Origin of the sequence: Psychrosphaera sp. 1_MG-2023 (assembly GCF_030548245.1) — a bacterium.
GTDB classification, from domain to species: Bacteria; Pseudomonadota; Gammaproteobacteria; order Enterobacterales; family Alteromonadaceae; genus Psychrosphaera; species Psychrosphaera algicola.
This window is the reverse complement of record NZ_JAUORW010000004.1, coordinates 230,686-288,356: the sequence shown is the minus strand read 5'-3', so window position 1 is coordinate 288,356 and position 57,671 is coordinate 230,686. Positions and strand designations below refer to the sequence as shown.

At 41.2% G+C, this 57,671-nt stretch carries 44 protein-coding genes (2 of these 44 only partly in view); 33 read left to right on the top strand and 11 right to left on the bottom strand.

All coding sequences use genetic code 11. The annotated features are described in order from the left end of the window. From Q4575_RS05395 to Q4575_RS05275, 26 genes are all read left to right on the top strand, one after another. Nucleotides 1-119: the 3' end of a phage terminase small subunit P27 family gene (locus Q4575_RS05395; RefSeq protein ID WP_303521605.1), read on the top strand. Its footprint begins 352 nt before the window's first position; the window shows 119 of its 471 coding nt (coding positions 353-471); its start codon lies off the left edge, out of view; its stop codon occupies nucleotides 117-119. Then, nucleotides 119-1,762, top strand: a complete 1,644-nt coding sequence (locus tag Q4575_RS05390) for a terminase large subunit (protein ID WP_303521604.1) — start codon at nucleotides 119-121, stop codon at nucleotides 1,760-1,762. Before Q4575_RS05395 ends, Q4575_RS05390 begins: the two co-directional genes overlap by 1 nt. Beyond that, on the top strand, nucleotides 1,762-2,973 hold the full coding sequence (locus Q4575_RS05385) for a phage portal protein (protein WP_303521603.1): 1,212 nt from the start codon (nucleotides 1,762-1,764) through the stop codon (nucleotides 2,971-2,973). The genes Q4575_RS05390 and Q4575_RS05385 overlap by 1 nt, the downstream gene beginning before the upstream one ends. After that, nucleotides 2,957-3,616, top strand: coding sequence for an HK97 family phage prohead protease (locus tag Q4575_RS05380; RefSeq protein WP_303521602.1), 660 nt, complete (start codon nucleotides 2,957-2,959; stop codon nucleotides 3,614-3,616). Before Q4575_RS05385 ends, Q4575_RS05380 begins: the two co-directional genes overlap by 17 nt. 9 nt (nucleotides 3,617-3,625) lie before the next feature. After that, complete coding sequence (locus Q4575_RS05375; protein ID WP_303521601.1) at nucleotides 3,626-4,819, top strand: phage major capsid protein; 1,194 nt, start codon at nucleotides 3,626-3,628, stop codon at nucleotides 4,817-4,819. A 65-nt stretch (nucleotides 4,820-4,884) separates the two neighbouring features. Next, complete coding sequence (locus tag Q4575_RS05370; RefSeq protein WP_303521600.1) at nucleotides 4,885-5,196, top strand: hypothetical protein; 312 nt, start codon at nucleotides 4,885-4,887, stop codon at nucleotides 5,194-5,196. A gap of 6 nt (nucleotides 5,197-5,202) precedes the next feature. After that, nucleotides 5,203-5,520, top strand: coding sequence for a head-tail connector protein (locus tag Q4575_RS05365; RefSeq protein ID WP_303521599.1), 318 nt, complete (start codon nucleotides 5,203-5,205; stop codon nucleotides 5,518-5,520). Then, a complete protein-coding gene (locus Q4575_RS19805) occupies nucleotides 5,520-5,834 on the top strand; it encodes a head-tail adaptor protein (RefSeq protein ID WP_368392780.1) in 315 nt (104 codons plus the stop codon). Before Q4575_RS05365 ends, Q4575_RS19805 begins: the two co-directional genes overlap by 1 nt. Then, complete coding sequence (locus Q4575_RS05360) at nucleotides 5,824-6,306, top strand: HK97-gp10 family putative phage morphogenesis protein (protein ID WP_303521598.1); 483 nt, start codon at nucleotides 5,824-5,826, stop codon at nucleotides 6,304-6,306. Before Q4575_RS19805 ends, Q4575_RS05360 begins: the two co-directional genes overlap by 11 nt. After that, nucleotides 6,303-6,692 (top strand): hypothetical protein, encoded by a 390-nt coding sequence (locus Q4575_RS05355; RefSeq protein WP_303521597.1) that lies wholly within the window; start codon nucleotides 6,303-6,305, stop codon nucleotides 6,690-6,692. Before Q4575_RS05360 ends, Q4575_RS05355 begins: the two co-directional genes overlap by 4 nt. A 4-nt stretch (nucleotides 6,693-6,696) precedes the next feature. Beyond that, on the top strand, nucleotides 6,697-7,116 hold the full coding sequence (locus Q4575_RS05350) for a hypothetical protein (protein ID WP_303521595.1): 420 nt from the start codon (nucleotides 6,697-6,699) through the stop codon (nucleotides 7,114-7,116). A gap of 10 nt (nucleotides 7,117-7,126) precedes the next feature. Further along, on the top strand, nucleotides 7,127-7,474 hold the full coding sequence (locus tag Q4575_RS05345; protein WP_303521594.1) for a hypothetical protein: 348 nt from the start codon (nucleotides 7,127-7,129) through the stop codon (nucleotides 7,472-7,474). Nucleotides 7,475-7,666: 192 nt separating this feature from the next. Further along, nucleotides 7,667-9,625 (top strand): hypothetical protein, encoded by a 1,959-nt coding sequence (locus Q4575_RS05340; protein ID WP_303521593.1) that lies wholly within the window; start codon nucleotides 7,667-7,669, stop codon nucleotides 9,623-9,625. A gap of 55 nt (nucleotides 9,626-9,680) precedes the next feature. Beyond that, nucleotides 9,681-10,259 carry a hypothetical protein gene (locus Q4575_RS05335; RefSeq protein ID WP_303521592.1) on the top strand — a complete coding sequence of 193 codons (579 nt, stop codon included), beginning with the start codon at nucleotides 9,681-9,683 and terminating at the stop codon, nucleotides 10,257-10,259. A 14-nt stretch (nucleotides 10,260-10,273) separates the two neighbouring features. Beyond that, nucleotides 10,274-10,510, top strand: coding sequence for a hypothetical protein (locus Q4575_RS05330; RefSeq protein WP_303521591.1), 237 nt, complete (start codon nucleotides 10,274-10,276; stop codon nucleotides 10,508-10,510). A 60-nt stretch (nucleotides 10,511-10,570) separates the two neighbouring features. Beyond that, the gene (locus tag Q4575_RS05325) at nucleotides 10,571-11,176 is read left to right on the top strand and encodes a hypothetical protein (protein ID WP_303521590.1); all 606 of its coding nucleotides are present in this window, start codon (nucleotides 10,571-10,573) and stop codon (nucleotides 11,174-11,176) included. After that, on the top strand, nucleotides 11,176-11,775 hold the full coding sequence (locus Q4575_RS05320; protein ID WP_303521589.1) for a hypothetical protein: 600 nt from the start codon (nucleotides 11,176-11,178) through the stop codon (nucleotides 11,773-11,775). The genes Q4575_RS05325 and Q4575_RS05320 overlap by 1 nt, the downstream gene beginning before the upstream one ends. After that, nucleotides 11,775-16,373, top strand: coding sequence for a phage tail protein (locus Q4575_RS05315; protein ID WP_303521588.1), 4,599 nt, complete (start codon nucleotides 11,775-11,777; stop codon nucleotides 16,371-16,373). Before Q4575_RS05320 ends, Q4575_RS05315 begins: the two co-directional genes overlap by 1 nt. A gap of 6 nt (nucleotides 16,374-16,379) precedes the next feature. Continuing rightward, on the top strand, nucleotides 16,380-18,947 hold the full coding sequence (locus Q4575_RS05310) for a hypothetical protein (RefSeq protein WP_303521586.1): 2,568 nt from the start codon (nucleotides 16,380-16,382) through the stop codon (nucleotides 18,945-18,947). Next, nucleotides 18,947-19,570, top strand: a complete 624-nt coding sequence (locus tag Q4575_RS05305) for a hypothetical protein (RefSeq protein WP_303521585.1) — start codon at nucleotides 18,947-18,949, stop codon at nucleotides 19,568-19,570. Before Q4575_RS05310 ends, Q4575_RS05305 begins: the two co-directional genes overlap by 1 nt. A 64-nt stretch (nucleotides 19,571-19,634) precedes the next feature. Then, complete coding sequence (locus tag Q4575_RS05300; RefSeq protein ID WP_303521584.1) at nucleotides 19,635-20,033, top strand: hypothetical protein; 399 nt, start codon at nucleotides 19,635-19,637, stop codon at nucleotides 20,031-20,033. A gap of 4 nt (nucleotides 20,034-20,037) precedes the next feature. Continuing rightward, entirely contained in the window at nucleotides 20,038-20,865 is an 828-nt protein-coding gene (locus tag Q4575_RS05295; protein WP_303521583.1) for a hypothetical protein, read from the top strand. Continuing rightward, nucleotides 20,862-21,347 (top strand): hypothetical protein, encoded by a 486-nt coding sequence (locus Q4575_RS05290; RefSeq protein ID WP_303521582.1) that lies wholly within the window; start codon nucleotides 20,862-20,864, stop codon nucleotides 21,345-21,347. Before Q4575_RS05295 ends, Q4575_RS05290 begins: the two co-directional genes overlap by 4 nt. 2 nt (nucleotides 21,348-21,349) lie before the next feature. Beyond that, a complete protein-coding gene (locus Q4575_RS05285; RefSeq protein ID WP_303521581.1) occupies nucleotides 21,350-22,246 on the top strand; it encodes a hypothetical protein in 897 nt (298 codons plus the stop codon). A 2-nt stretch (nucleotides 22,247-22,248) separates the two neighbouring features. Then, complete coding sequence (locus Q4575_RS05280) at nucleotides 22,249-22,650, top strand: hypothetical protein (protein ID WP_303521580.1); 402 nt, start codon at nucleotides 22,249-22,251, stop codon at nucleotides 22,648-22,650. After that, nucleotides 22,650-22,988 (top strand): hypothetical protein, encoded by a 339-nt coding sequence (locus Q4575_RS05275; protein ID WP_303521578.1) that lies wholly within the window; start codon nucleotides 22,650-22,652, stop codon nucleotides 22,986-22,988. The genes Q4575_RS05280 and Q4575_RS05275 overlap by 1 nt, the downstream gene beginning before the upstream one ends. 808 nt (nucleotides 22,989-23,796) lie before the next feature. Here Q4575_RS05275 and Q4575_RS05270 read toward each other — a convergent pair. The 9 genes from Q4575_RS05270 to katG all read right to left on the bottom strand — a co-directional run bounded on the left by Q4575_RS05270 (nucleotide 23,797) and on the right by katG (nucleotide 39,170). Next, a complete protein-coding gene (locus tag Q4575_RS05270; RefSeq protein WP_303521577.1) occupies nucleotides 23,797-26,172 on the bottom strand; it encodes a beta-galactosidase in 2,376 nt (791 codons plus the stop codon). A gap of 116 nt (nucleotides 26,173-26,288) precedes the next feature. Beyond that, entirely contained in the window at nucleotides 26,289-27,890 is a 1,602-nt protein-coding gene (locus tag Q4575_RS05265) for a LamG-like jellyroll fold domain-containing protein (RefSeq protein ID WP_303521575.1), read from the bottom strand. A 3-nt stretch (nucleotides 27,891-27,893) separates the two neighbouring features. Continuing rightward, complete coding sequence (locus tag Q4575_RS05260) at nucleotides 27,894-28,448, bottom strand: RNA polymerase sigma factor (protein WP_215965035.1); 555 nt, start codon at nucleotides 28,446-28,448, stop codon at nucleotides 27,894-27,896. Nucleotides 28,449-28,485: 37 nt separating this feature from the next. Continuing rightward, the gene (locus Q4575_RS05255) at nucleotides 28,486-29,709 is read right to left on the bottom strand and encodes a lactonase family protein (protein ID WP_303521573.1); all 1,224 of its coding nucleotides are present in this window, start codon (nucleotides 29,707-29,709) and stop codon (nucleotides 28,486-28,488) included. Nucleotides 29,710-29,736: 27 nt separating this feature from the next. Then, entirely contained in the window at nucleotides 29,737-32,022 is a 2,286-nt protein-coding gene (locus tag Q4575_RS05250; RefSeq protein WP_303521572.1) for an FAD-dependent oxidoreductase, read from the bottom strand. A gap of 30 nt (nucleotides 32,023-32,052) precedes the next feature. Continuing rightward, entirely contained in the window at nucleotides 32,053-33,267 is a 1,215-nt protein-coding gene (locus Q4575_RS05245; RefSeq protein WP_252736648.1) for a glycoside hydrolase, read from the bottom strand. Between the two features lie 107 nt (nucleotides 33,268-33,374). After that, on the bottom strand, nucleotides 33,375-35,090 hold the full coding sequence (locus Q4575_RS05240) for a sodium:solute symporter family protein (RefSeq protein WP_215965032.1): 1,716 nt from the start codon (nucleotides 35,088-35,090) through the stop codon (nucleotides 33,375-33,377). Between the two features lie 55 nt (nucleotides 35,091-35,145). Then, nucleotides 35,146-36,438, bottom strand: a complete 1,293-nt coding sequence (locus tag Q4575_RS05235; protein ID WP_303521571.1) for a family 16 glycosylhydrolase — start codon at nucleotides 36,436-36,438, stop codon at nucleotides 35,146-35,148. 536 nt (nucleotides 36,439-36,974) lie between these two features. After that, a complete protein-coding gene (gene katG / locus Q4575_RS05230) occupies nucleotides 36,975-39,170 on the bottom strand; it encodes a catalase/peroxidase HPI (protein WP_303521570.1) in 2,196 nt (731 codons plus the stop codon). Nucleotides 39,171-39,779: 609 nt separating this feature from the next. Here katG and Q4575_RS05225 point away from each other — a divergent pair. From Q4575_RS05225 to rimI, 3 genes are all read left to right on the top strand, one after another. Then, nucleotides 39,780-40,553 carry a hypothetical protein gene (locus tag Q4575_RS05225; protein ID WP_303521569.1) on the top strand — a complete coding sequence of 258 codons (774 nt, stop codon included), beginning with the start codon at nucleotides 39,780-39,782 and terminating at the stop codon, nucleotides 40,551-40,553. 89 nt (nucleotides 40,554-40,642) lie between these two features. Continuing rightward, nucleotides 40,643-41,146 (top strand): hypothetical protein, encoded by a 504-nt coding sequence (locus Q4575_RS05220; RefSeq protein WP_215965029.1) that lies wholly within the window; start codon nucleotides 40,643-40,645, stop codon nucleotides 41,144-41,146. Nucleotide 41,147: 1 nt separating this feature from the next. Further along, entirely contained in the window at nucleotides 41,148-41,606 is a 459-nt protein-coding gene (rimI, locus tag Q4575_RS05215) for a ribosomal protein S18-alanine N-acetyltransferase (RefSeq protein WP_303521568.1), read from the top strand. A 156-nt stretch (nucleotides 41,607-41,762) separates the two neighbouring features. Here rimI and Q4575_RS05210 read toward each other — a convergent pair whose 3' ends face one another. Continuing rightward, on the bottom strand, nucleotides 41,763-43,031 hold the full coding sequence (locus Q4575_RS05210) for a polysaccharide lyase family 1 protein (RefSeq protein ID WP_215965027.1): 1,269 nt from the start codon (nucleotides 43,029-43,031) through the stop codon (nucleotides 41,763-41,765). Nucleotides 43,032-43,272: 241 nt separating this feature from the next. On the opposite strand from Q4575_RS05210, the gene Q4575_RS05205 reads away from it, so the two are divergent. From Q4575_RS05205 to Q4575_RS05190, 4 genes are all read left to right on the top strand, one after another. Then, entirely contained in the window at nucleotides 43,273-46,206 is a 2,934-nt protein-coding gene (locus tag Q4575_RS05205) for a TonB-dependent receptor (RefSeq protein ID WP_303521567.1), read from the top strand. 29 nt (nucleotides 46,207-46,235) lie between these two features. Continuing rightward, complete coding sequence (locus Q4575_RS05200; protein WP_303521566.1) at nucleotides 46,236-53,945, top strand: pectinesterase family protein; 7,710 nt, start codon at nucleotides 46,236-46,238, stop codon at nucleotides 53,943-53,945. A gap of 329 nt (nucleotides 53,946-54,274) precedes the next feature. Then, the gene (locus tag Q4575_RS05195) at nucleotides 54,275-54,565 is read left to right on the top strand and encodes a hypothetical protein (protein WP_303521565.1); all 291 of its coding nucleotides are present in this window, start codon (nucleotides 54,275-54,277) and stop codon (nucleotides 54,563-54,565) included. A 147-nt stretch (nucleotides 54,566-54,712) separates the two neighbouring features. Next, on the top strand, nucleotides 54,713-54,949 hold the full coding sequence (locus tag Q4575_RS05190; protein ID WP_303521564.1) for a hypothetical protein: 237 nt from the start codon (nucleotides 54,713-54,715) through the stop codon (nucleotides 54,947-54,949). A gap of 246 nt (nucleotides 54,950-55,195) precedes the next feature. Here Q4575_RS05190 and Q4575_RS05185 read toward each other — a convergent pair whose 3' ends face one another. Continuing rightward, on the bottom strand, nucleotides 55,196-57,671 hold the 3' portion of the coding sequence (locus tag Q4575_RS05185; RefSeq protein ID WP_303521649.1) for a TonB-dependent receptor. 233 nt of this gene lie beyond the right edge of the window; the window shows 2,476 of its 2,709 coding nt (coding positions 234-2,709); its start codon lies beyond the right edge, outside the window; it ends in the stop codon at nucleotides 55,196-55,198.

Genomic DNA, 57,671 nt, shown 5'->3' with positions numbered 1-57,671 from the left:
CAGAAAGTCTGTTCAGGAGTTACTTAACCGAATTTGGTTTAACGCCTAGCGCTCGCGCCAAACTTCAAACTGAAGATAAAGACGAAGGTGACGATCCACTAGATAAATACGGTGTCTAATGGCGACGTTAGAGTCGGCCTGTCAATACGCAGATGACGTATTAGCAGGGGAAGTTGTTGCATGTAAATGGGTTCGTGCTGCTTGCCAACGGTTTATTGATGATCTTGGCAAAGATGATTGGATATTCGATGTTGATAAAGCAAATCGAATTCTTGAATTTTTTCCTGATTTTATTCGTCACGTTAAGGGCCGATTAGCCGGCGAACCTTACGAATTATCAGATTGGGAAGCGTTTATTCTCATTAACCTATTCGGTTGGGTTGATAAGAATGGACGCAGAAGATTTAGAACAGCTTACATAGAAGTTGCTCGGAAAAACTCAAAATCTACGTTTTGTTCTGGCATAGCGTTGTTTATGACAGCGTTTGATCTGGAAGGTGGTGCCGAAGTATATAGCGCTGGAACCACTCGCGACCAAGCAAGAATTGTCTTTGGTGACGCGCAGAACATGATCAAGAAGTCCGCACCGTTAAAACGAGTGTTCGGAGTTCACAAACTTAATATTCATCATGAAAAATCAGCATCTAAGTTCGAGCCGCTATCTAGTGACGCTCAAACATTAGATGGTTTGAACGTACATTGTGCCATTCTCGATGAAGTACACGCTCACAAAAACCGTGAAGTATGGGACGTTGTTGAAACAGCAACCGGTGCCCGTGAACAACCTCTCATTTTAGCAATTACAACTGCTGGCTTTAATAAGCAAGGCGTTGGTTATGAACAACGCGAATATGTAACGAAGATCTTAGATAAGGTTGTCGATGATGACACCTACTTTGGGATCATATTTACGATAGATGAAGACGACGATCCATTTGATGAGCGTTGTTGGATTAAAGCAAATCCCAACTTGGGGCGTTCTAAAAAACTTGATGACCTTCAACGGTTAGCCAAGAAAGCGCAGGAAATGCCTGCGGCTCGGAACAACTTTCTAACTAAACATCTTAATGTTTGGGTAAACGCTGAAACTGCATGGCTGGACATGGCCAAATGGGATGCGTTGCAATTCAGAGAAGATCTAGATCACCTTAAAACATTGCCGTGTTTTATCGGATTGGACCTTGCAAACAAACTTGATGTCGCAGCTGTTGTTGCAGCATTCCCTGATGAAGAGTTTGTTCACGTGTTTTGCAAGTTTTACTTACCTGAAAATACGATTTATACGAAGTCACGCACCATTGGGAACTTATATCAGACGTGGTCTGATCAAGGATATCTAACTCTTACTGAGGGCGACATCATTGATCACGATTACATCGAGTATGACATTCGCCAAATGCTGGATGATTTTCAAGTTAAAGCAGTTGGGTTTGATCCATGGGGTTCCACTCAGCTTTCAATAAAATTGGAAGAGGAAGGGGCGCCGATGGTCGAAATTCCTCAGACAGTCAAAAATTTATCGGAAGCTATGAAAGAAGTTGAAGCTCGTGTAATAGCGGGAACACTTCGAAAAGACAAGAACCCGATGATGGACTGGATGGCCTCAAACATTGTCGTGAAACTCGACAGAAACGAAAACTATTTTCCAAACAAAGAGCATCCCGACAACAAAATTGACGGAATGGTCGCTTTGTTTATGGCAGTTAATCGCTGGCTTACTCAGCAAGATGACATTCACCAACCAATGATTAGAAGACTTTAATGGGTTTATTCTCAAAATTTTTTAAAAAAGATGCTGAAATCATCGATACACCTGAAAAGTTAGCGAATGTTTTGGGTGCTTGGTATGACACAAGTTCAGGTATTGAAATAACACCAGGTAATGCGCTTCAAATTGCAACGGTTTATCAGTGCATAAAAGTTCTGGCCGAATCAGTAGGAATGTTGCCAATTTCTCTGATGCGAGAAGTAAACGATACAAAAGTAAAAGCCACGGATCACGCACTTTTTGAAATACTTTATACGGCACCAAATGACTACATGACCGCCCAAGAGTTCAAAGAACTCATCGTTGCGCATCTTTGCCTTCGGGGAAATCATTATTCATATATAAACCGTGTTGGTGGTCGAATTGCTGAGTTATTGCCATTAGCACCAGGTGCTGTTACTCCAAAATTGTTAGGGGGTGCCGAAGTCGAATATAAGGTCAATTTTGCAAATGGAACTGTTCAAACGCTTGGCCCAAATGAAATTTTCCACGTCAAGCTAATGACTATAGACGGCGTTACTGGTTTAAGCCCAATCGCCCAAGGTCGACATACAATTGGGCTTGCAAAAGCGACTGAAATCCATGGTTCCGCCTTGTTCAAAAATGGAGCACAGCCAAGTGGTGGGTTCAAAACTGAAAAAACGTTAAGCGATGATCAGTACAACAGGTTAAAAAGCAGTCTTACTGAAAAAGAAGGTACTGAAAATTCATTCAAACCGTTGATCTTAGAAGGGGGGTTGGATTGGGTGAGTGTTGCAGTTACACCGCAAGACGCTCAGTACCTAGAAACCCGAAAATTTCAACGCAGTGACATTTGCGGATTGTTTCGAGTACCGCCCCACAAAATCGGTGATTTAGAAAAGGCCACTTTCTCTAATATTGAGCATCAAGGTCTTGAGTTTGTAACAGATTCATTAATGCCGTTGCTAACACGAATTGAAAACCGTGTTCGACTCCAACTTCTAACAAAAGACGAACGTAAAACGCTATTCGCCAAGTTTAACGCCAATGCATTATTACGCGGCGACATGAAAGCTCGAGCTGATTTTTACACCAAAATGTTACAGAACGGTGCTATGTCACCGAACGAAATACGTGCCAAAGAAGACATGAATCCACGCGAAGGTGGTGACATATTCCTAACGCCATTAAATATGGCAATTAATGGTAAACCGCAGGAAGAAGACAATGAAAACGAAAAGTAGACTCGATATTCCATTCAAAATTAAATCTGTGTCTGAAACAGGCGAATTTGAAGGGTATGGTTCCATTTTCGGTAATAAAGATTCATACAGCGATATCGTTGTAAAAGGCGCGTTTGAAAAGTCACTGAAATCTCATTCTGAAAAAGAAACACTTCCAGCCATGCTTTGGCAGCACAAAATGGATGAGCCAATTGGCATTTATACTGAGATGAAAGAAGACGAGACTGGTCTTTTTGTTAAGGGGCGCTTGCTCATAGAAGATGATCCACTTGCTAAACGTGCTCACGCCCACTTAAAAGCCGGTTCAATAACTGGTTTATCAATTGGCTATGTTCTCGAAGATTATGAATATGACAAAGAGAAAGGCGGTTGGTTACTAAAAGAAATCGACTTATGGGAAATATCACTTGTTACTTTCCCTGCAAATGAAGAAGCAAGAATTTCAGATGTAAAATCGGCGCTAATGAGCGACGAACTGCCTCAACCAAGCCTAGTTGAGAAGTGCCTGCGCGACGTAGGTTTTTCACGCAAACAATCTAAAGCTTTTATGGCGGACGGTTATAAGGCTCTGCGCGACGCAGAAGAAAACGAAGACGAGGTTCGGGATTCTCTCGAGTCTTTAAAATCAATATTTAAAAAATAGGTTATTACCATGGCTTTAGAAAAGAAAGATATCGACCTGGTCGCACAGGAGCTGAAAGGCACGTTCGACGAGTTCACGAAAAAAAATGATCAGCGCTTAAACGCTATCGAATCAGAAAAAGGTGCATTGGCCGGTTCAGTTGAAACGCTTAACGAAAAGCTAAGCGAATTCGACAATATTAAATCGAATCTTGAAGATTTAATGAAAAAGCAAAACCGCCCTGGTTCTACTTCTCAAGATCAAGAAGAGTATAAATCAGCATTCGGTAAGTTCGTCCGAAAAGGCGACTCAACTGAGTTAGAAACCAAAGATGTTAATGTTGGCACTGACTCTGACGGTGGTTTTGCAGTACCGGAAGAGCTGGATCGAAATATTCTACAATTGGAACGTGATATGTCTCCAATGCGCCAATTATGCTCATCAATAATGGTTGGTTCAGACGAATACAAGCGTCTAGTTAACCTTGGTGGTGCAGCTTCTGGTTGGGTTGGTGAAGACGATGCGCGTCCAAAAACCGATGCGCCAACATTAGCATCAATCGCAGCGTTTATGGGTGAAATTTACGCTAACCCAGCAGCTACTCAGAAATCTCTTGATGACATCTATTTCAATGTTGAAACATGGTTACAAGAAGAAATAGCTCGTGAATTTGCAGAAAAAGAAGGTTTAGCGTTCTTGACTGGTGATGGTTCGGGCAAGCCAAAAGGTTTAATGGCGTACACAATGACTGCAGAAGCCGATAGTGCTCGCGCTTTTGGAAGTTTCCAATATGTAGAGTCTGCAACAGCCAGCACGTTTGATGGTGACGACTTAATCAAGTTAGTTTACTCATTGAAGCAAGCATACCGCCGCACTTCATCATGGATGACGAATAGCCAAACGGTTTTGGCCGCACGAATGCTGAAAGACGATCAAGAAAATTATTTATGGCAACCGGGCTTGCAAGCTGATCAACCGTCATTATTACTTGGTCGTCCGATCGCTGAAAATGAAGATATGCCTGCTGTTGCAGATAATGCAAACGCGTTAGCATTCGGTGATTTCCGCCGTGGCTATACTATCGTTGACCGCATCGGCACTCGTATGTTGCGTGACCCGTATACCAACAAACCAAACGTCCAGTTCTACACAACTCGTCGTACTGGTGGTATGGCAACGGATACGCAAGCCATTAAATTCTTAAAAGTAAAAGCTGCAGAATAAGCATTTATTTTAAGGTTTTATTAACAAGCCCAGCCTAGTGCTGGGCTTTTTATTAGGTGAGTAAAATGGGTAAGTTAACGAAAGATATTACGTATTCAGTGAATGGTTTTACCGTTGAAACTTTTAAAGCCGGTGAATATGACGAATTGCCGCAAGGCGTGATCAATTCAGCTAAAGCGAAAGAAGCGCTGGAAGGTGAAATTAAGGCAATTAAAGTTGATGTTCAAAGCAAAGATGAAAGTCCGGAGTTAATTGAACAAATTAAAGTATTGGCAGGCGCTAACGCAGATTTAGAAGCTGCACTGAAAGCATCTCAAGATGAAAACAGCAAGCTTGTAAAAAAAGTGGCTGCGTTAGAAAAGAAAGTTAAGGGTTAGTATCAAATGATCACACTTGAAGCGGCAAAACAGCATTTGTTGATGGAAGACGATGATAGTGACGAATCTAGAATATTGACCTTGATCCCAGTTGCTCAATCGGCAGTTCAAAACTACATAAATCGAAAAATTTATGCAGATAGTGAAGTGTTGGCCGCAGCTGATGACGAAACTGGAATAGTAGCGTCAGAAGACATAATTCATGCAATTAAGTTGTTTCTGACGCACTTTTACGAATATCCTTCTATATCTAGTGAAATGACGGTTAAATCTGTTCCAAACCTGCAGTATTTACTAGATTCTTATCGGTTGATAAACGTCTAATGATCGATCAGCTTAAAGAAAAATTGGAGCTACTACAGTACAAAACCTACGAAAGTTCCTTGGGTGATTCGTTAGATTTATTACCAGTTGGTAATACTCGAGCAAAAGTGAAAATTATTCAGTCTGAACATGAAGAGTCCGGTGGAACTGAGTTAAAAAACGTCGTTATAGAAATAACCTGCAGATTTAACACTAAACTGCGGCAAATTAGCCATGTCAGATGGTGTAGTCAAATTTACAACTTGGGGCCTGTACCTTCACCAGGATTTCGAAAAAGGTATGTGACCTTTAGAGCAAAACTCCATGAAGTTTGATTTTGATGTCGAAGGCCTCAAAAACCTTGAAACAGCCTTGGAAAATTTGAATTTAGCAGTACAAAACCGAGTTCTACGTAAGGCTGTTCGTGAAGCTAGTAAACCTATAAAACGGGATGTTGAAGCTAGAATTTCTAATCAAGGTTTGATAGATACAGGCGCATTGGTCAATGACGTAAAGGTACGTGTCACCACCGACAAAAAAAACAAGCAGGTGTTTGATGTTGGAGCTAAGGTCGGATTTGGCAAGGCTAGCGCGTATAAAGCTTATTGGCTTGAGTTTGGTGTTGAGCCACACATATTAAACCCGAATGCTAGGCGGGCAGATGGAAGTAGAGTTGATTTTGTCCTAATGCACCCGGGATTCGAACCTAAGCCAATACTTCAGCCCAGCCTTGAAGAAAACAATGATGAAGTGGTGTCAATTGCGAAATCGGTATTGGCTGCATCTATTCAAAGGGCGATCAAATGATTCAAGAAGCGTTAGTTACAGCTGTTAAAGAGCTAATTGATTTCAAAACAAAATTCCCCGGTGGAATGCATGTTTCTGTATTACCGAGTATCTCTACAACACCTGGTATTAGTTATAGGCTGATCTCTGACCGCAAGTTTTCAACAGCGTTAAATACAACAAAGGACCGCATTGCGAACGTTCAATTGAATGTAATTTCATCGAGTTACTTAACCGCCTTGAAGCTTAGTAGTGAACTTGAAAACCACTTGGAGCAAGTGTCAGGTGAGAGAGACGGTATTAAAATCGCATTGATTGAGCTAGATAGTTCAGTTGATGACATCAATTCAACGCCTAGCGTTGTAAGAATTATTAACAAATTTACGATCTATTATTCAAAGGGGTAATTTTATGGAAATGCCAGACGGTACAATTTTTAAAATTAGTGATGGTGGAGAAACACCAACATTTATAGAAGTAAAAGGCTTTGACGATGTCGATGGCGAAGTTGGTTCGAAAGGCCAATTAGTTAAAGCTGGGACACTATCTGACACTGAAGAAAAATACGGAGCTAGCTCTTTTAAAGATGGTGGCGAACGTAATTTTAAGTTTAGAGCCGAAGCTGATGATGCAGGCCAGATTGAACTAAAATCAGTATGTGAATCTCAGGAGGAGCGAGATTGTCAAATCATACTTCCAAATGGCAAGCAGTGGGATATTACAGTTCAATTTGCGGGATGGACTTATGGCCAGCCAAGCAAAAACACGCCAATGCAGATCATTGCCTTGGGTGGTGTGAACAAAGATAACGGTATAAACACAACAACATAAGTGAATGACGATGAATTTACGCGATAAAATATTATCCCAACCGACTCCAACAATGGATAAGGTTCATGTCAAAGCGTGGAACGTTGACGTTTTCATTAAGCCATTGACCATTAAAGAACATGAAGAGTGGGAAAGCTTGGCTTTTAGTAAGAATGGCAAACGATCGGAAAACGTTTCCTTAAAAGCTTCACTTGTCATTGCGTGCGCACATGACGAATCAGGCACTAAAATTTTCACGAATGATGATATCGGGTCATTAAGTGAATTATATGCAGAGCCGATCAATAAGTTATTTGCAAAATGCTCTGAGTTAAACGGCTTAACAGATAACGATGTGAAGGAACTTGAGGGAAACTAAAGGAAGATAGGCAAAGGCAAAGTTTTATTGCTTTTGCTCTATCGATAAACAGACTCCCTTCGGAACTAGAAAATACACTAAGTTATAAAGAATTTATTGAAATCTGTTTGTTTAAAAATTTGATGGTTTCTGGGGATCAGCCTCGTCAGCCAACGAATAACGAAGCAGAACTTTATTTGGACGAATTATTCAATGGCAACGCTCGCAAGTCTTAATGTCTTTTTAGGTTTGAACAGTGCAACTTTCCGTCGTGGGTTAGAGGCGTCTCAAAAAGACTTTAAAACATTTACTAAAAACGCAACTCAAGGCGCAAAGGTAGTTGCTTCTACGGTGGCGAAAGTTGGGGCCGCAGCCACAGCTACCGCAACCGTTATCGCATATGCATCTAATCGCACAATAAACTCGTTGGTTGAAATGCGTAGAGAAGCGAGCAATGTAGGTGTTGCTGTAGAAAAGTGGCAAGAATACGCTTATGCGGCTAAAAACGCCGGGTTAGAGTCAGATAATTTAAAAGATGTAATAAAAGATCTTAATGCCAAAATCACCGATGCCGCATTAACTGGTGGCGGTGCAATGATTGATTTCTTTCAAAGAACTAATCAGAGTGCGGCTGAATGGGCCCAGCTAGATCCAGCGTCTCAGTTTGAACAATTTGTTACTGAAATAAATAAGCTTCCTGAATCTGAAGCGCGTTTCTTTTTGGATGAAGTTAATGATTCCGCTGCTGAGATGTTTGATACGCTGGTGACTTCCAAAGGTGAATTTTTTAACAATGCAAAAGAGGCAAGGCAATTAGGCTTAGTGCTCAGCAGTGAGGTTCTTGATAGTGTGAAAAGCTCGCAAGAACAAATAACAAAACTTTCCAGCCAATTAGGTGCGATGTGGGATAGCACTGTTGCTGCTGCAGCTCCGGCGATTACGGAAATAACCAAAGGGATCAAGGATTGGATTAACGAAACGGCCACCGCGCGAGGAGGTTTTTTTAACCTAGGTAAGACTATTGCTGTTTCGACAGTTGAAGGCGTTGTTGTATCAATTCAAGCGGTTGAGTCGTTGGCTCAGTTTACCGAAGGCGTTGTTTTGCGCCTTCAAAAATTAAGCAAGACAGGTATTTTTTCTGGGCTTTCGGATTCCAACCGTGAAAAGTTAATTAAAGCGCGAGAACTCTGGATTGATATCAATGACGCTTATGAAAAGCAGTCTAATCATGTTAATGGATTAAACAAAGGTACCTCTCAGTATTTTGAAGAGCTTTCAAAATTAGGGAATCTAGGTAGCCAACTGTCAGCATTAGAGGGGTATTTCGATTCTGTTGGGTACAGTGGTGTTACTAGTTTCGCGGGAATCATAAATTCATTAAAAGAAGCGCAAGAAAAAATAAAACAATTCAAAGATGATTTTGAAACAGCCAATAAAGCAGTGAAAGAAAGTAGCTCAGTGACCACAAAGGCCGTCGCAGATGATTGGAAGTTTCTAACAGATCATATTAAAGAGCAGACTATCAATTGGGAAAATGTAACTACCAATGCCTATGACAACATACAAGGTCAATTGAGTAACAATATTTCAACGGCGATTGTCGAACATCAAAGTCTGAGTGAAGCTATGAAAGCAAGTTTCAAAAGTGCGACCACATCTATAATTGCCGATATTATCAAAATGGGAATTCAACGTGTCACAACGCATCTGTTTGCAACGACCGCAGAAGAGACAATTAACACAGGCGCTAAAGCTAAGCGAATTGCTGAGTCTGTTGCGGAAAGTGCTGTTATTACATCTACCATGACCCCAGCTGCCAGTGTAACATCATTGGCAACAGGTGGCACAAACGCTATTGGCGCGACAATAGCGGTGTCCGCTTTTATGGCTTTTATTTTGTCTAAAATAGCTGGTGCTCGAGAAAAAGGTGGGTATACACGGGGTGGCCTGCCATATTTAGTTGGTGAACGGGGTCCTGAATTATTTGTGCCTGGTGCTTCTGGGCAGATAACCAATAATGATAATTTAAAGAAAGTTATAGGCTCAGAATCTAGTAACGACGCGGTTACAGTTACGAATAATTATTATGGTATCGGTGATAGTATGGAAAATGTAACTAAGTTTAGCCGTAAAAATGCTAATAAGATTAAGCACAATTTACGTCCAGTTTGATTGCCGGCATAGTATTGTTGTTATATATTTATCCTTTCACTAAAAAGGAAGATTTATGAAATTAGTAATTATTTTTATTGCGTTGGTGTTATCTGGATGTGGCGCGACGAGTTCTAACACTGTGCCTGCTAAGATGGCAGTTATACCTGTCGAAGAATTGAAGTGTGTCGAATGTAGGCCTCTACAATCCAAATATCATGCTGAACTAGTAAATATTGCATCCAATACCCCTTATTCAATGGGGGTTAAATCTCTTGGTTTTAGAGAGAGAAAAGGGCTGGAATATATATCTATTGATCTGATTGGTTCTCGTTATAATACAATTCAAACAACAACAATATCTAGGTTATCAAACGAGGTTTTTTCCAAATATAGCGACATGACAAAAAGGTTATTAAATACTCCATTCAAAGATGATATTGATGGTGTGTTTTTAGCTATTTTGGTCACCTCAAATAATTTTGTTTCTGACCCTTACCCTAGAGATTTAAACAACGAAATAATTGAGATTTATTCTAGTAAAGAATCACTAACGAAATTCCACGATGGTGACATTACGTTACAGGATGCTCTTGATCAATCTCAAATATTTGTTAACGGACAACGAATGAATTTCGAATTGAAAATGATTTAGTCAAGGAAGTACGTATGGATCCACAGCAAGATGGCCCAATAATTTTAGGTATCTTAATAGCCATCATTGTATTCTTTTTGGCTCGAGAATTTTTTTGTTGGTATTTTAAAATAAATAAAATGGTTACAGAGCTGGAAGAAACAAACCGACTATTAAGAAAGCTGGTTAATGTCCAAGTAAAAAATCATCCTGATTATTTACCTGAAGATATAGAAAATGTAGACGAAATTGAAGAACCTCCAACGTCTTAACCATTAAATTTATTACAACTTAAACCCGCATTCAGCGGGTTTTTTTATGTCTGAGATATTATGCAATTCCCACAAACCTTAGCCAGATTCAGATCGGTCACACCCAGATCGGTTGTTGAAACCATAAATCCAAACAAAAAGTCGTATCAGCATTCCGTTCGGCGTTCTACAACGGGGCAACGTTGGGGTTTTGAGTTAACAACAGTGAAATTGTCGTTTGAGAATGCAATTGAACTTCAAACGTTTATTGATCAATTAGACTTTGATTATGTTCGATTCAATATGTTTAACCCATTACCAACTTTAGGCGCTGGTGGAGGTTCACCAGAAACCAGAGCATTAATTGCGAAAGGTGTAACGTCAATCCCCATTGATGGTTTATCGGCGTCTCAAACAGGCATTTGGAAAGTGGGTGATTTCATTCAGTTCGACAATCACAAAAAGGCGTACAGGGTGACGTCAACAATCAATTCGAACGGTACTGGACAGGCAACGGCCAGTATCCACCCTGCATTAATAGCCGATGTACCAAGTGGTACAGCAATTAACTTTGGTTCTAATGTTAATTTTCAATTTGAATTAGAAAGTGAAATTGAAGATATCAGCTTTGCAGTAAGTAGTGGAAAGCTTGCCGAGGTTTCAATCAATGTTATTGAGGTCGGTTAATGCGCCAACAAAGTAATGCGATGGTGAGTTTATTAGCCCAGCGGCATAGTTTTTTGCACCTGGTAAAAATATCATTCCCTAGTACTGATTTGTTTTTAACAGATGATGCGATTGATAGAGAATTCAACGGTAATACATATTTGTCGGGTGTTCTTGAACCACCTGATGCGTTCAGTCAGAACGGTGAGCCCAAGACAAACGATGCTGATTTTAAATTAAGCGATCCTGACCGAACTATTGCATCATTGATCTTACAAGGTGGTTGGTACAACAAATCGGTTGAAGTTCGTCGCATGTATCTAGATGCATCGGGCCAAATCGTTGAAACAATTATCGTTTGGTCGGGGACGGTTGACAGCGCAAGTGACGAAAGTTCGACAGTAACAATTACGGCATCATCTATTTGGGCAGACTTTGATAAAACATCAGGCAGGAAAACCAACATCGCTAGCCAGAAAGTTTTTTATCCTCTCGATGCTTGTTTCAAAGAAACCCCAAACATAATTAAAGATATTCCATGGGGTCGTGCCGCGCCCGCAATAGGTGGTTGGGGTCAACCGTCTGATCCAGCTATAACCGCTCCAACGGAAGAAAAATAATGAGTTTTTTAGAAACAGTTATTGATATTGGTCTTGAGTTCACTGGCATTGGAAAAGTTCTTGAGTGGTTAACACCAGAAATTGACACAGGCGATCAAGGACAGTCGTTAACAAAGCCAAGTTCAAACGCCCATATTCCCGTCATATATGGCCACCGGGGAAAAGTAACAGGTACAATTGCATGGTTAGGTACCAATGATAATGATGATGACAGTATTAAAAATGATTTGCTTCATATGGTTATCGTGTGGTGTGAAGGCCCAATTGAATCGATTGACGAAATTTACTTAGATGATGTATTGATTACTGATAGTAAGTTCGACGGTTGGGCTTATGTTCGCAACTTCACAGATGGTATGAACGGTACTTACGTAGATAGTGTATTAGAAGATGCCGGATTCGACACTGAGAATTATTTATTTTCTGGTTTGGCTGTTAGTTATATTCGACTTGAATACAATGATGAAGGGATCTTTAATGGTATTCCGAATGTATCCGCAAATATTAAAGGGCAGTTGTGTGTAACAAATAAAACCACTGGCACCCGATTAGATTACGCTAGTTCTAACCCTGCTCATCAGTTGTATGACTATTTATGTAACGATATTTATGGGAAAGGGGTTTCTCATGATCTATGGATACAATCCTCTTTAACTAGCGCGATAGATCAATCTGATACATTAGTTGAAAGCTATCAGGGCAGTGTTTCAACTCAACCGCAGTTTACTTCAAATATAATTGTCGATACGTCCCGAAATGTAATTGATAACGCTATTGAGCTATTGAAACCCATGCGCGGGCGATTGCCGATTGTAGACGGGCAATTGGATCTGGTTCTAGAAATTGATAGGGATCCAGTCACCCCACTAATTGAAGGTGTCGACTTTTTTGAAGACGCGCTTCGGTTTAGTTTTAAATCAATTAATGAACGTTACAACAGAGTAATAGTGACGTTTTATGATCCGGATAATAATTGGCAGAAGCAGGAAGTTGTTTATCCAGAAATCGGTTCAGCTTTAGAAACGCAATGGCAAAGTGAAGACGGTAAGTTATTAGAAAAACGAGTTACGCTTAACGCATGTACTGACTATTACGAAGCACGTTCGACTGGTCGTGTCATTGCTCAACTGAGCAGAGAAACGTTAACTGCTAATGTAATTTGTGAACCATCAGCATCTCGTTATACCGTTGGCGATGTTGTTCCTGTGACCGTCGAGTCGCTTGGTTGGGACGCGAAACCATTTAGAGTTGAGTACACTGAAAACCGACAAAACGGTGAAGTAGAGTTAGAGTTGGTTGAACACCAGGCATATATTTATACCTGGTTAAGTGGCGACGTAAAACCTGCAGTTGTAGACACGAGTCTTCCCGATGTAAAAAATGTTACTGTTCCGTCGGGATTGTCGGTTGAAGCGCTGGATTCCGGTAAAGTTAAGCTATCTTGGAATAGTGATTATCGTAACTTTTATTACTCTTTATCTGTTGATGACGAATTACTTAAACAAGCAAACATTTCTAATAAATCGATAACAATTGATAATCTGTCGAGCGGTGACTTTGTATTTAAAGTCCATGCGTTTAATAGTTTGGGTTATCGTTCTACAGGTTCTATTTTAGCATTTACTATTGATGAACCAGCGCCTCCAAACATTAATATCACACCCACAAATTTTGAATTGTTAGTTGAGCCGGTTATTACCGGTTCTTTTTTGAGTGTAACTTTTGAATTAGAAGTTGGCACGACAGATGTTCAAGCTGATGCGACTAATTACGGAACTGCATCAAACTGGACGATTGCTGGGCTTGCACCAAACACTAATTATTTTGTGTGGGTTCGAACTATAAATGTAGCGGGTACCAGTGAATGGGCCAGTGCTGAAAGTACAACTACTAACGTTGCCGACAATGTTCTTAATCTAATTAATGGACACATTGAAATCGATAATTTGAGCGATGATGCTCAATCAGTAATTGCACAATTAAGTTCTGATGTTTCAGATAGCCAAACAGTTCAGCAAGCTACAGATAACGCGCTACAAGTCGTTAAAAATTCCATTAGTCAAACGTCAACAAACTTAGAAAATGCATTGAGTTCGTGGGCTGACTCGATACTTCTCGATGTTGATAATCAAGAAGCGTTGTTAGGTACCTACGCCCAAATCGAAGTGATTGAAGGTCAGATAACGGTTCATACAACGCAAATTTCTCAAACTGCATCAAAGATAGAGTTAAGCGCGTTAGAGTCCACGCTGAGAAGCGATATTGCTCAATTACAGTTTGGCGATGAAGCAGACGCGATAAGTTTTGCTATTGGTGAAGTGGAAGGCCGATTAGAACAAGTTGAAGTTTTCATTGAACCGGACTCGTTTCAAGTTTCGGTCGATTCAATCATTGCTGAAAAAGATTTTGTTACGACGACTTTTGTTGATCAAAAAATCAGTGATTTAGGAATAGAGAACTACGTTACTCAGACATTATTTACTGAAGAAGTTACGACGTTAAATAGCGCAGTTGAAATTCTATCGAGTAATGTTTTTAAACGTTCAATGACGTCTTATACAGCTGCAAATAAACGATTAGATGATACTGAAAACGCAACATTAGCAGATAGATTACATGCGATAGAGCAAGACTTAGAAGCGGAAGAGTTGCGCGGTTCATTAGCTGCAGCTGAAGAACGTATTGAAGTTAACACTACGGAGACTACTGCAAAGATTGAGTCGGTTGAAACTCAGGTTGCACAAATTGATAATCGTTTCGCAAGTTACTCGAAAGCGATTTCATCGATAATTAATAACGAGCAAATAACAGCGCGGATGTTAACGCAATTAACTGCTCGTGATGATGAAGTATTAGCGGAGGCAATTAGCCTGGTTAATACGTCAGTGGGTTATTGCGTTGATGAAGACGGGAACATTACAGATCACATCGATGCTGTTGCATGTGTAGCAGCGGGACATGAGTGGTTGAAGTTGCCGTTGTCCGAAGCAATGGATTTTGTTTCTGTCACAGTTAAAGATCAAGACGATAACGATGTAAAAATTAAAGCGGGCACACTCTTTCAGGCATTCCAAGATGAATGGGATGGATTAGTTGCCCGAGCGTTTTTTGGTTTAGTTTTACCGAATGATGAAACGACGGGTATTACCGCAACTGCTAATGAAGACGGTTCTATCAGTGCTATCAATTTTTATGGCGCCACACTTAACTGGTTAACGCCATCGGGTACCCCGGTATTAAATTACGATACTGAAACGAACACGATTACGATTCCCGCCGGAGCACTTACGTTAACAAGTGGTCAAAAAGCTGAGTTAAAGGGTGACACTGGAGAACAAGGTGAAACTGGCCCGCAAGGTTTGCAGGGTTTAAAAGGTGATCCGGGCGATCAGGGTATACCAGGTGAAGTTGGTCCAAATGGTCAAACAAGTTATCTGCATATTGCTTATGCAACGAATAGCACGGGCAGTACTGGTTTTTCAACTAGTAACGCAACGAATAAAACCTACATAGGACAATACACCGATTTTACTGCAGCTGATTCTACCGACTATACAGATTACACTTGGACCAAAATCAAAGGTGAAACTGGCGCAACCGGTGCCCAAGGCGCGCAGGGTGAACAAGGTGATACTGGTCCTCAAGGAGAAACTGGTGCACAAGGCCCACAAGGTGTAGCGGGAACGTCGCCAGCGGGTGATTGGACTTGGATTAAAACCGACTTTACTGGCACTTGGCCAAGTAATTCAGCAATAAATACATTTTTGGGACGAAACGCATTAACAGGTGACAGACTAACAATTTCAAATGGCGACAACGATTCGCCAAGCATCACAACTAAAGTTTGGAACGGTTCGAATTGGATAGAACCCGTTGTTTTAATCGATGGTTCGTTGGTCGCGAGGGAGTCGTTATCTGGTGATTCACTTATAGCTGGTACTCGTGTCCGTTCACCAAAAATTGAATATGTTGGTTCGACTCATATGCGTGTAAGTAGCGCGAGTGGTTTTGGTAGCGTTAACCAGTTTATTGAATGGTTTGGCCCTAAAGCCGTGGATGGCTCAGGCGAAATTGATTACTCGAGCATAACCGAAGCGAATGCCATCCAATTTCTTAAGAGCAACGGCGAGGCTTATTTTGGCGGAGCGATTAATACCGGCGCGCTAACCACCGCATTATCAACTAGCGATACATCTTCAACAGCACAAATTGAAATTGGCCCATATGGCTCAAACGGTGGCGCAATAACAATTGCGTGTAGCGTAACGATGGAGTCAGTTTACTTTCAGAATGACAATTACTCTCGCGATCCGGATGGTGTTCCAACGTGTTCCATATTGCTAGAAGAATATGTATCGAGCGCATGGGTGACCCGACAGACAGCCAGTTATACGGGTAATGAAGAACATAGCAGTCTTCAAGAAGGTGGCGAGTATCTTAACTCCAGTACTCAAACGCTAGTTGGTTCTTTCACATACACAGACAACAAACAAACAACAGCTAATAGAACGTATCGATTGCGCATGACAGCGCGAGGTAATTTACGTTTTACAAACAGCGATGTTTCTCAACGACTTTCAATTATTTCTCAAGAGTAAAATTATATGCAGCATATTGAATTAACGAGCATAGACTTAACGCAGGGCAGTGCGAACGTAGTCGTCAACGACGTAATTGATTTATCATCTATTCCGGCCGGCTATGTATTGTCAGTAGACGGTTTTGATGTATTGATGTCACTCGATGGCGGCGGAGACCAAACATTAACTTTAAGTAGCGTTTTCCCTGGTACTTCTATTAGTGGCCGTCGTGGTTTTATTCTTGAAACTGTTAGTCAATCAAATGATTTGATGACAAAGCTAACAGCGATACATGACAAAATTATTGAGCTATCAGCAACACGAGAGGCTGTATTTACGTCAGATGATGAAACGATTACGTATGTTGATAGGTTGGGTGAAAGCCACACGCTATCGACTAAAACACGATTTGATAATTTAATTTATGACGTAGAAAGCGCAAGCGGCAACATCAAATCAATGCGCTCAGTTGTTTACGACGCACAGATAGAAATGAATCGTCAGCGTTATGGGATTAGCGGTTTTGTTGAGTTTGGTAAAACTCATAGTTCATGGGAACAAGTAAACGAAGGGTTAGCTGCAATACCGACAACGACTAATCAAATTAGACTTGGGCGCAGTAGTGATGGGGTTGGAATAAGCAATTCTGATGTTCCACTTATCAATGTCTACGGAGCACAGTTTGAACTCAGTTATATTAATGACTCATCAAATAAAAATAATGTATTAAAACTTCCCCCTGCACCAGATGGGCTAGACAAACTTGACGGCACAGGTCGCCACGCAGACTTAGCCGCCGCAATAGTTGCGGGTGGTAATGATTTAAGTGATTCACGATTGGGTGGTCAGCGCATTGTTGTCGTTCGCAAAAAAACGGTGACGGTTACAGATAAAGCTTACCCGCTTGGCCTTTTGCAATTCGCGGCAAGCACAGCTGATGGTATTACATTAATTAGTAATCCTGACCAAGATGAATGCCGTTTTTACGATGACAACTGGGCGAGTGATACGACAACGACCGGAAAAATCTTTGATTGGGCCAATGCGTCAGACTCAGATAAAGATGCAATTTTACAAAATCCTAAAAACAATCTTAGATATGTTGATGGTGTTTTAAAACAAGATATTGCTCAAGTATTCGTTTATCAAACCGCGACGGTTTACGGTGAATCAGTATCAAATAAAACAATGATGGAGGCAGAGGGTTTTAACTCAGTCGACAATGACGCTGGATTATTCACAGACGGTCTAGGTTGGGAAATGACAGTTGTCGTCACGGTTGATTGCATGAATCAGGGGGCTTTTCACCCTGTTTATAATGACAATGGAACTCGTAAAATACTAAATACAGCAGTATCTAGCACTAGAAGTTGGTACAACTGTGAATCAATTGTTGAAGCTCATTTGACAAGTACAGCAGCAATGTTTAATGAAGCCACAGCAGATTATACACTCAATGAAGGGGGTATTTCATCGGCTGTTTCAGGCCACCATTCTGGCCGTTTCTACGATGCAGTTTATGCGGACCAAATAACTGATAGACGCGTTGACGCCTCGGGTAAATTTGATTTACAACGAGCTACTTCGTTAGCCACACAAATGGCGTTCAATGGCAACGCCAGTGCTAATTGCACTGAGTATGTGCCGTTTACACAGGTTTGGACTGAACACGAAACAACGGATGACTTTAGTAGCGGTCAATTTAAAATAGTTAACATTTCAACTGGCTTCCTGTTGCCACTCTCGGAACTACCGTTTGATTTTAAAAACGGAGATAAAATATACGCTGTTGATGGGAGTAACATCACTGAATATATTGGAATAGTTGGTGCAACATATTTAACTGTTGATGCAACACTGACTAGAAAAACGGGTGTCTATTGGATGATACCAACCCGTGCCTCACACAAATCCAAATTCAGACGGAATATCATAGGCTCACCTGTTGAAATCAAGGCGTTACTTGATGCAAACGGTTATTCGGGTATTTTTGCAGACTGGATACCCGTTATTCCAGACGGAACAAGTAAAGATTATGTTTATACAAGAAAAGCGCTCTCTAGTACAGTATCGAGCATCTACAGTGTAAGCGGCGGCGCGTGGCAGTCAGCGACTCGAACAATTGATCAAACTAACAATAAATATACGTATTTTGCTGAGACTGACAGAGTTGATTTAATGACGTACGAATACGCACCGAACTTCACTGAGTCAGCAGGCGAAGTGCGAATCGATTATAGCGACTTCTGTGTTCATGCAACTAACTCAAGTGACGTAAATGAAGGCGCAGTACTTACACAATCCGTATCTGGTGAAATCCCAACTAATAGCACGGGCCCGACAACACTGTTTGGTTACAAAGCCCAGGGCTACAACTTAGAATCGGACGGAAGTTTAGATTTAACTCGTATTCCACTATATGACTCACCGGCACTTGGCGGCACTGGCCCTGAACTAGACGCAATGTTTTATTCTCATGTGCCTGAAACCGGATTAGTTGAACATTATGTCGTAGATGCCAGCGACCCAACTATTCACCATAAAATCTTGGGTATCCCTCAAATCTTTATAAAACCAACACAGGTGGCGTAATGGAATTCTTTTATAAACGAGATGAAAACGGCGACGTTGTCATGATAGACGATGTTCCCCAGTTACAAGACAAACCGCTTTGTTGTGATATTGATGTATTGCAGCGTTTAATTAAATCAAACGCAGCGCAATCAAAAATTGATAAATACAAACAATACTGCGTTAACAAATTAAATTGGTCTCAGCTTGAGCAGTATCAATTAGAGCTGAAATTGGTATTGGAACACAACGAACGTGCGAGCATTAACAACGCATTACCTGAGGTCGACCGAAACGAAGACTGGGAAACCATTAATGCGCTACCTACGCCCACGTTTAATTTTGTTGAGGCAACGACGGAAACGGTTAGCAGTCTGATTGCAAGCGAGCTTGAAACCTTAGATAAAATAGAAGGCTCTTATCTGAATGGGGTTTACGTATCACTGACTGAAGAAAATCAAAATGGTATCGCGGCCGTGTTAAAGGGAATCGAACTGGCCGCTAAACATAATCAAAACATTTTTCCTTTGAATTTTAAAGCAAGCACAAAACATGGTTCGTCTGTCATCAGTTTTGCAGATCAAGACGCGTTTGAACTGTTCGCATTGCAGTTCATGGGCGCGAGACAGGCGTTCTTTCAATAATTTAACACTTAACTAAACAAGCCGCTTAATTGCGGTTTTTTAATGTCTAAAAATCGAGGTTCACATGGATTCAATTAAAAAGTACGGCTCAGGCTTCATTCTTATTTTGATGATACTTGCAGCAATGGTGTATGAAGTTCTGGTTGTTAAGCCTTATATGGTTATTCGCGCATTCTCGCCAAGCGATTACGTTGAAGATTTATGGTTAAGCCTAGATCAACACTTAAATAAAATCCTACGCGGTGACAGGGATGAAACGTTATCTAGTCGAATAGGAAAACACATTCACTATGGCGCACCAGAACCAAAATGGTTTTCTCGTTATTTCGCGTACCCGTTGTTTTGGTTGCTTCATTGGTTCGACTTTGACCACTGTTTTAAAGCAATCGATTGGACTGAGGGCTGGGGAAAACAAATGATTAGCCGCCCACAGCGCGTCTTTCCATCATTCACTCGGGGTTAGTTTGATGCTAGTCAACAACATGCAAGAACTCACAACAACCATTGGAACAGGTAATGTCACACTGTCTGGATCAAGTGAAAACGGGCGTACATTTTCTAGTCAGCTAATTGTTGGGCAACGATTTAGTTATGTTATTGATAATGGTGCAGGTGAATGGGAAAGTGGTGTTGGCTACTTATCTGATTCAACAACGCTTGTACGGGAAACCCCGCTTGATGGTTCTGCCGCTGTACCAGTTGCATTATCAGCGGGTGATAAGCAAGTGTTTATTGCTATGACAGCGCAGAGCAACCCAACAAGCTACACCCAAAAACCAAGTACCTTGACCGACAAAATAATAACATCATCGCACTACAGCCAAGAAGGCGGTTCAATGACCGTTACAGCTAATCGACTTTATTATACACCCTTCGTTCTTGAGTATGGTGGCCTTATAGATGCTATGGGTTATCCAGCGCAAGGTGGGGAAACAGGAATAGTATGTATGGCCTTGTATAGTGTGGATGGTGATGGTGATCCCGCTAAGTTAATAATTGGTACTAAATTCACCGATCCAATTAGCGGCACGAATTGGGGTTCTCTGTCTCCAATACATTTACCCGCTGGCAAGTATTGGGCGGCTTTTTATTCAAACACCACACCACAAATGCGATGCCCATTTTGGTATAGATGTCGAGACACTGGAATGACAGGGCAAAATTACGAACTCAGGCCGATTGGAAGTCTTTACAAAGATGGTGTGTCGATAACTGAACTGCCTGATGACGCAATACAGCCTGACACTGTTTTTGCATCAAACCCACCAATGGTATTACTAAGGGCAAAATCATGATAGACCGCACCAAGATAAACCAATATGTGATCGAAGAAATTCAAAGACAAGGTTATTCGATTTGGATAATGGATGGCGTAGTTGAAACAAGCGATGATGGAGCAGTTCAAGAAATAATTGATTCTTTCGATCCGCTTGTACCAGCGCGACTGGAAGCCATACAACGTATAAATGAACAGTCGCAGTCATATATGAATGAAATTGAATCTGCATACCCAAGTTTTGAGAAACACACTTGGCCAGCTCAAAAAATTGAGTCCGAAAATTGGGCTGTGGACTCCACCTGTGACACACCTGTATTAGATGCTATTGCAACTGCTAGAGGTGTAGACCGAGTTACATTAATACAAAAGGCAGTGATAAAAACTCAACAATACAATGCACTTGCGGCAACGATGGCAGGTAAGAGACAGGCTTTCGAACAACAGATAGAACAATCAAATGATTTAAGTTGGATCTGTTCAGTACAATTTGAGGTGTAAACATGTCATTTCGCGTGGGTGGTTTTCGCGTTAGTCAAAAACGTATTGCTTTTAGCCAGATAACTACTGGCGGTGGCGAGCCTACGCCAGTTGATATTGAAATTGTCGTAAATTCAGCAAAACAAATTGCACGTGTTTCAGTTGTCGCAGTAACAGTTGCGAGCATACTGAATACAGTAGCGGCAAAACAAGTCGAAAGATCTTCCGTAAATAGCTTTGAACTTGGTCATGTTGTTAATGTATTTTCTGCGAAACAGATAGAGAAATCATCTACTTCAATACTAACTCTAGATGCTGTTTTAGAAACTGTTGCAGCAAAGCAAGTCGAAAAAGTTTCTACTAATAGCGTTGAACTTGGTTATTTAGTAAATGTTAATGCAGCTAAACAGATTGAACGCGCAACTTCAGCAGATATTACAGCGTCAGTTTCAATAGCAATTAACGCTGCAAAACAAATAGAAACTGCAACGACAGTTGATATATCAAACGCTGTTATAACTAATCTCGTAATCAATTCTGCAAAGCAGCTTGAGAAAGCATCTACTAATACAATTTCTATTGAGAGTTTGTTGGATACAGTAGCGGCTCGACAAATAGAAACCGTTCAATCGAATGAAATCAATTCAGATTATGTATTGAGCACAGTCGCTGCAAAACAAACTGAAAAATCAGCGATAGTAGAAATTAATTTTGATTATCTACTAGCCACTGCATCTGCAAAACAAGTAGAGCGCGCATCGTTTGTTAGTATTTTCGATGGTGGCCGGTTATCAACTTCAACAATCGACGACTCAAATGTCGTCGCACTTAGAACATCATCAGATTTTAAAATCGTATTAACAACGCCCGAAAAGGTCGTAATCCAAACCACACCAATTTTCATCCCAATGGAGACATAACCATGGCAGTATTTTTTTCACATTTAGATTCAAAAAAGAACGGTCCTCAATTCGCGAAAGATTACGCGGATCTGCAGGTTGTAGTTAAAGATCCACTTAAGTCAGATACCTATGCTGCGTTTATGGCTAAAGCCGTTGCTCAAGCCGCGTTTACTGGAACTGACATGGCATTTACAGAAGTGAGCGATAATCTAGTTGCAACTATCAACGGAAAGTCCGATGTTGACCAAAGCGCCACCGCAGCACTTGAAGACGATCTTTGTTTAGCACTGGTGGATTCTGTAAACGAGAAAGTGCTCTACTGCACAGATGTTACAGATAAGTTGATCACTAATGTTGACGGTGAAACTGTGAGTTGGAATACCTGGTCAATTACGTTCGAAGAGCTGGTGAGTGCAGCATAATGAAATTACGGTTTAGAGCAGGGCGCACAAGCAAAGAACGTTTTGTTTTGCGCCACAAGACGCCGTTTTCCGATCCCGATATTGAGTTTATCAATAGTGAAGTTTATACGATTGATTCGATATCGATTGAAGTTAACGGCAATAATTGGGCATATCCCACTGAAATTGCCATGGTGCAACGTGAAGTCGTTTACGGTAATAAGACATACGATGCAACCGAGTTCGTTATAACTCCCCCCAGTGACGATCTGACGGCCATGGTCGATGATGTTTTGTTTGATGCAGAGATAATTTTGAACGGTGAGTTTATCGAGTCAGCGGAGGTCATAGTTGAATAATAGTGGCACTTTAGTCCGAGGGAAAAGGAGAACCCTCAGCGCCACTTTGATCATCATAGCTTAATTTAAAAAATAAAAAGTACAGTTTTACTTAACCATTTTTAAACGCGAAAACAGACTACTGTATAAGTGGGCGTTAAGTGGGCGTTAAGTGGGCGGTAAATTCAGCGATGCTCTGAAAGCCTTTAAAAATGGTCGGACTGGCCAGATTCGAACTGGCGACCCCTGACACCCCATGATAGAGCATATAAAAATTCAATTTTGGATCCATTTTGGATCGATCCAAGCGCAAAAACAGACCATTTTAGACATATTGAGATAGTGCAACTCTTTGTTTATAGTGGTCTAGAGTAGTCGCTAAAACACTGCTAGAGGGTTCGAATCCCTCTCTCTCCGCCATTATTTAGAAAACCCGTTAATCGAGAGATTAACGGGTTTTTGCTTTCTGAAGATAAAATAATCTAAAACCAAGCATATTTGAGTTTGTGCAACTCGCCATAACAACTCCTAGATTTTCTTAAATCTTAGCCTGCGCTTCATTTTCGATATTCTGTAGAAAGTATTTGACCGACTGGTCGTTGATGTTCTAGTTCCAGTTCTGAAACGAACACCGGTTTAGAATCACCGGGTATTATCACCGTTCTTTATGCCTAAACGAGTGACTCAACTAATTTACTGTCCACTAATTTTCGATGTTATATGTCAACAACAATGATGTAATTTCGCCAATTACATAAAGCTGTTTGGAGCGGAGAAAATACATTTTTTGAGGGCCTAAATCTAGATTTGGGCCGGGTCATTATGGGGTTTACTGCGGTTTGTTTAGATAACGACGTTGATATAGGTTTTTATGTACGTCCTTGGCTGCGTCGACCAAATCGGGAAATGGTATATCCGTGATTGTTACAAATCCAACGTTATAGTTTTCACCGTCGTGGGCTCGTCCGGTTAAAGGCGCATCAATATATTGAAACCAATGTGCGCCTATGATGTAGGGATTATCAATCGCTGAGTTCATATAAGTTTTAAACATATCTGCCCGAACTTTTTGATTAGGCGCATGTATTATTCCTGGATTTGGGTGACCTACATCGGTAGAGCCAATGTGAAACTCGCCAATAATGACTGGTGCATCTAACGCTTCTAAGAAGCCCCATGTCATTTCATCTATACCTTCACGATAATAATTGTAACTCACGACATCGGCATATTTTTTAGCCGCATCTCTTGCTTCAGGTGCAGTGCCCCACGTTGTAAAACGCGCACCCACATACATGTGATTTGGCATTACTTCTTTTACAGCGGTTCTGACAACTTTAAAGTACTCATCTGCATAGGTTTGTAGCAACCAAGATACGTCATTAGTTAATGTCTTGTTGTAAGACGCGTCTTTTTTGTAATTAACCCCTTGGGCTAGTTCCTGCCAGGATTTTATATTTTTATCCCAGGCGATATTCAATGCAGAGATCTTTTTATATTTGTCTTTGAGCATTTTTACAAATACGGTTTTGGCCGGGCTTTCGTCCACCGATTTTGATAATGCATCAAAGACGATACCGTAGCGTCTAATAGCTGGTGCAGCGCCGCCCCAGCTCATTTCGTTATCGATAAAGACGCCAACACACCAAGGGCTATCATTTACTTCTTTTGCTATGACTTCGGTGGTTATTTTTGCTCTACGTACAAACTCAGGATCGAATGGATCAGGCATTTTACCCCAAATATCAAAACCAGAGCTTAGAGTTTTAAATTCACCAATAATCCATCCGTTGGCAAAATAGGGCATTTTAGTGTTGTCATAAAACATTGGGTCGGTCCAATTACCAAACGATGTAAATCCCCAATCGACCATACGGTCTAGCGTGATGTCGTGCCAATCTATTAAATAAGACTGTTCCGTTTTTTCACCATATCTACGCTCTAAATTGGCTTGATAAAAACTGTACACTTCTCCGTGTTCCATCGGGCCTTTGTGCGCTTTTCGACGATAGCCGTAATGATTTGCTAACTCATCGTCGTAGCTTGGAAACCATTCAAACATGTTATGACGTTGTTGATTGGCAACATCGCTTGTCTTTTGGGCGTTACGATAATTGCCACTAATACCCTGTGAATCTTCTGGCGTGACATCTAAGGGGTCAATAAAACGAACTGAGTCATCTTTATAATCAATGCCGGTGAAGGTCGATGTGTTCGACATTCTTGAATTGGCAATGCCTGATGAGAAATACAAATAACCCTCTGGGTCTATTAACGACCATTTATCACCGACTTTTTGAGTACGGAAAAATCCCGTGGCTTTGAATTTTTCACCTTCTTTCCAACCACCAAACTGACTTCGTCCAGGCCACCCTTCAGATCGTTTTAATTGCGCTCGTTCTTCATCGGCTAGGTGTTTAAGTTCTTCTGTGGAAGAGACTTTGAGGTCAAAATCAATATCGGCGCGTTGACCAAACTTGTCTACGATGTGCGTAACATATTGCTTGTTTGGTGTGCCTGTCGCTTCAAAACGCAGATTATCAATGGTCACCTCCGTGGGATTGATTTGCGTTTCTGTATATATCTTGATTGCGTAGACCTGCGAAAAATCAATGATTTCTTTACTGCCTCGAATGGGCATTTTTCGGGCGGATGTTATAAACGAAGGCGGTGTATCCCGTAACCCTGTATCGTGATCTAATTCAAATCCTTCGAGCTCAAAATATAAGGTAACTGTTTCACCGGCGTCTATTGCAACTGTTCTACGTTGTGTTTTTTGAGTCATACCTGTGATGTTAGTTGATAACATCGTCGCGTATTTACCATTGTTGTAAACATCAACCATAAAGGCATTGTTGCCTAGCTCTGATGTTGACCACGGCAGGTCAGGTATTATGGTTATGCCGGAGCTGCTATGTTTTGTGGAAAATTTAATATTTAGCGCGTTATTGTTATGACTTAGCTCAACAAGCTCTGTTTTTGCGTCAAACGGTTTAATATAACTTGGCACCGTTGTGTTATTAAAGTCAGTAACAAGTATGTGCTTGGCTTGTGTTGTTTTTTTTCGGTCATCATCTAGGTTTTGAGAACCACACGCCACAAGTGCAAACAACATAAATGGCGCAATGATTGATATTCTAAAGTCTGGTTTTTTTACAAATATTATTTTTAGTATTTTTTCAGTAATAGTCGTAGGTTTATTCAAAATATATTCCTCATGAAAGCAATATATTAAGTTGTTGTCAGTCGATACAAATGACACATGAACTAAAAATTAATCAAAAAAGTTCGCTGCAGAAATAAAGCAGCGACTGTCGCTAATTAATTCGCTGGGTTAAGCAATGTATTTTTTTCCATTAATTGTTGAATTTGTTGCTGTTCAAGTGCGGCTTCATAAACAAAAAGCTCATCTACACCACCTTTGAAAAATCCTTGTTTTAATGGCTCTATGCCTTTGCTGTGAGCAATGTTTCTGCCAATACTTAACGGACTGGATAATGGGTCTTGCAGTTGGGTATTGAGCTTGGCAATCGATTTTTGTTGGGTTTTTTCTAATTTTCCATCTACATATAACAATACGTGAGTGGAAATGTTGGAATTTTCACCGCCATAAACCACTACCGCAATATGGTGCCACTGGTCATCACGCAAGTCCGTTGTGCCAACGACTTGTGCTTTATAAGTACCAACGCGAAGACGACCTAAAGGACCATCAATCAACTCCGGATTTGGAGAAATTTGCCACGCAGCATAATTTGCATGTAATCCCCAACTAACGATGCCATACGCTTTGTTAGTTGAAAAATCTGAAGGCACTTTAAGCCAAAAAGCCACTGTACGAGGGTGATCGCTACCGATACCGGCAAAATCGGTTTCTAACCAATTTGTTTCGCCGTCAAAATATAATCCTTGACCAAAACGGCCGTTAATTTTTGCTGTTTTAGTATTTGATAGGGATTTATCTACCGCCAAATAATGTTTACCATTTACGCCTTTACCGGTAGAAGGAAAGCCCGCAGCGGAACCATTATCAAAACTCCAATGTAAAAAGTCAGGGTTTTGCATAGATTCACCTGGCAATACGCGCATAAAATCGGCTGATTCGCTTTTAATACTTGCCACTTCATGTTTTAAGTTGAAGGCTAAGGCTTGGTCTTTTTTTACCAGTTTGTAACGTTGTGACTTATTTGCACGCGCTTTCACTTCGCCGTTAATAACATGAACTTGCGATTCTCCATCTTTATTAACATCAACACCAAACTCAGTGCCTAAGTCGATAATTTCACTGCTAGGTGTATCGATTCGAAAACCAATTGCATTTTTGGGAACCCGGGCAACAAGTTTTCCTTGATGAACAACAACTTGTTCTGAAGATTTTAAGTTAAGTTTAATTGGGGCTTCTAAAATTAATACAACGCCATTGTTTAAGGTGATCTCACTAAAACCCTGAGTCAGTTCTATGTATCCGCGACCAAAGTAGTTACCCAATTTAAGCTCGGTATCTGAGACGGATGTTGCGGTTATTTTTGTGACTTGGGCAAAGTCGGCATGGTTGTTAATAAAACTGGAAATAAATAAGACACAGACAAAGCTCGCGATACTTGCTGCCATAACCCAAGGTTTATTAAACCAACTATTGGCAGCTTCTTGCTCAAATAACTTCCTACTGACTTGTTGCGTAATGGATGTTTGAGGGAGGGGATCAATGCGAGCAATCACTTCACGTGTAAAGTGGGACGATTGATATAATGAGTCAAATTCAGCGCTTAATAGTCTATCGTTGGCAACATATCGACTGACTTCTTTTAAAAGGTCGGGGTCTACTTTGCATGCGAGTAGAAGCAACTCATTGACATCTTCACCTGCTAGATAAGCGGCAATTAATTTTTCTTGTTCAATAGACAATGATTTTGAATCACTCATGTCTTATTCCTCAACCTTTTTCTCAACACAGTTTTTAATCTTCTGTTTTAAGCGGTACATACGCATGGTCATCGTTGAGTGTTTATCGTCATATTTTCGACAAAGTTCAGCTAACGAATGTCCTAAAATGTAATGTTCAGTTAAGAGTAGATTCATTTTATCATCAAGTTTCTTAAGACACTCTTTTAAATTGATCAATAATGGTGACTCATTCTCAGTCTCAAAATTATCCTCTATTTGTTTATTAATTAAGAGTTCTAGTTCGTTATTACCACCAACAGAAAGGGCTTTATGTTTACGTTGATGATTACGGAGTAAATTAATCGCAATACCTCGTAACCAAGCCCCTAAAGAACCATCGAGTCGAAAGTCATTTATCTTCTTGTAAGCTAACATGAAGGTTTCCTGTGCCAAATCTTCTGCTTCATGATAATTACTTAATCGCACTCGTAAACAGGCGCGCACAGACGACTCGTAGCGTTGCACTAAAACTGAATAGGCTTCAATTTCACCAGCTTTAGTGAGTTCAATAAGCTGCTGGTCGTCTTTTTCGTTCATCGTTTTTTATACTTCATTAGCATCGATAGTATCCACTTTAATTAAACGCTTGGATAAAAGAGGGGTTATTAATTACTGTGGATATTTCAGTTAATGTTAGCTGACCGGTTTCTGTATCTCTTTTGACTAAATTAATTTGATTAGCGTGTTGGTTTGCTACTAGTAAATAGCTTTGGTTAGAGGAAAAGTTAAAATCTCGCGGGTGTTCGCCCCCTGAGCTGACTTTATTAACAAATTTAAGCTGGCCATTCGCCTGAATAGCAAACCCATAAATCATGTTTTCTCCACGAGAGGCCGTGTATAAATATTTTCCGTCTTGAGTCACTCGTATTGCTGAAGCAATTGTATTTTTGGTATTAATATTCTCGTTGAATAACATGACCTTATCGACAAAGGTTAAGTTTCCGGTATTCTCGTTTTGCGTAAAAACGGTAATACTATTACTTAGTTCATTTAGGCTATAAACAGTGTTTTTAGTTGGATGAAACGCAAGATGCCTAGGACCGTCGCCCGGTGTGAGTTTAATTCTAAATTTGGGTTCAATCTTTGTTGCTAGGCTATCGAATACGATTATCTCATCGGTCCCTAAATCCGTTAAATACACGTAGCGGTTTTGGTTGCCCCAACCGGCGTAATGTAGATGTGCACTTTTTTGTCTTTTGGTTTTACTATGTCCATAGTTTTTGAAATGGCCAATTAAACTGGGCTGTGCAGAAGGGGATTTCAATGCGTAAAACGAACTTTCGCCACTGGTGTAATTTACGATGGCAAGCTGAGATTGGTCTTGATTCACGTTAACATGACAAATACCTTTACCTAAAACCTCTTGAGAATGCACCAGAGCAAATTGTTTCTTGGCTTTTTGCCATTGGTACACTTGCAATAGTGGAGATTTATCAGCGGTTGTTGCAATACTGTAGAGTGTTTTTTGCTTTTGTTGCCAATTTAAATAACTCGGGTTCAAGGTGTTCGCTACGACTTTTTCATTTACTAATCGGTTTGTAGTTGAATTATAAGATACTAAAGAAATACCATCATCTGGATTTTTATTATAGCCACCGACGAGAAAGTAATCTTTGTCTGTCGTTTTTTCCATTAAATCAGTGCTTTCAATTAAATTAGAGCTTAGCAATTTACCTTCAGACAAAGATGGGGGGTGGCAACTTGCTAGTGATATCGCACAGGTGGCCATAATAAATGGTCGTATTATATTTTTGGCGACTTTATTTAAATTTCGAGCTATCCGTAAACCCTTGTTCATTAGTTATCTTCCTTTTTTGTTCTGGTATTAATTAATTTGAACTTCAAATAACGATGCCGGAACATCAGCAGATGGATGATCTATTTCAATAATTAATTGCTTTGTTGTTACAGGCATTGGCAATACAATTTTATTTACTGTTTGATAATTATCGGATACCTCGGCTAATAATGTGCCGTCGGCTAGTTTCAGTCGGTAACTTGTTACACAATAAGGCATTTGGTTTTCAGAATGCTCCATTAATACGGTTTCTAATGCATGGTCTGAGTCAGTATCAAAAAACAAAGCAACAGTTGAAATCGTGGTTTCTGATGGCCAAGTAAAACACAAGCTTGGCTGTTTGTCTTGCCAGTTAGCTACCCAGGCATTACTGCTTAACCAAGGTCTTAAATGGCCGTTAAGCACATTACTTACCGAAAATGAGTTAAGTGCTGGAGTGAATGTCAGTGCTAAGTTTTGTCCCTTGGGGCGGCGTTCGGGCGTCCAAAATTCGAATTCGTCGATACCGCTATTAACAGGCGCTGTTTGTTTACCATTGTTCGAAACTGCTTTATGAACCTTGTTAAATACTGGCATAGTGCCTGTCACTCGCTGAGTAGAGTTCGCAAGCTCAATGTCATCATTTGCTAAAAAACAAATGAAACCATATTGCTCAAGCGTGACTACATCAGAAAAATCAAAACTGAGTGATTGTTTTCCTTTTAGTACAGGGAGAATAATCGTTTTGAGAGTGACATCGGGGGTATAGTTTTCAGCTTTAGAACTCACTCTAAGTTGACAGGTAAGTTCAGTGGCTTGCTTGGCAATTAATTGAATAGTTACTTTTGGTGCAGGGCCGTTATTAAACGGTAATAATTGTGCGACAGATTGCGCTAACGAAACGGTTTCACCACTGTTTTCGTATCCACTCAATGCAAATTCACTGCTAGCTTTAACGTCTGCCAAAGTGGCAAGATTGAGTGATTTGTCTAGTGCAATTCCAGGAATTCCATGACCAAATGAATTAAGTCGTTGCTGCAACGTTTGCATCTTGTCTGAGGTTAGAAGTGCTTTGGGTTGTAACGATAATTCGCTACACATTGCAGCGGCTTCACCTACGGCTTGTCCGCCATGCGCGCAAGTGATCATGACTCGTGTTGAACCAAAAGCCATGTGTGTCGCACTTATAATACGACCCGCAAGAAATAAGTTGTCGATATCACGGCTCACAAAACTACGATAGGGAATTTGGTAAACTCCTTTAGAATGAAATTGTGAGCACGCAGGGCGGTTACTATAAATTCCTTCTGCAGGGTGAATGTCTATGGCCCACCCGCCATAGGATACGGCGTCATCAAACTGGGTTTGCTCAACAATGTCCTGTTGCTTAAGCATGTACTCACCTTCGAAACGACGGCTTTCTCGTTTGCCCGGTACTGTGCCAACCCACTCTAATGTTAAGTCATCAACATCCTCAAACTTACCGCTATTTTTAATGTAATCCCAGATACCGTAAACAATTTTCCATAGTTCCCATTTTATCTCTTCTGTTTCATAAATTGTGTCGCGAATTCCACCAAATTCTATCCACCAGAATTTACAACCCGAATCAGTACCATGTATATCTTTACAGCGTGGGATAGCGCCGATTTCTTCCTGTGTATAAGCAAACGCCGGAGCTTTATAACTCACCGGTTTACCGGCTTTTTTGCTGTAAAAAAATAGAGTATGCCCAAGTAATTCGTTATTCGCTTCATCAGATGCCAGTTGTTCGTTAAACTCATCCTTAGATTCGGCGCCAATGCGGAATGCAGCACCAGCATTAAAGGCAACTAAACCGTCGCCAGTTGCGTCACAAAATAAGGGGGCTGCAATTACATAATGGGTTGAGTTTTGACTGCAAAAAGCTTCAATACTAGAAATAGTCGTGTCATCGGATTTATTAACTTGAAAAACAGCAGTATTGAGTAATAAGGTGATATTTTTTTCCGCCACGACTTTATCTAATAATAAAGCATCAAAAATGAGCGGGTTACCTTGAGAATTGACCTTCATGTTGTCTAACATTATTTCATCAATAACCCCGCCTTCACGCGACCAACGGTTATTGTTTCCCATATGTGACGTTGCGCCTAATGCCCACAGTCGGACTTCACTTGAGGCATTACCACCTAAAACGGGGCGGTCTTGAACAAGTATCACTTTGCGACCAGCACGGGCCGCGGTAATCGCCGCACATGTGCCTGCAAGTCCACCGCCTGCGATAACAAATTGGGTATTGAGTTCAATTGTTTTGTTTTTACGCGAAGCTGTACTGAAATTTTCTTTTATCATTAAATCTGTACTCTACTTTAATTTTCTTATCTAACTGCGGGCACTGCTACGGGCAATGTTTTTAGCGGCAACCATGCGTTCATTACGTATTTCGTCGCTCAGTCCCTGGGCAAAAAAGACACTTGGGTCATGAATAACATCGGTATTATTAGCGACCTGAGAACGTGGCATTTTGTTCTGTAAATCACAGTCGAATCGACCTAAAAAGCTAAACTTTGTATCAACTGCTTTATGATCACAAAAATGCGACAACCCCCAAGTAAAGCCTTGGCCATCACCTTCACTGGTGAATATGTCAGGAATAAAAGGTCCTGCGCCAACAGGCATTAAGGAGGTGACGGCGGCAATATCAAAATTTACGCCATCTTCAGAGTATTGAATTGTATTGGCTTCAATGCCATTACGAATAGAAAAAGCGGCAATGCCTTTACCAAACCGAAATACGGTTGTTTCGTGGCCCGAATTTAATATCGGATTGAGGGGGTGCTTGGTAAATGGCCCAAGAGGATCATCCGCAATGGCTAACCCGTTACCGACTAAATAGTCAGGACGAACCCCTAACGCGGCTTTGTAATAAAGGTAAATTTGATTGTTGACGACCATAGGGTAAGGGCCGTGAATGGAATATTGATCCCAGTCTCCTTCAGGGCCATTTTCCACCACAATGTGATTGCAGGGGGTCCAAGGACCATCGGGGGAGTCGGCATAAGAAACCGTCACAGGACAGTTGTCGCCTTTGGTTCCACTAGCTTCTTCAAAGGCTTGATAATATAAGTAATATTTACCTTTCCAAACTAAAATGTCTGGTGTGCACACCGCGCGCCAACCTAAAGCCGGCTTTTTGGGACGTGGCACAGCAACACCTTGTTCTTGCCAGGTAAACCCGTCTTCACTCGTTGCATACCAAACTTCACTTAAGTCCCAGTCCATCGATGGAATTTCATCGGTGCATAAGTCCGCCCCGCGAGGCGGAGATATCGTATTTCGCTTGGTGTACCAAATATAATAACGGCCGTTTTCACAAATAATTTTGGATGGGTCACGACGAGAGATTTTGCCGTCTCGGTTACCATAATCAAAGCCTTCAATTTCGGTATATTTAAAGCTTGTGAATAACGGGTTGTCTTCCGGTCTCGGAGTCGGGTATTTGCTATAAAGTCGTTCCATAGCTTGACTCAAGTCTCGGTTTGGGCGCGTTGGCGGTAGATGCCAAGGGAACCCTTTAGTGTCATATTTATTCGTCATGTTCATTACTCATTTTATTCTTTACACGTTTTGTTTTTTACAAAAGCGGCGGTGTATTAATCGTTGAACATCAATGTATGTTGTCGCTACTGAACAAACACAGACCACTAGGAGCCTCTGTTAAATAAAGTGTCATTGTCATCTTTAGGGCTTGATTGGAGTGGTTTTGTTCGGCAAACAAAAAAGATCGCTAAACCTATAGCAAAAATAATTGCGCCCATGGTGGCCACGACTATTTGTCCTTTGTCGGCAATAAATGCAAGGGAAAGCATAATCGCCCCTATTGCTGTGATACCAAATCCAATTACTTTAATGCCCTTTGTATTGTCAGAATTATGTTGTTCATTAGAGACAAGTTCTGCGGCAACTGTTCTGGCAGCTGTTGCTTCTACATAGGCTTGATAAAGTGGTGCTTGTTGCTTTCGAGCTCGTAAAACAAGCTCAAAAACCGCCAATATAATTACAGGTAAACCAACGCCTAACATCATTTCTTGAGCACGGTCTAACGACACTGACAGAAATTCAGGACTGATGAACTTAAAGAAACCATTTACGGCTAATGACACAATTGTTGTCGTTAAAATACTAGCGCCTGTTTGGTAGCGTGAGAACAATAGCCAAATAGGCGGTAAAAATAATGCACCACCCGTTAAAGCCGCCATAGTCATTACTACTTCAACTACGCCGCCCATATAAGGTATTAATAAGGCAACAATAATGGTGATTATGCCCAACAAGCCCGTAGCTGTTCTTCCAACCTTTACCAGTGTTTTTTGAGATGCATTTGGTTTGAAGTGTTTAAAAACATCATTAGTAATAACACCGGCGGCAATATTTAGTGAGGTATTGATTGAGCTAGATGTGGCAAAAATCATCGCGCCAAGCATTAGACCCAACATTCCAATTGGTAGAACTTCTTTACTCATTAACAAATAAGCACCTTCGTTTTCGAAGCCGGCGAGTTCAGGATTTAGTGCACGGTAAATCATTGGGGCTATCATCCAAACTACTGGACTTATGAGATATAAGCCGCCAAATAACCAGCCAACTTTTTTTGCGTCTTTTGGTTTATCTACACTTGTAAATCGTTGAATATAAGCCCAGTTACCCGCAATAAAAAAGAGATTGTATAGACCAAAGGCAAAAATGAATCCCCATGAATATTCGCTATTAGTTAAGGCAAAAAATCCCTCAGGCGCTTTATCTACAAAGTTACCAAGTCCACCAATTTTATCTAATGAAAGTGGCACCACAATTAAGACAGCGGCGGTTAGTACCACAAACTGTAGAATGTCGGTGACGATTACCGCCCAAAGCCCGCCAATCGCTGTATACAGTAAAATTAAGATACCTAAAGCGATTATGGTATGTTCTATTGATAACCCAGTAGAGACCTCTACAATTTTGGCAACCGGATATAAAAATGCACCGGTAGAAAAGCTTGCGATGGCTAAAAAAATGTAGGTGTACACTTTTTGTACCTTAATGCCCAAGCGATCTTTAATAAACTCGGCGGCGGTTAATACTCTGGTTTTTTGCCATTTGGGCGCGATAAAAAAGCCGATAATTAAGCCTGCGATACACATGGTCCATTGGATAGTGACGGCCACCCAACCATGTTTATAGGCAATTGAGCCCCAAACGACGAACGTCCCCGCTGAGAAAAAGCTCATAAACAGTGATAAGCCACTCATCCACCAAGGTAGCGCGCCACCTGCTGAGAAGAAGCTTTTCATATTTTTTCCTGAGCTCGAAAAGCTTAAACCGCAACCCACTACTAACAAGGTAAACAGTAAAATCACACTAATATCGATAATATTCATTTCATAAGTCCTGTTATTATTCCTTTCGTCTCAAAGTTAAATTTGAGATTTGTCGTTAAGGTTTTTTTGTGTGATAGCGAACCCAGTCAATTGCCATACTTGTGCCGTCAATATCATCGCTTACAGGACCTGCAATTGCTGCTTTTAGTATGGCTAGACTGAACAACATGGTTGTTTCACTGAAGCACACCTCGTTACGCATGGTGTGGTATAACTTGCCGTCTAGGTAAAATTTGAAATAATCTTTATCCCAAGCTAACCCATAAGTATGATATTCCTCAGAAAAGTCGGCGACATTCGCAGCGTCGTAGTTAGCAATTTCAACCCATTTATTGCCATCGTAATAGTCAATTTGATAGTCAGTGATCAAGTTGCGATAAAAACCTTTTGAAGGACCAGATTCCTGTAACCAGCCATTTATAAACTGAATTGCGCCAATGCTTTTTTCCTGCTCCCAGCTCAACTCAATAAACTTATCACCGTGTTTTTCGGAGACCCAACGAGTGTCAATTCTGTCGTCTATGGCGAATTCTTCTTTGGATACAAGTCGTGAGTATATGCCGTTAGTTACTAACGAAACGTCTTCGGCCAACGCCAAATTGGTTACGGTTGTCATTTGTTTTTCGTCAAAAGCATTAGGGTAGCCACTTGAAGAAGGGGCAAAAACTCTGAATTCATTAATATGAATTGATGCTGGATTTTGAGAACGTAAACGTATTTTTTTTGTTTTGATCGTATTTCTTAAAGCGATTGTATGATCGGGCTGACCCATCAACGTGTGGTGTAATTGATTATCCGAATGCGTTTCGCGGCCATTTGGCAGGGTATAAGTATCAGTCCAATTGTGAACATTTGTGTTCATAACGTTTGGGTAGTGACCTTCATTAATGTCAATTTCACAGGCTTTTTCGCCTTCAGCAACACCTTGTTTTGGCCAAAACCAAAATGAGTTATTGGTACCATAGGCTCCGGCGTATTTATAGCGGGCTTCATAATAGCCATAATGAAAAGCACGTTTGGACCAGATATTACCGGTTGTCCATTCTTGCCCACCGCGGTTTTCTTTTTTACTCATCAAATGCAAAACACCATCTTTTACGACGGCGTTATCTCGCCAACGACTGCTTAAAACCCAAGCATTCTCTGTAGGACCGTTTTGTGAAATCCAGTTTTGGTCTAACTGGCTATTAGGGTATTCAAATTCATCGCTCCACGCGAGTTGCCACTGAGTTAAATCAATCATCTCTGGAGTAGGAGTTGTCTTGTTAGTGGTTTCAGCGCTCGCTGACGCTACAGATAATAAGCTAAATAAAACGATGGAAGTCTGCAGCAATATGCACTTTTTCATTTTTATACCTTTAATTGACAGTTGATGACCAAAAATTTGAAGGCCATATTTGCGTTAATTAATAGGTATTGTTTTTGGAAAAATGAAGTGACACATATTTTATCGAAAATTTTAAAATTGTTTCCGAGGACGTTAATTAGAGAGTTCTTTTTGGCAAGCATTGACGAGGAATTTGAACTTTATCCATGTCATAAAATTTTCACTCGAAGCGCCAATAACATTAGATTTTTAAAATACTGGTCTGGAGGCACATATGTCAGAGCAAACGATTGGTTTTACTGTTTTAATTCCAAGTTTTGAAATTAGCATTCTCGGAACTTAATTTGCAATCGCTGTACTTGAAAATAGTGGCTTGGAAATTCAAGTGTTCACCGGTGAAGCTGGTATGGCGTTAACACATTATTTTGTCGATAAAAGACATAGCCGTTTTATATTAATTATAAAACGGCTTTTTACTATATTTATAAGAGTTTCTTTAATTGTTCTGATTGTATTTGCATTGCTTAATCAAAGCGATTATCCCTCGTGATTTTACGCTAAAGTAGATCAAATCGGTCCAGATTCATTACTTTGGTCCAGGCACTAACAAAGTCTTTTACAAACTTATCTTTAGCATCTTCACTCGCGTAGACTTCCGCAATGGCTCGTAATTCAGAATTAGAACCGATGGCCAAATCTACGCTAGTCGCGGTCCATTTTACATTATTTGATTTACGGTCTAGCCCTTCAAAGTGGAAGCGTTTATCTGCTTTTTGCCACTTGGTATCCATCGATAACAAATTAACTAGGTAATCATTGCTCAAAGCACCGACATTGTCTGTAAGAACCCCAAGGCTATTTGACTGATAGTTGACATTCATTACCCGTAAACCAGCTACTAACACAACCATTTCTGGGGCGGTAAGATTCAATAATTGGGCTTTGTCGAGCAAAACTTCTTCTGGTGAAATTGATGCGGTAGTCGAAACAAAGTTACGGAATCCATCCACTTTAGGTTCAAGTACAGCAAATGATTCGCTATCGGTTTGCTCTGCGGTAGCATCACTGCGACCTGGGGTAAATGGCACTGTTAGCTTTGTACCAGCAGCTTCCGCGGCTTGCTCTACCGAAAGGTTTCCGGCTAAAACAATTAGGTCGGCAATAGAGACTTGTTTACCTGAATGCTGGCCGTTAAATTTTGCTTGAATGGTATTTAACACCGTTAACACTTTTTGCAATTGAGCAGGTTGATTTACTTGCCAATCTTTTTGTGGTGCTAAACGTATACGAGAACCATTGGCGCCACCACGTTTATCTGAATTACGATAAGTCGAGGCTGAAGACCACGCGGTATAAGCCATCTCAGTGCCTGATAAACCAGAATTTATTAAACGTTGTTTTAAGCTGTCAATATCAGCTTCGTTTATTAACTCACCTGGCGTGGCAGGTATTGGATCTTGCCAAATTAACTCTTCACTCGGTACGTCAGAACCTAAGTAGCATGACTTTGGTCCCATATCTCTGTGGGTAAGTTTAAACCATGCACGGGCAAATACGTCTGCAAATAACGCCGGGTCTTGATGGAAACGTTTTGAGATTGGACCGTAAATCGGATCCATTCTCAGCGCCATATCCGCCGTCGTCATTATCGTGGTGACTTTTTTAGAACTGTCATGTGCACTTGGGGCTAAATGCGCTTGATCAGGGTTTATCGGAACCCACTGCCAAGCACCGGCTGGGCTTTTTACTAAATCCCAGTCATAGCCAAATAGGACATCAAAATACCCCATATCCCACTGCGTTGGGTTTGCTGTCCATGCGCCTTCAATGCCACTTGTAATGGTGTCATCGCCGCTACCAGAACCATGAGTGCTTATCCAACCAAGACCCATTTGTTCCAGCGGAGCGGCTTCTGGTTCTTTTCCAACATGTGCTGCATCGCCAGCGCCGTGGCATTTACCAAACGTATGACCGCCGGCAATAAGAGCAACTGTTTCTTCATCGTCCATTGCCATTCGAGCAAAGGTTTCTCTTATGTCTTTACCAGAAGCAATAGCACTTGGTTCGCCATTTGGCCCTTCTGGATTTACATAGATAAGCCCCATCTCAACCGCAGCTAAAGGGTTTTCCAAATCACGTTCACCGGTATATCGACCGTCAGTTAGCCATTCAGTTTCTGCTCCCCAGTAAATATCTTCTTCTGGATGCCACACATCTTGGCGACCACCACCAAAACCAAAGGTTTTAAGTCCCATCGATTCAATTGCGCAGTTGCCAGCCAAAATCATCAAGTCAGCCCATGAAATTTGCTTGCCGTACTTTTGTTTTATCGGCCACAATAAACGTCGTGCTTTATCAAGGTTACCATTATCGGGCCAGCTATTGAGGGGGGCAAATCTTTGTGTGCCGGTAGAGGCTCCACCACGACCATCGCCTGTACGGTATGTACCGGCACTATGCCAAGCCATACGAATGAAAAATGGTCCGTAGTGACCATAGTCAGCTGGCCACCAATCTTGAGAGTCGGTCATTAGAGCGACTAGGTCTTGCTTGATTTGTGGTAAATCTAATTTTTTGAATGATTCTGCGTAGTCAAAACCTTCGTCCATTGGATCCGATTTAGTATCGTTTTGACGAAGGATTTTTATGTTTAATTGTTCTGGCCACCAATCCATATTTTTGGTGCCGTGACCGCCCATTTGAGTATTGCTACCATGAACAAAAGGACATTTGCCGTTTGAATTGTTATCCATATTCTTCCCCTTTTCGGGTTTATTAATTGTAGTGACATATCAACTGTAGTTGAAAGTTGTGTAATCTCTAATCACAAAAAGCGATTGAGCAAAGTACAAAAATAAATGGAACCTTGTTCGCCGCGCTTGTTTGAGTTTTTGCCATAACCTTTCTGTCTTTTTAAGGTGATGTTAAAAAGACAATTAACCCGTAATTCAAGGGGTTATGTCAGCTTTTAATCTTTTTCCTTTTTGTTTGACAACGTGGTTTGACAGGGCAAGAATAATATTAGGGAATTTCGATAATTAAGTATAATGAGCAAAATCAATAATTACGATTGATAAAATAGAACGTTCGACAATTGCTTAAATTCGTTGTTAAAACTGACATCCCGTATAAATTTAATACACATCTAGACTTTACTTAAGCACGATAGTTGGAAATTCCCCCATAGTAGAGTTACTTGATGAGGAGATAGGTTTAATCTTTATACGTGTACATACTTCCAGTTATTGTCTGTACAGGTTGGCGACATGTACAGTATCTACAGGGAACGACGATGACATGGATGTTAAACATAGTGGTTGGAAAGGGATTTCTAAGCACTTAATTTTGAAAAGGAAGTTGAAATGACCAGATTAAGCGCACCCGACGTAATTGCTTGCCCATATTGTGGTCAAAAACATGAACGAAGTCGCTTGGCTTCATTTAGTAATTTTTGGTCAGTCGAATATTCCGATGGTGGGTCGACATTTGCGCCTTACGACTGCGGCGTTGTCATTGGTCGTTGTACGGTATGTGACGTACTCATTCCAAATGTAGGTGGTTTAAAATCACTCGGTGAGGTCGTAACGATTAAACGGGTTTACCCTTCATTCTGGCGGAGTTTGTTTGGACTAGATTTGGTATTTGATGTTGAAAAACCATTTCAATTACCTGAGCTACCCTTACCTGAATTACCCGATTGGTTCGAGGCGGCGACAATAACAACAGCAAGTCTAATTCCTGTGCCACTGCAACGTCAGTGTCAACTCATTGCCATGCACAAATATAATCAATTGTTGGTGGCGAAACGGCGTTGGCAGCATCAAGATTTTATTTGGAAAGTCCAATATCGAGCTAAACACCAAGAAATCGAAAATCAAATATTGTTGCGATTTAATAGGCAAAGTAATAAGGCATCAAATTGTAACTTAGTGAAAGGTGGTGATGACTCATTTGAGTTTGACGCTATGGTGGCTGCTGATATTTATCGTAGAAGGGGGCTGTTTGATAGCGCTAAACGCTGTTTGGAAAAGGTAACCGACGATAGCTATCAATATCGTAAAACCTTATTAATGCAATGGATCCTCGATAAAAATAGATACTTGATGATAGTGCCAAATCAACGTCTTTGTGATTAGCGCAGGTATTTGTTTATTGAGCAAAACATATAAAGACTTTTTCATTGGTTTTTTGTACCATTTGATAATCGCAAAAAATGGTGTGTAACGTGTATTCAAATCTTCAGCAACAAGCATTAGCAGAACTTGGGATCCAAGTTTTAGATTTGCAATCAAATCACCAGGTGACTCAACAGCAAGACCCGGCTGAGCTGAAAGTCACATCGCTAAACCACGAAGCAAACAATACAAGTACACTACAACCGAATCGTGCTAACTCTTCGACAACGATATCCAGCAGTCGCCCATCGCTCTCAAGTTTATTAACAAAACCGAATACCCAACAAGCCGCTAAACCCACTATCGTTTATTTACCATGGGATAAGGTAGATAAAGAGTGGTTAACTGACTTACGGGTGTTGTTTCCTAATTTAGTTGTTGAGGCCGACAAGTTACAACTTAATGGGCAGTTAGCGTGGCGCTTAATATCGGAGCCAAATCAAGTCAGTTTTGAATTTCCGCAGTTAACAACATCCCCATTAGAGTCATTGTCAGCCCACAATAAAAAAGCCATATGGGCATTTTTATGCGACTACGTACAAGACCCTAAATAACATGAAAATCATTGAGTTAAATTTAAGTCACATTAGCCAAATAGTCAGTGTTGAACAGCAAAGTCACCTGACACCTTGGAGTGAAAAAACCATTGAGGGAAGTTTTGGTTCTCGCAGTCACAATTTTGGTTTGTTTAAAAAAGCTAAACCGCTTGATGAACTCGTCGGTTATTGTTTTACTGACTTGGTTGCAGGTGAATTGAGTATTGAAAATATTTGTATTGCGAAACAACATCAAAATAAAGGTCATGGCGGCCAGTTATTAGGACAAGTATTAGAACAAGCTGTTGTCCTAAATGCAGACCAAGTTTTTTTGGAAGTCCGAGCTTCTAACCAAGCGGCGATTGCTTTGTATCATCGTTATGGTTTTGTCGAGTGCGGGCGAAGAAAACAATATTATTCTATCCCTGATTCAAACCTCAAAGAAGATGCGATTATGATGTCGCTAAAGTTAGGTTAGCGAAATAATAAGGCTTTGCTTGTTAACGACAGCGACAGCGACAGCAACAGCAAACCCACGTATCCATGTGGGAATTCTCCATAAAGTTTCGATGATTGCTATGACTTTAAACTGAGCCTTCAAGCTAAGCCTTCAAACCAAGCCTTCAAGCTAAGCCTAGTTTGAAAATTCAGCTTGATAGCGTTGAAGAGAACCAATTTGCTCATTTTCATGATCAATAATGCCCGAAGTCACTTTTTTACCTGCCAAAGTATCAACCAATTGCATTAAAACTTCCTTATCAACCGAGTCGTGGAAGTTGCCCTGAGCAGTTTTGAATGCACCGATATCTCTTGTTGTGATTAGAGCATCAATAATCGATTTTGCAGACTGATTTGTCTCGTTTACATGCGCGAATCTCTGTGAGGCCGAGTTAAAAATAGACTGAGTAAATAAGCTAGGAACAGCAGAAGGTTTGATTTTTTTCTTTTTATTGTCTCTCACAATCACGCCAAGTAAATTATCATCAAGCCAGCTTTTACCATAATAGTCATTGCCACTAATATACGCCTGCGCCGATGTTAAACGGTCACTAAACCATAAATCTAAAAAGCGTTCAGCTGTTGTATTTGGCCCTGGTAGATAATAGTTGTTTACCAAGCTGAAGCGGCCATTTTCACTGCCGTACACCGAGTTTTGTCCCCAGTTATAAATGACGTTGTTTACCAACTCTACATATTCTTTATCGATTGGGTATGGCGATTTAAGTCTATGGCCATTTAATCTGGGTGTTCGGCTTTTATGATTGGCAATAAGGTTGTTAATGAATGACGCGTTTTGCCCGCCCCAAATACCACCGTAACCATGTTCACCTTTTGGGTGAATCGATTTGTTCAGGCTATTGGAAATAATTGAATATTGCAGAGTGAAGTTTTCATTGTTGTATAAACTGGCGGTTTCGTCTGTACCCCAGCTTATTGAACAATGATCAACAATAACGTTTTTGGTATTTCGAACGGTAAGGGCATCCTCAGCATATCCATAAGTCCCTAAACGAAATCGCATGTGTTGAATAATCACCTCGTCAGCAGATACCACAAATGGTGCACCCACAATAGCAACGCCGCGGGGCGACGATTGGCCTTCGATGGTGACATGGCTGTTATTTATCTTAAGGGGTTTTGATAACTTGATAACCCCCGAAACTGCAAACTGAATAATTCTCGGGTGTTTTTGTTTTAAGGCATGACGCAGTGATCCTGCAGACTCATTATCCTCCAGTGTCGTTACAACATAAATCTCACCACCGTGGCCACCTTGAGTATATTTGCCAAAACCTTTTGCGCCAGCGAATGCAAGCTTGTCAGTTTGAGCAAGCTCAAACGAATGACAACTGATAGGTCCAAACAATAAAGTCTGGAGCAATAAAAACAGCACAAATTTCATAAATGGTTGACCTTTAATCGAGAATTCTGCAAATAAAAATAGATGTTGACATCTTATGAAACATAATGCTAGTTTTTTATGCCACCGGTGGCATAAAGTTGATTTGACACTTAATTAGTGGTCCACGGTGTAATAACTTTTATAAAAATAAAACAGCAAGTGGCGCTAGGATTTGAGTCACTTTTTCTAACAGGTAATCAATTTTTCGGACCTCATTAAGTCCGGATAACGGGGAGCAGGCATGGCTAACTTTCCTTACAGAACGGTAGCGTTGTGTATGGCAGCTGCATTACAAAGTAATGCATATGCGGATGAAGACAATACAACAAAAGCGCAAGAAGACGTTGAAGTTATTGAAGTTCAAGGCGTAAGACAAACGGACTTAAAAGCTCGAGAGCTTGAGCGATTGAAAAAGGGTCTGAGTTCAATAATCGCCAGTGACGATTTGGGTAACTTTGTCGATCAAAACGTAGCTGAATCGCTACGACGTTTGCCAGGTGTCACACTGCAACGCAGTGAAGGTGAAGGCAAATTTGTATCAGTACGTGGATTAGGCCCAGGTTTTGTGTCGGTCAATATCAATGGTTCTGAAGCATCTGGTAGCGGCGACGAACGTAAAATCGGATTAGATGCGTTACCAGCAGATATGCTTGGCACAATCGAAGTTCTAAAAACTTTAACCGCAGATCAAGATCTAAACTCAATTGGTGGTACGGTTAATGTTAAAACAATTTCCGCGTTTGACCGTGGCAAAACCAGCGCAAAAATTAAAGTTCAAGATTCTTACTCTGATCTTCGCGGTGAACACTCACCTAAGATCAGTTTTGATGCAACCCAATTTCTATTCGATAAAACGGTAGGGATTGGTTTTGCGGTTTCTCATGAAGAACGTAAAACGCAAGTCGATGAAGATCGTCACCACAGTAGCGGTGAAATGAAGTTTTTGACTCAAGACGCTGATGTCGATCCAAATCTAACGGCGGAAGAGAAAAAAGCCGAGCTTGCTTCAAGACCTGAGATATTAACGCCACGTCAGTTAGAAGTTCGACGCGAACTTGCGGGAAGAAAACGCTCTGCAGCTTCATTAAATTTAGAGTTTAAACCAAGTGTAGAGAATCTATTTTATTTTCGAGGCAACTACACGCGCTTTACCGATGACGATGTTGCGCTTAGGGAGTTTTTTGATTTCCAAGATGCAGGTTCTGTTGGTAGTGGTGAAATCGCCGCGGTGAATCCAAATAACTTTGAATTTGCATTGACCGATATCGACGTTTTCCACCAGTATTTTATTCAAGAAAGTGAAACGGTTCGAACGTCATTTAGTGTCGGTGGTGAAAACTTAATTGCCGATACGTTTAACATTGCCTATGAATATGCTGAATCAAAGAGCGAAGACGAATCACTTGGTGACCGCAGAGTTCAATTCCGTGAACGTGACCTTGTGGTATATGGGCGCGGTTCTCGTGATGAAATCGTAGGATATCCTATCACCCCCGACAAAGCGGCTGAACTTGGTGGCTACGCTTATACCGACGGAATGTACGGGACTTCGGCATCGGGCGACGCGACGGACCTAAACAACTTTGAATTTGACAATTTGTTTTTAGAGGGCGGTACACGCACCGATGACATCAAAACGGGTAAGTTGGATGTCACCGCTTGGCTTGACCTCGACTTTTTAAGTTACATTAAAGTTGGCGCGATGGTAACTGAACGAGTACATGCTCGTGATAAAAACCGTTGGAGTTTTGATCCATCAGCTGAAGACTGTAATGGCAACCAAGCGTGTATCACTGCGGTTAACTCAACTCATGCTGATTATGCCTCGAGTATTCCTGAAAACAGTAACTTTTTATTCCCATTTGTTTCACAACAAACCGTTGAAGATATTGTCAATGCAACACGTCAAACCGCGGCAGTGGCAACGAATGGTGAAGTCTCGATAGACAGTACAAAAGACGATTATACGATTACTGAAGATACCAAAGCAGTATATGTGATGGCTGAAATTCCAATCAATATTGATATGACACTAACCACTGGTGTCCGTTATGTTGAAACGGATTTCTCATCTACCGGCTTTTTATCTTTAGAAAACGATGACTTTGAATTTAATGGCGCTGGTGGCGGTAACTTAGATATTGCGGTTCCACTACCTGACTCGTCAATTAATTATTCAGAGTTTTACCCGAGTGCACACTTGCGGTGGGAACCAACCGACGAACTATTAGTACGTGCTGCAGTATGGACAAGCTTTACTCGTCCATCCTTCAAACAAGCTAGGGGATTCGCTAAATTCGATAGTGACATCGAGTTGTGCCCACCGCAAAGTGCCGACTGTGACGATGCGCAAGGAAGTGCGACATTATCACAGCTGCAGGATTATATTTTAGGGTCAAATAACTTACTTGATGTCGGTAACCCCAATTTGGTTGCTATGACGTCAATTAACTATGACTTATCGTTAAGTTATTACTTTGACGAAAATCTATTTTTAGAAGCGGCGTTATTTTACAAAGATATCGACAACTTTATTGTTGATGTCAGTGGTGTATCAAGATCGCTTGATGAACTGCCTTTATCTTTGCCAGTCTCACAAGTTACCTCGTTTGTTATTCCCCACGATTTAACCCTAAACCAAGTGAACATTACGCTAAACGGTGAAAAGGCCAAGGTATTTGGTGGTGAGTTTAGCTTTAATAAATACTTTGAAAATGGTTTGTTTGTTCAAAGTAATTTCACTGTTTTAGAAAGTGAAGCGCAACTTGACCCAACTATTCGACTAGACCCTGTGCCTTTGCCTGACCAAGCAGACTTAACCGCAAATTTAAGTTTTGGCTGGGAAAACGACGATATATCGGCACGCATTATCGCCAATTATCGTTCAGAAATTTTGGAAGAAGTCGGTTCGTGCCCTGAAGGGGTCAATGTCAACGATTATACCGAGTGTAAATTGTGGGCCGACCGTTACCAAGACGAACTATCGACAGTCGATTTCAAATTCAAATACCAAATCAACGGCGCTCTGTCTGTTTATTTCGATGCTATTAACCTCACTGAAAATCAAGACCTACGTTATTTCGAAGGTAATGAAAAAAGTGGTGGGAACATTATGTATCAAAAAGAAAACTACGGCCGCACCTTCCAACTTGGTGTGACTTACAAGTTGTACTAGGCAGATAGACGCAAGTTAAAGGTTAAATTATGAATAATTTCAATAATAAAAATAGTAAACGAAATATGTTTATCAGCTTCCTGACTGCATCCGTATTATTCGGTTGTGGGGCGGAGAGCACTATAAATGTGAAAGAGCCGCCACCAAAGGCGCTTACCGGTAAGTTTGTCGACAGTCCAGTACAAGGTTTAACGTACAATTCGGATACTGTGGTCAATGGCACGACAAACGAAAATGGCGAATTCCCTTATTTCCGTGGAGAAATAATTACCTTCTCAATTGGCGACTTTGTCTTTCCATCGGTGCCAGTTGCATCGGTGATGACGCCACTTAATTTGTTTAATGCTGATACTGCATTTAGTCAGCCGGTGGTGAATACTTTAAGGTTATTACAGTCACTCGATACTGATGGCGATGCCAGTAATGGAATAACAATTAGCGAAGATGCCGCGGCAGCGGCAACTATGACACTTGCGCCGGATCAAACGATTGAACAGTATTTCAATCGCCCAGCAGATGAATTTGCTGCGGATGTGGAAACTTGGTTACCAGCCGCTGGCGGTGCCGCAAGTTTAGTCAGTTATGATGTCGCCGTTGGCCATTTTGTCAGTTATTTAGAAACCGAATTTGGTACGTTATTTGGCAGTGCTTTTAACGTATCTGCGTTCACGGGTAGCGTATTTAACCCAGCGATTGTTGGTCAAGCTGCGGTATTAGCAAATTACAATTTTACCCCAGCTGATGACACCGGCTTGACTGGTTCATATACCTATACAGCGTCGGATTTAACTGAAGTATCGGGAACCTACCATTTTGAGTTTGGCCGCCGAGTACTGACCTTAACCGCTGGCGATGACGTGACATACTTGGTATCGCGTTCATACAATACCGTTGATGACGTATACAGTTTATGTGTTGAATCAAAATCCGATAAAGGATTGGCGTCAGTAGTTGCTGCTTGTGCAGAAAACGACGATGACAAGTTAAACTTACTCACATTTAGCCAAGCCCAAGCAGACGCAGAATTAGTTGGTTTGTTAGAGCGAGAAGACGAAGTTGGTTTTGAACTGATAGAAGAATTCAGCACTACAACCGCAGACTTTTTCACTTCTAGCTATCAATCGCTGTCAAAAGAGTTAAGTGACAAACCCCTATATGTAAAAACGGGGGGCAGCCCAGTGCTGGACTCTGACGCGGGGACATTAACGTTAGCTGGCGCACGTTTTTCAGTGGGCAATGCAGCAGAAGATTTACTTCGTCAAACTACCGAAAGCGATACATTTAGTACCGGTATTTACAATATTAGCGAAGGTTTTACCTTGAGCTTTGATGTAATCGCCCATAATGGCGCTGGTTCGTTGTCTCTTTACGTTGATAACAATACAACGGGTCAAGCCAACTCGGTTCATGGTGCGCCATCTAAGTTTTACGGTAAAGATATCAACGAGGATAACAACCCCGTTGGCCAAACTTTTACCTACACGTATGTCCCGGGACAAGATGTAGTTACTGGTACTGACCTGACGCACATTGATGCTCGAGGTGTTTTAGATACATCAATTACCAATTCATTTTTCCAATTTAGAACGGATAGTGCGGGTAGTATTACCATCGACAATTTGAAAATTGATACGGTAGCGACTGCGGTTGACCCTTCAGATAACTTTATTCCACCTTCAAAAATTGTATTTGAAGACACTGTTGATTTTACAACCGCGACGACGGAAAGCTTATTTAGCCCAGCGTTTTTATCCACAAGTGGTGCAGCTAGTGAAACCGATGATTTAGCATTATTTGTGCGAACTGGCGGCAATGTTGCCGTTGTTGATACAGGTATCGAGCTAAACGGTGGTCGCTTCACTATGGGTAATTATTTACCTGGCACTGAAACCACAGCGGCTGATTTATTGGCAAGTGGTGTGCTTGATTTAAGCCGTCCATACCAAATTGTGATGGATATTGTGAGTGTCAGCGATGCCGAGGGGGATAATACCTTTGAAGTGTATGTCGACAATAACACGAGCTCATCTGCAAATTCGATGCATGGCGAGACCTCACGAATTTTCAAATCTAATATTCTAGATTTAGCGGTTGGTGAACTGGTAATTCTAGGTAACGATATTGGTACTGAAACGTCGTTTTTACAATTTAGAACCAGCAGTGATGGTATTGTCGTATTTAACAATTTACGTATTGAATACATCGTTGAAGCACCTGCAATTAAGGTCGCTTTGCCTTATTCAGTAGACTTCACTACGACCACCACAGCAAGTTTGTTCACGCCAGAATTTGCCGCTGTTGATGGTGATGTTGGTCTAACTGGCGACGATGTTGCAATGTTCGAACGCACAGGCGGCAATGTAGATGTTGTAGACCAAGGTGTGCTGTTAGATGCAGGGCGATTCACAATCGGTGATACCAAACCAGAAGTGGAAACTACAGCCGACGATACCTCGACTCGGGGTGTATTTGACCTGTCTCGACCTTACAAAATTAAACTAAATGTGATTGCAGCTTCAAACTCTGTCGATGGAAAAACATTTCAAGTTTATGTCGATAACAATACTTCGAGCAGCAGTAAATCGATTCACGGTGGTAGCTCAAAATTCTATCAAGTTGTGCCATCAGAGTTGTCCACTGGCGAGCTTGTCATTGAAGGTATGATTGCAACGTCACAGTCGTTTTTACAGTTTAGAACGGAAACGGGTGCGTCTATAGAGTTCAACAACTTGAGCATCGAATATGACGATCCAAATGTATTTTTTGAAGAAAGTTTTCCGGTCAGCGACAGTGGTTTTTATACCCCTGAATACCGTGCACAGGCGAGTGATGATACTAAAGGAATGTACACTAAAACGGGCGGTACGGCTGTAGTAACAACCGAAGGCACCCTCCTTTTGGACAGCGCACGCTTTACGATAGGTGACGTTGCTCAAGGTGTAAGTAGCACAAACGCAGCCGATGTCGTCACAACAGGTTCGTTTGACTTCAGCAAACCGTATAAAATCGTTATGGACGTATTAAGTGTGAGTGAGCCTGTCGCCGAAGATCAGGGCAACAGTTTCATCATTTATATGGACAATAATACCAGTAGCAGTGGTAGTTCAATTCATGGTGGTAGTTCCAAGTTCTTTAGTGTCAAACTCGCTGAATTAACCCCTGGAGAGTTGGAAGTTGAAGGCTTTATTGGAACACCAACGTCCTTCTTACAACTTCGCACTGAAAGCGGTGGTGTTGTTGAAATTGACAACTTGCGATTCGAATACATCCCAACAAATCTTATTGTTAGTGAAGATTTCAATACAACAATAGAAGAATTGTTTACGCCGGCTTATTTAGCACAACCGATAGATAATTCAATCGCCATGTACAACATCACCGGCGGTGGCAGCGGGTTAACCATTACTGACGGTCAACTGACATTAGATAGTGCACGTTTTAGTATTGGCCACAGCACACCAGATGTTGAAACAACGGGTACGGATGTTTTAACTACCGGTGTGTTTGATTTAAGTGTGCCTTATAAAATTATCATGGATATTGTGAGTGTCAGCGAACCTATCGAAACAGATCAGGGCAACAGCTTTATCGTCTATGTAGATAACAGTTCGAGTAGCAGCAGTAAGTCGATACATGGTGGAGCATCGAAATTCTATAGCCAAAAAATTGCTGAAATGACAACGGGCCAACTTGAAATAGATGGCATGTTAGCGACTCAAAGCTCATTTTTACAATTACGCACGGAAAGCGGCGGTGTAGTGACAATCGACAATCTGCGTATTGAGTATTTAGAAGCGCCAGATACATCAGAAGTCGCGCCAAAAACGTTAGATTGCACAGAACGTACAGACTTATATTTTTGTGACGACTTTACCTCTGGCACGCTGGATAACTGGGACATTAACGCGGCTGTTGGCAATTTAGATGGACCGGAAGGAAGCTTTGCTGTTGTTGATTTAGATGGCAACGCGGTAATGCAATATACCGCAGGGAGTGTAGGGGGTGTTTTGGCAACCCTGAAGACGTCGGCAATGACGTCTGTTCCTGCAGCTGATTACTTTGTGGAAGCGAAGATCAGGCCGCGCCAAAATGGTACAACAGCCAACAAACAGTTGTTCTTGTTAGGTCGATATGTTGATGATCAAAACTGGTACGGAGGTGGTATTAACCTGCAAAATTCACCGTCTTCGACTCAAGCTGAAGTTGCAGTTAACCTAGCGGACGCACTAAGTCGTCCCGTCCAAGTAAAACAGCCGTTTTACTTAGGTGAGCGCGATGGAACAGATGATGGTGTTTGGTATCGTGTTCGTTTTGAAATGGTCGCCGGTGATTTGAGTCTGTACATAAACGGTGAACTTAAAGGAAGCTTTAACGACACGAACTTAACAGCTCAAGGTCTTGCGGGTATTTTTACTTACAACCGCTCATTTGAACTAGATGACTTTATGATTGGTGATGTAGCCAATAAACCTATTCAGCTCACAACCGATTATACGGAAGCGAGTTGGTCAGGTGCGGCTGGTGGCGTGCCGCTCGTGCTAAATGTGTCGGCATTGTTAGGGGATGGTGTTACAGCAGATAAAGTTACCGCCATCACGGCAGATGGTGATATCGCAACAGTATTTGTCTTAGGTTCGACTGTCACAATAAGTCCCGTAGCTGAAGGCACGACGACGGTAACATTAGTTTCTCATGCCGATGCGACGATTACCCAAACCCTAGAAATTGAAGTAGGTGCGTCTTTCATCGAATCGATGACGGATTACGGGAATATATCGACGAAATTAAGCCCATTACCTGCTAGTTTCAGCCAACATGTTGACACAAATCTAGTGATTGAATTCGACACCGCGCCGACGTTGGGTACTGTAGGCCAAGTTCGTATATTTGATTCGGCAACGGATGAATTGGTTGATGAATTGTTGTTAGCCGGAGACGTTAATACATTGGGGTTAACGTCTGATAAAACACGTGTTGTTAAATATCATCCAATGCGGGTTGAAGGGAACAAGCTTGTCTTAACACCTAGTTCAGGCGCACTTGATTACAACAAAGAATATTATGTCGTGATCGGCAACGACGTGGCTAACGGTACAACACTTAACGGCATAGATTTTGACGGATTAGGTAAAGAGGCGGGATGGACATTTTCAACACGTTCAACTCAACCTTCTGGTACCGAATTAGTGGTTGATGACGACGGTGCAGCTGACTTTAGAACACTTCAAGGCGCGTTAGATTACGCCATGACGGATAAAGATACGCCGATGACTATTACCATCAAAGATGGTGTTTATAATGAAATGTTGTTCTTGAGAAACAAAAACAATCTTACTATTCAAGGTGAAAGCCGTGAAAATACGATTGTTCAGTATGACAACTTTGATGGCTTCAATGGTGGCTCAAGCGGCCGTCCAGTGTTCTTAGTTGAAAGTGCTGACATGTTAGTTCTTAATAACTTTACGCTGAAAAACACCCATATGCGTCAAGGCTCTGGTGACCAAGCGGAAACAATTTATTTCAATAGTAGTAATCGTTTGGTGGCTAACAACATGAACTTTATCAGTGAGCAAGATACCTTGTTGATGAAAGGTTATGCTTGGTTCTATAACTGTTTAGTTGCCGGTAATGTTGACTTCATCTGGGGTTATCCAGTAGCGACACTATTTGAAAACAGTGAAATTCGCACTATTGGTGATTCAAAAGATGCGCCGGCTGACAGTGGCGGTGATTACATTCTACAAGCCCGTGTTGCAAATGTTGATGATCCGGGTTTTGTGTTCTTAAACAATACATTTACGAGTGGCCCTGGTCCTAAAGGTAACAACGTATTAGACGACTCAATCTACTTTGCGCGAAGTGCCGGTAAGACCGATGCGTTTGATAATATTGTATTGATTAACAACCGATTGGGTGCCCATATAAGTACTAAAGGTTGGTACACAAATCCAATGCCAAATCCGTCTGATGCGTCAGCGGTTGCCGGTTGGCGAGAATACGGCAGCATGGACTTAGAAGGTAACTCGTTAGATATCTCTGGTCGTGAAGCAAACGTGGCATTTGAATTGTCTGCTCCAGAAGCGGCTCCATACTCAGATCGCGCCTCAGTATTTGCATCTTACAATGGCGGTGCAGGATGGGAACCAACACCACTTGACGCACCGGTTATAGCAGATGTTGTTGTTACTACGCCAGATGGTGATGGCGGATTTGGTGGTCACTTAATGGAAGTGACCGGTGGTGCTGGTGGTACTGTTGTCACGGTCGACAACGGTGTGGCGTTGCAAAACGCCCTTGCTTCGGCAAAATCTGCGGGCACTCCAGTAATTATCTATGTTGATGGTACGATTACTCCAGCCAATAGCGGTAACTTGACCGGTAACATTAATATTAAAGATCTTAGCAATGTATCAATTATTGGTGTCGCGAATCGCGGAGAGTTCGCTGGTATCGGTATTTCAATGCGCCGGACGAGTAACGTTATTATTCAAAACTTAAAAATTCATGATGTACCAGCTTCGTTTGGAGATGCGATTGGAATTGAAGGTGATGACAACGTCGCAACGGGGAATATCTGGGTTGACCACAATGAGTTACATGGCAACTTAAACGTTGGGAAAGACGACTACGACGGGTTATTTGATACCAAAGCCGGGGCAACTCACGTGACGTTTTCTCATAACTATGTTCACGACCATTACAAAAGCATGTTAAATGGCTCAAGTGATGACGACAGTGGCGAACGATTTATAACATACCGTCATAACTACTTTAATAATTTAGAGTCTCGTGTACCGCTGTTCAGATATGGTTTTGGTCATCTGTATAACAACGTATTTTCAAACATTAATTCAAGTGGCATTAACTCTCGAATGGGGGCTGAATTGTTAATTGAAGCGAATGTATTTGAAAATGTGCAAAATCCAATTGTATCGTTTTATTCAAGAGAAATTGGTTTTTGGAACGTCCGTGATAATGCGTTTACTAACGTGACTTACACCACGCCAGATACAGGAGATGCGGTTTATTCTCCTGCGGATGGTTCAACATCGACCTATGAAGTTCCATACGACTACGATACCTATTTATTGCCAGTCGCCGACGTCAAAGATTATGTGCTAGCGAATGTTGGCGTAGGAATTGTGGACCAGTCTGAATTAGATATTCCTGATGTTGCAGACCCAATAGTGGATGGTGGCAATGATGACCCAGTCGTTTATGCTGTGTTACCAATCACCGAAGATTTTGAAGTTGCTAGCGCAGACATTTTATTTAGCAATGCCTATAAAAACCTATCCGGTAGCGCCGGTTCAGGCACAGCGATGTATCATAAAGTGACGGGGACCGTGTCGGTTGCTGACGGTCAGTTAACGATAACTGGTGCTCGAGTGAGTATTGGCAATACAACACCTGGCATCAATACAACTGCAGCAGATACTGAAACAACCGGTATTTTTGACTTAAGTAAGCCGTACCAAGTCACCTTTACGGTGGCGAGTGTTGCTGACGATACCTCACGTAATTTCCAACTTTATGTTGATAACACAACATCAAGCAGTGGCAGTAGCATTCATGGTGGAAGCTCTAAGTTCTACTCTGTGGCCCTGAGTGACTTTGTGGCAGGCCAAACCTATACAATTGATGGATTAGTTGCTACATCAACTTCCTTCATCACATTGCGTTCTGAAGGCGGTGCGACCATCAGTTTAGAAGATATCTCCATTACCTATAAAGATTAGGTTGTGAAGTAAAGAAGTTGTAAAAGAAACTGGAAGTTGTTGTTGTGATAAAAAGGAGCGATAAGGATATCGCTCCTTTTTTTTGCCTGCTCGAAAGTCTATGCAGCGAAGCATGAAGGGTTATTTTGTAAAACTTGATAAGTAGGATATCGATTATATACTTTGGTAAAAATATAAGGGGTCTTCAAACAGAGTATTTTTCTCTGGTTAAGATATCGAGCTATTAAAATCGAATGTAGTTTATTTTTACTTTACCGCTAATTTTATTATGCAAAGAACTATCCCTTTTTAGCCGAGTTGGGCGTTAATCTAAACTCACAGAGGTAACGATGACAAAACTCATACTGACATTAATGGTTTTATTGTTTTCACAATATTCATTTTCAGCCTTAGCACCAAAATATCAAAACATGAAAGACTTTGATGTAATGATAAAATTTATCAAACAACATGAAAAAGTAATGTCGACGCTCAAAACCGTAGATTTTGAAAAATATAGCATCTATTTTGGCGCTGATTGCAAAGTTACCTTTGAAAGAAAAGATATTCCAAAACCCTCTGGGTGGGCAGGTCCTGCCGATCCTCTCGTGTTCAAAGCATCGAGTTGTCGTTTGAACTGATCATTAAATACAAACCATTGGGTTACGACATTAACTCTCTAAAACATTAAATTAGTGTAAAGTAACCCATGTATCTCAATCGAACGGTTGCATGGGCCCTACATGTTCACCGATAATGACTAAAGATTAAGTATTTTCGATATATGAATGAAACAACGAGGTTTATTAATGGCAAAGTTTGATGAAAGAGTAGAAGCGTTACTGGCAAAGCATCCCAGCTTATCGAAGGATGAAGCAATTAAAATAGTAACTGATAAAAACGAACGTAAAAAGAGTAGGAGAGAAGAGAGAAACAACAGAAAAAATGCAGAAATCGTAGCGGAAACGACTGTTGAAAGTGAAGTCGAAGGTGATGTCGACGGCGATGTTGAAACGACAGAATAACTATAGAGCAAAATATTATCCAAACTTGCACACCATTTAAGGTGTGCATTGAAAGCTTAAAGAACGGCATAAAAAAATGGGGCTTAACCCAAATTCAAAGTCCTTGTCATTTTCCTAAACTTCCCCTGTTCGTTGACATTTTATTTCGAACTTTAAAATTCTCAGCACTTAGTTTGTGGCACCAAATTTCATCCAATAAAAAAGCCGCTATAAAAGCGGCCTTTTAAAGGGAGATCGTTTTGCGAGTTACATCACGTAACGTGCGCCAAAGAAGTACGTTGTACCCGTATGATTATACTCACGCATTAGGTCAAGAGTACCGTCACCCGTTGTATACAAACGTTCGTATTCGTCTGTTAAGTTCAGCACTTCTAATGTAAACGTTAGGTTTTCATTGAAGTTGTAGAATGCAGAAACATCTACGTGTGTCGGTCCAGTTGTGCCATGTTCAAGGTTACCATTGCTGCCCGTGAAGTCAGTAATGTAGTCATCACGTTTGTTCATAGAAACACGTGCTCCGTAACTTTCTTGCTCATAGTACAAGGTAAAGTTGTAAGAGTTTTTAGACATACCCTCAATTAGCTCAGCATCAACAGACGTATAGTTCGCTAAGATACCTAGGCCATTAAATGGTGCTGGTAAAAACGATAAAGGCTGTTGGTATGCAATCTCAAAACCAGTGACTTCATTTGTGCCTTTGTTAAACGGGATACTATGAATATAAGGCGTTGTGAACGGATTTTGTGAAATTCCAGCTTCGTATTGGTCATCAGAATTAATAAAGTCGTAGTATGCTGGATCTACAAGTTTTTCTTCTGTTTTACTTTCAATAAAGCCATCAAGTTCTTTAGAAAAATACGTTGCTGCAATTAACGCTTCTTCAGCAAAATACCATTCAAAACCTAAGTCCATGTTGTTCGATGTAAATGGGTCAAGACCTGGGTTACCCGTACTTACTGTCCCGTTGATGTAGTCAAAACTTGGGTTACCAGGGTTTAGTGACCCTAGGCTAGGACGTGTCATCGACTGAGATAAGTTAAAGCGAACAACTAACTCATCTGTCGCATCTAGCGCTAAGTTTAATGCCGGTAAGAAGTTATTATAACTTTCTGAAATTGTAATAGTATCTACGCCTGCAGCTGTTGGTACATAACCAGTTGCCGTTGTTGTTGTTTCAACAAAACGACCACCAACATTAGCGCGTAAAATCATATCGCCAACTTCAAATTCAGAATTCGCTTCTACATAAGCTGCTGTCGTTTCTTCTTGAACTTGCCAGCTTGAACCAATTCGAACATCCCATTGAATGCCCGCACCATTATTCATGGTATCTAACAGTTGAGTCTGAATTTTCGAGAAATCAGCTACAATAAAGGCGTCTAAAGGACCATCAAATCCTTTACCAAAGTCTGAATATGGGAAAGGTGTACTAAAGCCATCCGCTGAGGCTTGATCGTCGAAGTTTTTAATTTCAGTCTCATAGTAGTCAATCACGCGGTCATTCATTGCGATACCCGAAACAATAGTGAAATCGTCCATTTCATAAGTTAGGTCGAGTTTCATCGTATCGTTTTCACGCAATGTATCGCCCGCTCTTAGACGACCGTCAGTCAGATTGTATTTACTATCGTCGTTTACGTCATAACCAAAAGACGTTTTTGGCGCATTGGCGTTATCGCTAAAGTCGAAACTATACGTGTGTGAGTCTAAGCTTGTCATATTGTAACGATATTGCTCAGAACGTGCGTCAGACTTAGCCGTACCAACCATTGCATTAAGTGTTAACGCATCTGAAATATTGTACTTACCAGATAACACATATTGGCTGAACTCAGTCGTTGATAGCTGTTGTCTACTTTCAATTCTTGAATGAATACCTTCGTAAGTACCGGCAACGACTTGCTTGCCATTTTCATGCACTTTGATTGCTGTTGGTGTAATTTGGTCAAATGTACTGCGGAACTGTTCAAAGAAGTTGTACATAGTACGTTCATTGTCTAACGTCGACTGTAAGGTATCAAACGTAATCTCGATGTCGTCAGTTGGACGCCATTGAATCGAACCGGTAATACCTAAACGGTCTTGAACATTACCAAAAAAGTCAGGACGAGGCAGGCGTGGTGTCCAAAGACAGTTGACCGGATGTGTTGCGTTGCCATCACCATCGGCACAGGCCGCAGGTGTTGCACCGGTCATGACTATATTGTCAGGGTCAACATATGAACGATTGCCATCTTTAACAGGAGTTGTCCAACGTACAGTACCGTAACCTTCTTGACGCACGGTTCGAGTTGATTGCGCTAGAGAGAATAATACGCCGACCGTATCGTCTGCAAAAGTATTGCTGATCATAAAGGCTAAACGGGGGTCAGCCTCGCCTGTAACGTCGTTGTAACCCGCTTGGCCTGACGCCATAACTTTAAAACCAGGATTATCAAACGGTTTTGCTGAGTATAGGTCTACTGTACCGGCTATACCGCCTTCTTCCATTCCGGCTGTTGGGGCCTTTTGAATGTCGATTCGATTAAATAATTCTGAAGCAAATACGTTGAAGTCAAACCCGCGACCGTTGTTTACACCGCCGCCGGAGTCCGTACCATCAGTACTAGACGGTACTTCCATTCCGTTTAAGGTAGTGCGAGTAAATGACGGGCTTAGGCCACGTAAAGTGATTGCACGGCCTTCACCACCTTCACGGGATATTGCAACACCTGTTACACGC

What these genes read in the sequence shown, in the direction of transcription:
- Q4575_RS05275 (WP_303521578.1), top strand. Translation starts at nt 22,650, where the DNA reads ATGAAATTACGGTTTAGAGCAGGGCGCACAAGCAAAGAACGTTTTGTT.
- Q4575_RS19805 (WP_368392780.1), top strand. Translation starts at nt 5,520, where the DNA reads ATGATCGATCAGCTTAAAGAAAAATTGGAGCTACTACAGTACAAAACC.
- Q4575_RS05245 (WP_252736648.1), bottom strand. Translation starts at nt 33,267, where the DNA reads ATGACGAATAAATATGACACTAAAGGGTTCCCTTGGCATCTACCGCCA.
- Q4575_RS05315 (WP_303521588.1), top strand. Translation starts at nt 11,775, where the DNA reads ATGAGTTTTTTAGAAACAGTTATTGATATTGGTCTTGAGTTCACTGGC.
- Q4575_RS05300 (WP_303521584.1), top strand. Translation starts at nt 19,635, where the DNA reads ATGGATTCAATTAAAAAGTACGGCTCAGGCTTCATTCTTATTTTGATG.
- Q4575_RS05290 (WP_303521582.1), top strand. Translation starts at nt 20,862, where the DNA reads ATGATAGACCGCACCAAGATAAACCAATATGTGATCGAAGAAATTCAA.
- Q4575_RS05375 (WP_303521601.1), top strand. Translation starts at nt 3,626, where the DNA reads ATGGCTTTAGAAAAGAAAGATATCGACCTGGTCGCACAGGAGCTGAAA.
- Q4575_RS05225 (WP_303521569.1), top strand. Translation starts at nt 39,780, where the DNA reads ATGACCAGATTAAGCGCACCCGACGTAATTGCTTGCCCATATTGTGGT.
- Q4575_RS05250 (WP_303521572.1), bottom strand. Translation starts at nt 32,022, where the DNA reads ATGATAAAAGAAAATTTCAGTACAGCTTCGCGTAAAAACAAAACAATT.
- Q4575_RS05340 (WP_303521593.1), top strand. Translation starts at nt 7,667, where the DNA reads ATGGCAACGCTCGCAAGTCTTAATGTCTTTTTAGGTTTGAACAGTGCA.
- Q4575_RS05195 (WP_303521565.1), top strand. Translation starts at nt 54,275, where the DNA reads ATGACAAAACTCATACTGACATTAATGGTTTTATTGTTTTCACAATAT.
- Q4575_RS05190 (WP_303521564.1), top strand. Translation starts at nt 54,713, where the DNA reads ATGAAACAACGAGGTTTATTAATGGCAAAGTTTGATGAAAGAGTAGAA.
- Q4575_RS05360 (WP_303521598.1), top strand. Translation starts at nt 5,824, where the DNA reads ATGAAGTTTGATTTTGATGTCGAAGGCCTCAAAAACCTTGAAACAGCC.
- Q4575_RS05335 (WP_303521592.1), top strand. Translation starts at nt 9,681, where the DNA reads ATGAAATTAGTAATTATTTTTATTGCGTTGGTGTTATCTGGATGTGGC.
- Q4575_RS05365 (WP_303521599.1), top strand. Translation starts at nt 5,203, where the DNA reads ATGATCACACTTGAAGCGGCAAAACAGCATTTGTTGATGGAAGACGAT.
- Q4575_RS05380 (WP_303521602.1), top strand. Translation starts at nt 2,957, where the DNA reads ATGAAAACGAAAAGTAGACTCGATATTCCATTCAAAATTAAATCTGTG.
- Q4575_RS05205 (WP_303521567.1), top strand. Translation starts at nt 43,273, where the DNA reads ATGGCTAACTTTCCTTACAGAACGGTAGCGTTGTGTATGGCAGCTGCA.
- katG (WP_303521570.1), bottom strand. Translation starts at nt 39,170, where the DNA reads ATGGATAACAATTCAAACGGCAAATGTCCTTTTGTTCATGGTAGCAAT.
- Q4575_RS05265 (WP_303521575.1), bottom strand. Translation starts at nt 27,890, where the DNA reads ATGAGTGATTCAAAATCATTGTCTATTGAACAAGAAAAATTAATTGCC.
- Q4575_RS05350 (WP_303521595.1), top strand. Translation starts at nt 6,697, where the DNA reads ATGGAAATGCCAGACGGTACAATTTTTAAAATTAGTGATGGTGGAGAA.
- Q4575_RS05355 (WP_303521597.1), top strand. Translation starts at nt 6,303, where the DNA reads ATGATTCAAGAAGCGTTAGTTACAGCTGTTAAAGAGCTAATTGATTTC.
- Q4575_RS05345 (WP_303521594.1), top strand. Translation starts at nt 7,127, where the DNA reads ATGAATTTACGCGATAAAATATTATCCCAACCGACTCCAACAATGGAT.
- Q4575_RS05240 (WP_215965032.1), bottom strand. Translation starts at nt 35,090, where the DNA reads ATGAATATTATCGATATTAGTGTGATTTTACTGTTTACCTTGTTAGTA.
- Q4575_RS05210 (WP_215965027.1), bottom strand. Translation starts at nt 43,031, where the DNA reads ATGAAATTTGTGCTGTTTTTATTGCTCCAGACTTTATTGTTTGGACCT.
- Q4575_RS05330 (WP_303521591.1), top strand. Translation starts at nt 10,274, where the DNA reads ATGGATCCACAGCAAGATGGCCCAATAATTTTAGGTATCTTAATAGCC.
- Q4575_RS05260 (WP_215965035.1), bottom strand. Translation starts at nt 28,448, where the DNA reads ATGAACGAAAAAGACGACCAGCAGCTTATTGAACTCACTAAAGCTGGT.
- Q4575_RS05370 (WP_303521600.1), top strand. Translation starts at nt 4,885, where the DNA reads ATGGGTAAGTTAACGAAAGATATTACGTATTCAGTGAATGGTTTTACC.
- Q4575_RS05305 (WP_303521585.1), top strand. Translation starts at nt 18,947, where the DNA reads ATGGAATTCTTTTATAAACGAGATGAAAACGGCGACGTTGTCATGATA.
- Q4575_RS05280 (WP_303521580.1), top strand. Translation starts at nt 22,249, where the DNA reads ATGGCAGTATTTTTTTCACATTTAGATTCAAAAAAGAACGGTCCTCAA.
- Q4575_RS05320 (WP_303521589.1), top strand. Translation starts at nt 11,176, where the DNA reads ATGCGCCAACAAAGTAATGCGATGGTGAGTTTATTAGCCCAGCGGCAT.
- Q4575_RS05385 (WP_303521603.1), top strand. Translation starts at nt 1,762, where the DNA reads ATGGGTTTATTCTCAAAATTTTTTAAAAAAGATGCTGAAATCATCGAT.
- Q4575_RS05200 (WP_303521566.1), top strand. Translation starts at nt 46,236, where the DNA reads ATGAATAATTTCAATAATAAAAATAGTAAACGAAATATGTTTATCAGC.
- Q4575_RS05310 (WP_303521586.1), top strand. Translation starts at nt 16,380, where the DNA reads ATGCAGCATATTGAATTAACGAGCATAGACTTAACGCAGGGCAGTGCG.
- Q4575_RS05285 (WP_303521581.1), top strand. Translation starts at nt 21,350, where the DNA reads ATGTCATTTCGCGTGGGTGGTTTTCGCGTTAGTCAAAAACGTATTGCT.
- Q4575_RS05325 (WP_303521590.1), top strand. Translation starts at nt 10,571, where the DNA reads ATGCAATTCCCACAAACCTTAGCCAGATTCAGATCGGTCACACCCAGA.
- Q4575_RS05295 (WP_303521583.1), top strand. Translation starts at nt 20,038, where the DNA reads ATGCTAGTCAACAACATGCAAGAACTCACAACAACCATTGGAACAGGT.
- Q4575_RS05255 (WP_303521573.1), bottom strand. Translation starts at nt 29,709, where the DNA reads ATGAACAAGGGTTTACGGATAGCTCGAAATTTAAATAAAGTCGCCAAA.
- Q4575_RS05390 (WP_303521604.1), top strand. Translation starts at nt 119, where the DNA reads ATGGCGACGTTAGAGTCGGCCTGTCAATACGCAGATGACGTATTAGCA.
- Q4575_RS05235 (WP_303521571.1), bottom strand. Translation starts at nt 36,438, where the DNA reads ATGAAAAAGTGCATATTGCTGCAGACTTCCATCGTTTTATTTAGCTTA.
- rimI (WP_303521568.1), top strand. Translation starts at nt 41,148, where the DNA reads ATGAAAATCATTGAGTTAAATTTAAGTCACATTAGCCAAATAGTCAGT.